Annotated in this window: 47 protein-coding genes, 1 tRNA gene, 1 other RNA gene and 1 pseudogene (1 of these 50 cut by a window edge); 37 read left to right on the forward strand and 13 right to left on the reverse strand. The window is 67.4% G+C overall.

What is annotated here, in order from left to right; all coding sequences use genetic code 11:
* Window positions 1-18: 18 nt before the first annotated feature.
* Window positions 19-95 (forward strand) — tRNA-Asp (locus AB1I47_RS20605).
* 125 nt (window positions 96-220) lie between these two features.
* Here AB1I47_RS20605 and AB1I47_RS20610 read toward each other — a convergent pair.
* The 6 genes from AB1I47_RS20610 to trxA all read right to left on the reverse strand — a co-directional run bounded on the left by AB1I47_RS20610 (window position 221) and on the right by trxA (window position 6896).
* On the reverse strand, window positions 221-1573 hold the full coding sequence (locus tag AB1I47_RS20610; RefSeq protein WP_354685580.1) for an MATE family efflux transporter: 1353 nt from the start codon (window positions 1571-1573) through the stop codon (window positions 221-223).
* Between the two features lie 111 nt (window positions 1574-1684).
* Window positions 1685-3472, reverse strand: a complete 1788-nt coding sequence (locus AB1I47_RS20615; RefSeq protein ID WP_354685581.1) for an ArnT family glycosyltransferase — start codon at window positions 3470-3472, stop codon at window positions 1685-1687.
* Between the two features lie 233 nt (window positions 3473-3705).
* A complete protein-coding gene (locus tag AB1I47_RS20620) occupies window positions 3706-3966 on the reverse strand; it encodes a type B 50S ribosomal protein L31 (protein WP_010814268.1) in 261 nt (86 codons plus the stop codon).
* A gap of 180 nt (window positions 3967-4146) precedes the next feature.
* The gene (locus tag AB1I47_RS20625; protein WP_354685582.1) at window positions 4147-4998 is read right to left on the reverse strand and encodes a M90 family metallopeptidase; all 852 of its coding nucleotides are present in this window, start codon (window positions 4996-4998) and stop codon (window positions 4147-4149) included.
* Window positions 4999-5126: 128 nt separating this feature from the next.
* Window positions 5127-6389, reverse strand: coding sequence for a transcription termination factor Rho (gene rho / locus AB1I47_RS20630; RefSeq protein WP_042886485.1), 1263 nt, complete (start codon window positions 6387-6389; stop codon window positions 5127-5129).
* Window positions 6390-6569: 180 nt separating this feature from the next.
* Window positions 6570-6896 carry a thioredoxin TrxA gene (trxA, locus tag AB1I47_RS20635; protein WP_354685583.1) on the reverse strand — a complete coding sequence of 109 codons (327 nt, stop codon included), beginning with the start codon at window positions 6894-6896 and terminating at the stop codon, window positions 6570-6572.
* A 447-nt stretch (window positions 6897-7343) separates the two neighbouring features.
* Here trxA and AB1I47_RS20640 point away from each other — a divergent pair, with 447 nt between their 5' ends.
* The 3 genes from AB1I47_RS20640 to AB1I47_RS20650 all read left to right on the forward strand — a co-directional run bounded on the left by AB1I47_RS20640 (window position 7344) and on the right by AB1I47_RS20650 (window position 14305).
* Complete coding sequence (locus tag AB1I47_RS20640) at window positions 7344-7625, forward strand: hypothetical protein (RefSeq protein ID WP_354685584.1); 282 nt, start codon at window positions 7344-7346, stop codon at window positions 7623-7625.
* Window positions 7626-7814: 189 nt separating this feature from the next.
* Entirely contained in the window at window positions 7815-10703 is a 2889-nt protein-coding gene (locus AB1I47_RS20645; RefSeq protein ID WP_354685585.1) for a PD-(D/E)XK nuclease family protein, read from the forward strand.
* Window positions 10700-14305, forward strand: coding sequence for a UvrD-helicase domain-containing protein (locus AB1I47_RS20650; RefSeq protein WP_354685586.1), 3606 nt, complete (start codon window positions 10700-10702; stop codon window positions 14303-14305). The genes AB1I47_RS20645 and AB1I47_RS20650 overlap by 4 nt, the downstream gene beginning before the upstream one ends.
* 180 nt (window positions 14306-14485) lie before the next feature.
* On the opposite strand, the gene ffs is transcribed toward AB1I47_RS20650, so the two are convergent.
* Window positions 14486-14584: signal recognition particle sRNA small type (gene ffs, locus AB1I47_RS20655), an RNA gene on the reverse strand.
* Between the two features lie 219 nt (window positions 14585-14803).
* On the opposite strand from ffs, the gene AB1I47_RS20660 reads away from it, so the two are divergent.
* The 11 genes from AB1I47_RS20660 (at window position 14804) to AB1I47_RS20710 (ending at window position 28273) form a co-directional block, all read left to right on the forward strand.
* On the forward strand, window positions 14804-17287 hold the full coding sequence (locus tag AB1I47_RS20660; RefSeq protein ID WP_354685587.1) for an adenosylcobalamin-dependent ribonucleoside-diphosphate reductase: 2484 nt from the start codon (window positions 14804-14806) through the stop codon (window positions 17285-17287).
* A gap of 150 nt (window positions 17288-17437) precedes the next feature.
* Window positions 17438-19834 (forward strand): DNA polymerase III subunit gamma/tau, encoded by a 2397-nt coding sequence (locus AB1I47_RS20665; protein WP_354685588.1) that lies wholly within the window; start codon window positions 17438-17440, stop codon window positions 19832-19834.
* An 84-nt stretch (window positions 19835-19918) separates the two neighbouring features.
* Window positions 19919-20251: a YbaB/EbfC family nucleoid-associated protein gene (locus AB1I47_RS20670; RefSeq protein WP_354685589.1), complete on the forward strand. Its 333-nt coding sequence runs from the start codon at window positions 19919-19921 to the stop codon at window positions 20249-20251.
* An 8-nt stretch (window positions 20252-20259) separates the two neighbouring features.
* A complete protein-coding gene (recR, locus tag AB1I47_RS20675) occupies window positions 20260-20874 on the forward strand; it encodes a recombination mediator RecR (protein ID WP_354685590.1) in 615 nt (204 codons plus the stop codon).
* A 70-nt stretch (window positions 20875-20944) separates the two neighbouring features.
* Window positions 20945-21850: a LysR family transcriptional regulator gene (locus AB1I47_RS20680; RefSeq protein ID WP_022535783.1), complete on the forward strand. Its 906-nt coding sequence runs from the start codon at window positions 20945-20947 to the stop codon at window positions 21848-21850.
* Window positions 21851-22026: 176 nt separating this feature from the next.
* On the forward strand, window positions 22027-23223 hold the full coding sequence (locus AB1I47_RS20685) for a CaiB/BaiF CoA transferase family protein (RefSeq protein ID WP_354685591.1): 1197 nt from the start codon (window positions 22027-22029) through the stop codon (window positions 23221-23223).
* Window positions 23220-24188 carry a hydroxymethylglutaryl-CoA lyase gene (locus tag AB1I47_RS20690; protein ID WP_354685592.1) on the forward strand — a complete coding sequence of 323 codons (969 nt, stop codon included), beginning with the start codon at window positions 23220-23222 and terminating at the stop codon, window positions 24186-24188. Before AB1I47_RS20685 ends, AB1I47_RS20690 begins: the two co-directional genes overlap by 4 nt.
* 74 nt (window positions 24189-24262) lie before the next feature.
* On the forward strand, window positions 24263-25279 hold the full coding sequence (locus tag AB1I47_RS20695; protein ID WP_354685593.1) for a Bug family tripartite tricarboxylate transporter substrate binding protein: 1017 nt from the start codon (window positions 24263-24265) through the stop codon (window positions 25277-25279).
* Window positions 25280-25463: 184 nt separating this feature from the next.
* On the forward strand, window positions 25464-26507 hold the full coding sequence (locus AB1I47_RS20700; protein ID WP_354685594.1) for an ABC transporter substrate-binding protein: 1044 nt from the start codon (window positions 25464-25466) through the stop codon (window positions 26505-26507).
* Between the two features lie 130 nt (window positions 26508-26637).
* Window positions 26638-27450, forward strand: a complete 813-nt coding sequence (locus AB1I47_RS20705; RefSeq protein WP_354685595.1) for an ABC transporter ATP-binding protein — start codon at window positions 26638-26640, stop codon at window positions 27448-27450.
* Window positions 27451-27481: 31 nt separating this feature from the next.
* The gene (locus tag AB1I47_RS20710) at window positions 27482-28273 is read left to right on the forward strand and encodes an ABC transporter permease (RefSeq protein WP_354685596.1); all 792 of its coding nucleotides are present in this window, start codon (window positions 27482-27484) and stop codon (window positions 28271-28273) included.
* A gap of 222 nt (window positions 28274-28495) precedes the next feature.
* On the opposite strand, the pseudogene AB1I47_RS20715 reads toward AB1I47_RS20710, so the two are convergent.
* Both AB1I47_RS20715 and AB1I47_RS20720 read right to left on the reverse strand, forming a co-directional pair.
* Window positions 28496-28825, reverse strand: a pseudogene (locus tag AB1I47_RS20715) (sensor histidine kinase); the annotation flags it as partial.
* 210 nt (window positions 28826-29035) lie between these two features.
* Window positions 29036-30010 carry an NADPH:quinone oxidoreductase family protein gene (locus AB1I47_RS20720; protein WP_354685622.1) on the reverse strand — a complete coding sequence of 325 codons (975 nt, stop codon included), beginning with the start codon at window positions 30008-30010 and terminating at the stop codon, window positions 29036-29038.
* Window positions 30011-30248: 238 nt separating this feature from the next.
* On the opposite strand from AB1I47_RS20720, the gene surE reads away from it, so the two are divergent.
* Genes surE through AB1I47_RS20745 form a run of 5 tightly spaced genes read left to right on the forward strand, consistent with a single transcriptional unit; the run spans window position 30249 to window position 34881 of the window.
* Window positions 30249-31001, forward strand: coding sequence for a 5'/3'-nucleotidase SurE (surE, locus tag AB1I47_RS20725; RefSeq protein WP_354685597.1), 753 nt, complete (start codon window positions 30249-30251; stop codon window positions 30999-31001).
* A gap of 42 nt (window positions 31002-31043) precedes the next feature.
* Complete coding sequence (locus tag AB1I47_RS20730) at window positions 31044-31970, forward strand: protein-L-isoaspartate(D-aspartate) O-methyltransferase (RefSeq protein ID WP_354685598.1); 927 nt, start codon at window positions 31044-31046, stop codon at window positions 31968-31970.
* 8 nt (window positions 31971-31978) lie between these two features.
* Window positions 31979-32860 carry a peptidoglycan DD-metalloendopeptidase family protein gene (locus tag AB1I47_RS20735; RefSeq protein ID WP_354685599.1) on the forward strand — a complete coding sequence of 294 codons (882 nt, stop codon included), beginning with the start codon at window positions 31979-31981 and terminating at the stop codon, window positions 32858-32860.
* A gap of 6 nt (window positions 32861-32866) precedes the next feature.
* Window positions 32867-34045 (forward strand): RNA polymerase sigma factor RpoS, encoded by a 1179-nt coding sequence (gene rpoS / locus AB1I47_RS20740; RefSeq protein ID WP_354685600.1) that lies wholly within the window; start codon window positions 32867-32869, stop codon window positions 34043-34045.
* Entirely contained in the window at window positions 34042-34881 is an 840-nt protein-coding gene (locus AB1I47_RS20745; protein ID WP_354685601.1) for a 3'-5' exonuclease, read from the forward strand. Before rpoS ends, AB1I47_RS20745 begins: the two co-directional genes overlap by 4 nt.
* A gap of 30 nt (window positions 34882-34911) precedes the next feature.
* On the opposite strand, the gene AB1I47_RS20750 is transcribed toward AB1I47_RS20745, so the two are convergent.
* Entirely contained in the window at window positions 34912-35766 is an 855-nt protein-coding gene (locus tag AB1I47_RS20750) for an endonuclease/exonuclease/phosphatase family protein (RefSeq protein WP_354685602.1), read from the reverse strand.
* A 97-nt stretch (window positions 35767-35863) separates the two neighbouring features.
* On the opposite strand from AB1I47_RS20750, the gene rlmD reads away from it, so the two are divergent.
* The gene (gene rlmD, locus AB1I47_RS20755) at window positions 35864-37312 is read left to right on the forward strand and encodes a 23S rRNA (uracil(1939)-C(5))-methyltransferase RlmD (RefSeq protein WP_407935876.1); all 1449 of its coding nucleotides are present in this window, start codon (window positions 35864-35866) and stop codon (window positions 37310-37312) included.
* A 65-nt stretch (window positions 37313-37377) separates the two neighbouring features.
* Here rlmD and AB1I47_RS20760 read toward each other — a convergent pair whose 3' ends face one another.
* Window positions 37378-38082, reverse strand: a complete 705-nt coding sequence (locus AB1I47_RS20760; RefSeq protein ID WP_354685603.1) for a Bax inhibitor-1/YccA family protein — start codon at window positions 38080-38082, stop codon at window positions 37378-37380.
* Window positions 38083-38467: 385 nt separating this feature from the next.
* Here AB1I47_RS20760 and ndk point away from each other — a divergent pair, with 385 nt between their 5' ends.
* From ndk to AB1I47_RS20840, 16 genes are all read left to right on the forward strand, one after another.
* Entirely contained in the window at window positions 38468-38893 is a 426-nt protein-coding gene (gene ndk, locus AB1I47_RS20765) for a nucleoside-diphosphate kinase (protein ID WP_354685604.1), read from the forward strand.
* Between the two features lie 54 nt (window positions 38894-38947).
* On the forward strand, window positions 38948-40102 hold the full coding sequence (gene rlmN / locus AB1I47_RS20770) for a dual-specificity RNA methyltransferase RlmN (protein ID WP_354685605.1): 1155 nt from the start codon (window positions 38948-38950) through the stop codon (window positions 40100-40102).
* Window positions 40099-40878, forward strand: a complete 780-nt coding sequence (gene pilW, locus AB1I47_RS20775) for a type IV pilus biogenesis/stability protein PilW (protein WP_354685606.1) — start codon at window positions 40099-40101, stop codon at window positions 40876-40878. The genes rlmN and pilW overlap by 4 nt, the downstream gene beginning before the upstream one ends.
* The gene (locus AB1I47_RS20780) at window positions 40871-41860 is read left to right on the forward strand and encodes a RodZ domain-containing protein (RefSeq protein ID WP_354685607.1); all 990 of its coding nucleotides are present in this window, start codon (window positions 40871-40873) and stop codon (window positions 41858-41860) included. The genes pilW and AB1I47_RS20780 overlap by 8 nt, the downstream gene beginning before the upstream one ends.
* A gap of 50 nt (window positions 41861-41910) precedes the next feature.
* A complete protein-coding gene (ispG, locus tag AB1I47_RS20785) occupies window positions 41911-43203 on the forward strand; it encodes a flavodoxin-dependent (E)-4-hydroxy-3-methylbut-2-enyl-diphosphate synthase (protein WP_354685608.1) in 1293 nt (430 codons plus the stop codon).
* Between the two features lie 38 nt (window positions 43204-43241).
* Window positions 43242-44621 carry a histidine--tRNA ligase gene (gene hisS / locus AB1I47_RS20790; protein ID WP_354685609.1) on the forward strand — a complete coding sequence of 460 codons (1380 nt, stop codon included), beginning with the start codon at window positions 43242-43244 and terminating at the stop codon, window positions 44619-44621.
* A 76-nt stretch (window positions 44622-44697) separates the two neighbouring features.
* Window positions 44698-45330 (forward strand): tetratricopeptide repeat protein, encoded by a 633-nt coding sequence (locus tag AB1I47_RS20795; RefSeq protein ID WP_354685610.1) that lies wholly within the window; start codon window positions 44698-44700, stop codon window positions 45328-45330.
* An 83-nt stretch (window positions 45331-45413) separates the two neighbouring features.
* Window positions 45414-46589 carry an outer membrane protein assembly factor BamB gene (gene bamB, locus AB1I47_RS20800; RefSeq protein WP_354685611.1) on the forward strand — a complete coding sequence of 392 codons (1176 nt, stop codon included), beginning with the start codon at window positions 45414-45416 and terminating at the stop codon, window positions 46587-46589.
* 237 nt (window positions 46590-46826) lie between these two features.
* Complete coding sequence (der, locus tag AB1I47_RS20805; RefSeq protein ID WP_354685612.1) at window positions 46827-48170, forward strand: ribosome biogenesis GTPase Der; 1344 nt, start codon at window positions 46827-46829, stop codon at window positions 48168-48170.
* A 211-nt stretch (window positions 48171-48381) separates the two neighbouring features.
* Window positions 48382-48621: an RNA chaperone Hfq gene (gene hfq, locus AB1I47_RS20810; RefSeq protein ID WP_012353158.1), complete on the forward strand. Its 240-nt coding sequence runs from the start codon at window positions 48382-48384 to the stop codon at window positions 48619-48621.
* A gap of 270 nt (window positions 48622-48891) precedes the next feature.
* A complete protein-coding gene (gene hflX, locus AB1I47_RS20815) occupies window positions 48892-50169 on the forward strand; it encodes a GTPase HflX (RefSeq protein WP_354685613.1) in 1278 nt (425 codons plus the stop codon).
* A 118-nt stretch (window positions 50170-50287) separates the two neighbouring features.
* On the forward strand, window positions 50288-51634 hold the full coding sequence (gene hflK, locus AB1I47_RS20820; protein ID WP_354685614.1) for an FtsH protease activity modulator HflK: 1347 nt from the start codon (window positions 50288-50290) through the stop codon (window positions 51632-51634).
* A 10-nt stretch (window positions 51635-51644) separates the two neighbouring features.
* Entirely contained in the window at window positions 51645-52553 is a 909-nt protein-coding gene (hflC, locus tag AB1I47_RS20825) for a protease modulator HflC (protein ID WP_354685615.1), read from the forward strand.
* A gap of 183 nt (window positions 52554-52736) precedes the next feature.
* Window positions 52737-53888: an ATP phosphoribosyltransferase regulatory subunit gene (locus AB1I47_RS20830; RefSeq protein WP_354685616.1), complete on the forward strand. Its 1152-nt coding sequence runs from the start codon at window positions 52737-52739 to the stop codon at window positions 53886-53888.
* An 85-nt stretch (window positions 53889-53973) separates the two neighbouring features.
* Window positions 53974-55314, forward strand: coding sequence for an adenylosuccinate synthase (locus tag AB1I47_RS20835; protein WP_354685617.1), 1341 nt, complete (start codon window positions 53974-53976; stop codon window positions 55312-55314).
* 124 nt (window positions 55315-55438) lie between these two features.
* A complete protein-coding gene (locus AB1I47_RS20840; RefSeq protein WP_354685618.1) occupies window positions 55439-56008 on the forward strand; it encodes a phosphoribosyltransferase in 570 nt (189 codons plus the stop codon).
* A gap of 49 nt (window positions 56009-56057) precedes the next feature.
* Here the strand turns inward: AB1I47_RS20840 and AB1I47_RS20845 are convergent, their stop codons facing one another.
* The gene (locus AB1I47_RS20845; RefSeq protein ID WP_354685619.1) at window positions 56058-56669 is read right to left on the reverse strand and encodes an NAD(P)-dependent oxidoreductase; all 612 of its coding nucleotides are present in this window, start codon (window positions 56667-56669) and stop codon (window positions 56058-56060) included.
* A 102-nt stretch (window positions 56670-56771) separates the two neighbouring features.
* Window positions 56772-57025 carry the 3' portion of an Rrf2 family transcriptional regulator gene (locus tag AB1I47_RS20850; RefSeq protein WP_354685620.1) on the reverse strand. It continues 181 nt past the right edge of the window, so 254 of the gene's 435 nt are visible here — the last part of the coding sequence; its start codon lies beyond the right edge, outside the window; its stop codon occupies window positions 56772-56774.

Raw genomic sequence — 57025 nt, forward strand, 5'->3', positions numbered from 1 at the left:
TCGGAAGACGCCGACTAAGGAGTGGTAGTTCAGTCGGTTAGAATACCGGCCTGTCACGCCGGGGGTCGCGGGTTCGAGTCCCGTCCACTCCGCCAAATTAGAACGCCCGCGCAAGCGGGCGTTTTTCTTTTTCCGAAGGCGATTGCACGCTGAGGGTTTTCTCCCTCTCCCGCACGCGGGAGAGGGAGCACCCAACTGGTCGTTCAAGCGACTCACCTGCTCACTTCGCCGGACTCCTGCTAACCCGGTAGAAATACCGCACCAGCAACACCCCCGCGACCGCCAGGCTGACGCTGTTGGCCAGCCAGAAGCCGCCCGCGCCATGCGTGAATGCCGGCAAGCCATCGATCAGCCCGAACCCCAGCACATAACCCCCGCCCAGCCCGATCCCCCACAGCGAGCCGGCATAGATCAGCGTCGGGATCAGCGCAATCTTGTACGCCCGCAGGATAAACGCAGTCATCACCTGCACCGCATCGAAGGCCTGGTAGAAGGCGACGAACAGCACCAGCGGCAGCGCCGCCGCCACCACCGCCGGATCGCTGGCGTAAGCGTGCAGCACCGGCTCGCGCAGCACCCACAGCAGCGCGCCCGTCAGCATGGCCAGCGTCACCGCCATGCGGATGCCGCGCCAGGCGATGCGGCTGGCGCCGGCGAGGTCGCGCGCGCCCAGGTGCTGCGCCACCAGCGTCGAAGTGGCGATGCCCAGCGACAGCGGCAGCATATAGGCCACCGCGCCCAGGTTGGCGATGATCTGGTGCCCGGCAAGCGTCACCGTGCCCATCCGTGTGATAAAGATCGACATCAGCGTGAACGACGTGATCTCGATCAGATAGGTCAGCCCCATCGGCACGCCCAGGCGCAGCAGCGCGCGCAGCGGCGCGGCCGCCGGCCAGCTCCAGGTGTCGAAGATCCGCAGCGGGCGATAGGCGCTGCCATAGCGCAGGATCAGCAGCCCGGCGATGCACCATATCCAGCTGATCAGCGTCGAAGCCAGCCCGCAACCTGGGCCGCCCATCGCCGGCACGCCCAGCCCGCCGTGGATAAACCACGCATTGAGCGGCACCTTCAGCACCAGCCCGCCGATCTGCAGCACCGTGACCATGATGGGGCGCGACAGCGCATTGTTCAGCGCCGAGTAAAGGCGGAAACCTAGCGCCGCGGGCAGCCCGAAGGCGCCGAAATGCAGGTACGCGGTGGCCTTGTCGACCAGCTCGGGCGGAGCCTTGGCAAAGGCCAGCAGCGGGGCGGGGAAGGCCAGCAGCAACACGCCGGGAATCGCCAGCCCGGCGCCCAGCCACGCGGCCTGACGCACTTCGGCGCCGATCGCTTCGACCCGTCCCGCGCCGTAGAGCTGGCCGGCGATCGGCGCGAGCGCCAGCAGCACGCCCATCAGGCTGATATAGATCGTGATGTAGATGGAGCCGCCCAGTCCGACAGCGGCAAGGTCGGTGGCCGAGGCGCGCCCCGCCATTACGGTGTCGATGACGCCAAAGGCGATCACGGCCAGCTGGCCGGCCAGCACCGGCGCGGCCAGGCTGGCAATGCGGCGAAGGTCTTGGAACAGGGTCATTCAGGCTTGGCAAGCTTGGTCAGGAGGGGGCTGATGGATCAGCCCCGCAGCCGCCTGCGGCCGGAATGGTTCGATGGCGCTACAGGCGCTGCGGTGGTGGGGTGCCAGAGATCAGGGCTGGCGCGGCAGGCGGCGCCGCGGCAGGTCCGGGCGCGGATGGACCGCGCGCGCGGTATCTACCAGGCGGTACATGCGGAAGCGCTCGTCGCGGTCCGCCGGCCGGCGGCCTTCCCAGATCAGGCGCCACTCGAAATGCGAGATATTGCCAGGCTCGCCGTAGTCGACCGAGTCATGCCGCAGCAGCACGTCGCAGCCATCGCTCGGACCGCCGAAGCGGATATGGCCGAAGTAGGCAAACGAGGCCAGCTGCGCATCCCCCATGCGGATCGGCTGCACGCACTGGTACGCCGGCGGCAGCGCCATGGCGGCGGCCTGCGCCACGTCGCGGTAGGTCTTGCCGTAGTTGATCGACGGCAGCCACAGCGTCATCGCCATTACCCACATCAGCGTGGTGCCGGCGGCGGAAATCACCACCGGGCGCCAGATCTGCTTGGGCGCGCGCGACAGCCGCCAGCGCACGATCAGTACCCACGCGGCCGTGGCCGCCAGCGCGAACAGCACCGCCGCGATGGTGAACTCATGCTGGTAGCCTGGCAACTGGCGGAAGATATTGCGCGCAATACGCGGCGGCCAGCCGGTGGTCTTGGCGATCCACATGAACCACACCGTGCCGCCGAAGATGGTGAAGAACAGCAGCGCGAACCAGTCGATGGCGTTGATCACGCCGCGCGCCAGGGTCGGCAGCGCGAACGCGGCCAACACCGCCATCGGCGGCAGCAGCAGGATGAACTGCGCGTCGCCGGCGCTGCGTTGCAGGAACAGCAGCACCAGCACCGGCAGCAGCAGCGCCAGCGGCATCGCCACATGGGGCGCGCGGCGCATGCCGGCCCATGCGATCCAGGCCCAGCCCGCGATCGGCCATACCGGCCAGGCGTACAGGAACAGATTGCGCATGTTGAAGCCGAAGGTCTGCATGTTCGGCGAGCCATAGCTGCGGCGGTCGTAGCGCGACCACTCGCGGATAAAGGTCACCGCCTCGTTGCGGTCGGCCGCGCCAAAGTACGCCGCGGCCAGCCACGCCAGCACGATCAGCAGCGCGAGCGGGATGCCGATGGCGAACAGGCGCCGCCACGGCAGCGGCCGGCACACCAGCGCGCACACCACGGTGCCGCCCAGCATCGCCAGCGGCAGCAGCGGGCCGCTGGCCAGCGCCAGCCCGCCCAGCGCGGCCCCATAGACCAGGCTGCCCTGGATCGGCTTGTCGAGGCTGCGCACCATGCCGTACAGCGCCAGCGCGATAAAGGCGACCTGCCCGACCTGCGGCGTGGTCTCGTGGCCGCGCATGGCCAGGCCCACGCAGGCCAGGAAGATCAGCAGCGCGCCGTCGGCCAGCGTGCGGCCATAGTCGCGCGCATTGGGCTGGCCGCCGAAAGCATAGGCAAAGGGCTGGACCTCGTCGCGCCGCCCGAGCAGGTAGGTGGTGTACCAGATGCAGGCGCAGGTCGCGAAGAAGAACAACGCGGTCGCCAGGCGCGCCGCGTCGGCAGCGCCCAGCCAGCTGCCGAAGCCGCGGATCATGACCGCGCCGATCCAGAACACCAGCGGTCCGTCCTCGCTGTACGGCCGGCCAGCGATATTCGGCATCAGCCAGTCGTGCAGGCCGCCGGTGGCCAGTTGCCACATCACGCCGAAGCCGGCGGCATCCTCGTTTTTCCACGGGTCGCGGCCGAACAGGCCGACCAGGCCGTAGATGATGCAGATCGCCAGCAGCAGGGCGCGCGGCAGGGCGCCGGTGGCGGCAGCGGTCAACTGGACGGGTGAGGTGTTGGCTTGACGCATCGATGCTCAGGTCGGGCCATGGCGCGAAGGCCACAGTATCGCGCATGCGGCGGCCGCGCGGGCCGGAACATGGCGTGGAAGCCTCACGGGGGCGAGGGAATCCTGATTGGTACGACAGTGCAGGCCAGGGCCGGGCACAAAAGCAAAGAGGCAGCCTATGCTGCCTCTTTGCTGGTTCGCGCGGGCCCGGAGCCTGTCCGCAGCACGCGCGAAGCGGGGTTCGCCGAAAGCGATTACTTCGCAGCCTTGCCCAGCTTGTTGCCAAACTTCTGGCGGAACTTCTCGACGCGGCCGGCCGTGTCCATGATCTTCTGGGTGCCGGTGTAGAACGGGTGCGATTCCGACGAGACTTCGATCTTGGCCAGCGGGTATTCCTTGCCGTCCTTCACGATCTTGTCCTTGGTCTGGATGGTCGAGCGGGTGATGAAGCTGAAGTCGCTGGACATGTCCTGGAACACGACTTCGCGGTAATTCGGGTGAATGCCTTCTTTCATGGTGATTCCTTTCTGGTTGGGTAGCCAGTCCGTTGCGATCCGCTTTCCATCACGCGTCGACGAACGAACCACTTGCCGGTAACGGGCAAACCGAAATTATGGCAGAAAAACAAGCACTTGGGGAAGGCCTTGTGCCGGCACGCAACAAGAAAAGTGCAGTGCCGGTTTTAGCCTTTTACTTCACCTTGCGGTCGGATCCTGGCGATAAAACGCCGCCAGCGATTGGTATACCACTGGCCAATGCTGTGCCAGCCCGCCGGGCTCGACAAAAAATGCTTCCGATGTCACGGCAAAAAACTCACTCGGCGCCTCGCTGCCGTACGGGTCGATGATGCGCAGCGCCGCCGGCAGCCGCTCGGGATGTTCCCAGTCGGACTCCTGGCGCGCGTCCCACGCCTCGGCAAAGCGGTCGTACTCGCTCAGGAAAGTCTCGGCCCAGGCCTCACCATCGACGTCCGGATGCAGCACCCGCGAGAAGGGCGGCACGCCGTCGGGCTCGCCGTCGAGCATGTCCAGCTTGTGGGCGAACTCGTGGATCACCACGTTGTAGGTGTCGGCCGGCAGCTCATGGTCGCTGTCGATGCCGGCGCCGGGGTTATGCACGTCCTGCCAGGACAGGATCACCGGCCCATGCTCCCACGCCTCGCCACTGGCTTCCTCGACCACGCCGTGCACCAGGCCGATGTCGTCCTGCACGGTCCGGCGGATGATGAACTCGCCCGGGTACAGCACGATGCCGCGCCAGCCCCGATACCACGGCAGTCCCAGCCTCAGGATCGGCACGCAGGCCTGCACCGCGACGCTGACCACCATGTCGTCGTCAAGCGGCAGGTCGTGCGCGGTGGAGTATTCCTTCTCGGCGATAAACAGCGTGGCCAGTTCGCGCAGCGCTGCCAGGTCTTCGCTGCCATAGCGCTGGACGAACGGCAGCCTGGCAATCGTGCGCGCCCACAGCGCGTCGGGAATCGCGTAGTGCTCCAGCTTGCGCTCCCTGGAACGGGTACGCAGGAATGAGGTCAGTTTGCCGAGCATGGATTAGCGCAGGTGCGCTGTGGAAGTGATCGGAACATGATCCGGCAATAATGATCCGGCAACAAGAAAGGCGTGCCGTGGCACGCCTTCTTGTTCGTTCGCCTTGCGGCGCTGCTGCAGCGAGGGTTTTAGCCGCCTCTGCGCATCATATCGAAAAACTCGGCGTTGTTCTTCGTCGCCTTCATCTTGTCCATGATGAATTCCATCGCCTGCACTTCGTCCATGTCGGAGATGAACTTGCGCAGCACCCAGATCTTCTGCAGGATTTCCGGCTTGATCAGCAGTTCTTCGCGGCGCGTGCCCGACTTGTTCAGGTTGATCGACGGATAGACGCGCTTCTCGGCCAGGCGGCGTTCGAGGTGCACTTCCATATTGCCGGTGCCCTTGAACTCTTCGTAGATCACGTCGTCCATGCGGCTGCCGGTCTCGATCAGCGCGGTAGCGATGATGGTCAGCGAACCGCCTTCTTCCAGGTTGCGCGCGGCGCCGAAGAAACGCTTCGGGCGCTGCAGCGCGTTGGCGTCGACACCACCGGTCAGCACCTTGCCCGAGGCCGGCACCACCGTGTTGTAGGCGCGCGCCAGGCGCGTGATCGAGTCCAGCAGGATCACCACGTCGCGCTTCAGCTCGACCAGGCGCTTGGCCTTCTCGATCACCATTTCGGCGACCTGCACGTGGCGGATCGCCGGTTCGTCGAAGGTGGACGCCACCACTTCGCCGCGCACCGAGCGCTGCATCTCGGTCACTTCTTCCGGGCGCTCGTCGATCAGCAGCACGAACAGGTCGGCTTCCGGATGATTGTTGGCGATCGCGTGTGCAATGTGTTGCAGCATCACGGTCTTGCCCGACTTGGGCGAGGCCACCAGCAGCGCGCGCTGGCCGCGGCCGATCGGCGCGATCATGTCGATGATGCGGCCGGTGATGTTCTCTTCTGCCTTGATATCGCGTTCGAGCGTGAGCGGCCGGTTCGGGTGCAGCGGCGTCAGGTTCTCGAACATGATGCGGTTCTTGACCGCTTCGGGAGGCTGGCCGTTGACCTTGTCCACCTTCACCAGCGCAAAGTAGCGCTCGCCGTCCTTGGGCGTGCGCACTTCGCCTTCGATCGAGTCGCCGGTATGCAGGTTGAAGCGGCGGATCTGCGACGGGCTGATATAGATATCGTCCGTGCTGGCCAGGTACGAAGTCTCCGGCGAGCGCAGGAAGCCGAAGCCGTCGGGCAGAACTTCCAGCGTGCCGTCTCCGAAGATGGTTTCGCCCATCTTGGCGCGCTTCTTCAGGATCGCAAACATCAGTTCCTGCTTGCGCATCCGCTGTGCGTTGTCGATCTCGAGCGTAGCCGCCATTTCGAGAAGCGCAGACACGTGAAGCGATTTGAGTTCTGTCAGGTGCATAGACGAGGGGTACAGATGGCCCGGACGGGCGAGACCTAAAGGGAAGGGGGAAAAAATGAGCGAACGCTCGGGGAGTTGTTGATGGCATCTTAGCACAATCCGACCGGTGCGCCAGGGTGTGGCGCACGCACGTCGGATCGTGACAAAACCGGAACCGTTGGTCAGGCTCCGGCGCGCAGCTTACAGGTTGCCGTCGAGGAAGGCGGTCAGTTGCGACTTGGACAGCGCGCCGACCTTCTGGGCCGCGACCGCGCCGTTCTTGAACAGGATCAGCGTCGGGATGCCGCGGATGCCGAACTTGGCCGGCACCTGCTGGTTTTCATCGACATTGATCTTGGCGACCTGCAGCTTGTCGCCGTAGTCCCTGGCGACTTCGTCCAGGATCGGCGCGATCATCTTGCAGGGACCGCACCATTCGGCCCAGAAATCGAGCAGGACGGGCTTGTCGGACTGGAGGACGTCAGCGTCGAAGGAGGCGTCGCTCACATACTTGATTTGTTCGCTCATGGCGGAAAACCTCTGGTTTCGCTTTTATGTTGAAGGCGGGGCCGAACCGTTACCTTACACGAGATTGCGCGGACCCGTCGGGCGACCCCTTTGCCGCCTGCTGGTTGGCTGTGGAGGCCGCTGCCGCGCCCGGTGCTGTCGATATGTTACCAGTTTGCCGATTTTCAAGACCGGCGCTGGCAAAGCAGTCGAAAGACCGCGGCAACGGATTTAATTCTGCTGCATTCCGTCAATTCGTTGAAATGCTTATTTTCAATGGCGCCGAGAGATTCGGGCAATCGGCATGGGTGTGCGATGCAATGCACATGCGCCATGTCAGTTGTGACGCCCGCTGTGACGAATCCGCGTGGCGGGCGCGTAGAATAGAAGCGGTCCCTGGCGCGCTGCCCGCATGGCGCGCACCGCCGGACCACTCATGCGCCCCGCGCCACTGACAAGGTCATCGATATGAACACCGATCCCCGCAAGCCTTTGCAGCAGCCAGAGCCCGAATCCAGCCAGGCGCCGGACGTGGACCACCTCAGCGATGCGCTGGACCATCTCAGCAGCGCCGTCGAGACCAACAGCATCGCCAGCGGTGCGGCCAAGGGGCTGGTCTACAGCATCATCGAAACCCTCGGCACGCTGGTGGGCGACCCCGACCTGCCGGAGCATGCGCGCTCCGGCTATGAGGGCCTGCTCGAAACCGCGCGAGAGATCCGCGCCCGCCTGGAGGGTGGTCCGCACTGAGCGGCTCCTGAGCGCCCGCTGCCTGCCTCGCATGGTTCTGGCCGCCTGCCGCACAGGCAGGCCGCGACCCGTATTGTTGCCGACGTTTCCCTCGTTTCTCTCGTTTCCCTTGCTGCCTGACGCCTTTCCTGACCAACGCAGTGCCCGCCGCCACTCGTGGCCGCGGCCCACGCGCTCCGCTTGCGCCAAATGACGTCGCTACGCTTTCGCCCTGGCCCTGATTTCCTCGACCAGGCGGCTGCCGCTGCCTGGTATTTCCTCGACCGCTGCGGCGCGCCGGAGGCCGGCGCGCACGTGGTGGTGCCAACCGCCGCGCAGATTCCCGGCGTGCGCCAGGCGCTGGACGCGGCCGCGCGCGCGGCGGGCAAGCCACGGCTGCTGCCGCGCGTGCTGACGCTGGGCCACTGGCTGCTCGACCTGCCCCCAGAGGGCACGCCGGTGCGCAGCCATGCCGCGAGGCTGCTGGCGGTGCAGCAGGCGGTGCGCGGGCAGGACTGGCTGCGCCGCGCCTTCGGCGCGCAGAACGAAACCGCCGCATGGGGGCTGTCGCAGACGCTGTTGGCGATTTGCGACGAACTCAATGCGCGCTGGCTCGAGGACGCGGCCATCCGTGATGACGATGAGATCGATGGCGACGACCGCGCCGGCCTGCTGCAGGGCGCGCTGGAACGGACCTACTCGCATTTGTCGGAGCGCTTCCTCGGCGAAGAGGCGCGCATCGTGCTGGCTTTCTGGCAGGCGCTGTCCGGGCCGGACGATCCGCTGCCGGCGCGCCGCCGCGCCTTGCGCGAGCTGTCGCAGCAGCTGCGCGGCCCGGTGATCTGGATCGCCCCGACGCCGCCCACGCCGCTCGAAGCCGCGTTCCTGCGCGATGCCGGCGAGCTGGTGCCGGTGATGCAGGTGGGCTATGACTGGACCGGGCAGGGCGAGACGGATGCCGATTGGTACCAGACGCTGCTGGCGCTGTGGCCGGAAGCGCGGATTGCCAACGACGCCGACGACGCTGAGGCCGCATCGCCGCCGCCTGCCATGCCCGCGCTGCCACCGCAACGCCCGGCCATCCGCGTGGTCGGCAGCGCGCGCTTCGAGGACGAGGCCGCGGCCGCCGCCGCGCAACTGGTGCAATGGCTCAACGACGGCCGCCGCAACGTCGCGCTGGTTGCGCACGACCGCGTGGTGGCAAGGCGCGCGCGCGCCTTGCTGGCGCGCGCCGGGGCGCCGGTACGCGACGAGACCGGCTGGAAGCTCTCCACCACGCGCGCGGCCGCGGCGCTGATGCGCTGGTTCGACCTGCTGGCGCGCGACGGCGATACCGCTGCCTTGCTCGACCTGCTCAAAAGCCCGTTCTGCCTGCCGGATTTCGCCGAGCGCGGCGCGGCCATCGCGCTGCTGGAGCGCCAGGTACGGCGCGAGGGGCTGACCGGCGGCTGGGCGCGGCTGCGCCAACTGTTCGGCAACGAACCGTCAAGCGCGCCCCATGCTGCCGATGAAGATGAGGACGCCGGCGCAGCGCCACGCCGCGCGGCACGCGGGCTGATCGCCTTGCTTGCCGACGAAGCCGCCCGCTGGCCGCGCGGCCTGGCGCAGCACCCGCTCGCGACCTGGCTGGAACGGCTCGACGGCATGCTCGACACAGTCGGCATGCGTGCCGCGCTGGCCGCCGACGATGCCGGCGGCCAGTTGCTCGATGCACTGGCGCGGCTGCAAGAGCTGCCGCAGGACGAGACCGGCGGCCACGCCACGCTGTCGCAGGGCGAATTCCGCGCGATGCTGGCGGCGCTGCTCGAATCGGTCGCCTACAAGGAGCCATCGGCCAGCGGTTCCGTGCGCATCACCATCCTGCCGCTGAACGGCGCGCGCATGCGCCGCTTCGAAGGCGTGGTGATCGTCGGCTGCGACGATGCGCAATTGCCGTCGAGCGCCGCCGAGCTGATGTTCTTCTCCAACCAGATGCGGCGCGAGCTGGACCTGGAGGACCGCGAGGCGCGCTTTGCGCAGCAGGCGCGCGACCTGGCCGAAGTGCTGCTGAACAACGACGACGTGGTGCTCACCTGGCAGCGCTATGGCAGCCGTGGCGAGCCGCATCATGTGTCCGGCTGGATCGAGCGGCTGGCGGCGTGCTGCGCGCGCAGCGGCGTCAGCATCGAAGCCAGCGCCGCGCCGCAGGCGCACGAGACTTTTGCCGAGCCGCAGGGCATGCCGGCACCGGCCGCAGAGCCGGCACTGGTGCCGGTGCGCTGGAGCGCGCAGGCCTACAACACGCTGCGCCGCTGCCCCTATCAGTTTTTTGCCGGCCGCATGCTGGGACTGGCCGGGCTGGAAACGGTCAGCGACGAGCTGGAGAAGCGCGAGATCGGCGAACACCTGCACCACGTGCTGCTGCGCTACCACAAGGACCTGCAGTCACGGCGCGAGCGCGGCGAAACGCTCTCCGAAGAGCAGCGGCTCGCGCGGCTGCAAGAGATCTCCGACGACGTGTTCGGCGCGCTGATGGCCGAGGACGGCAATGCGATTGCCTACTACCGCCGCTGGCGCGACGTGATGCCATCCTACGTGGCATGGCAATCCGCGCGCGAGGCCGAAGGCTGGTTCTGGCGCGGTGGCGAGCTCGACGCGGGCATCGACCTGCCGATGCCCGACGGCCAGCCGCTGCGGCTGACCGGTCGCATCGACCGGCTCGACCAGGGCCCCGACGGCGCGCATGCGGTGCTCGACTACAAGACGCAGAGCGCGGCCCGGCTCAAGCGCAAGCTGGCCGAAGTCGAGGAAGACTGCCAGTTGCCGTTCTACGGCCTGCTGCGTGCCGACGCGGTGGGCGGTAGCTGGGTGTCGCTGGAAGGCGCGCGCGAAGGGACCCGTGAGGGCGCAGCGGCGGCGCAGCGCGAAGTCGGCCTGCCTGACTTCGAAGCCGCCGTCACCTGGCTCGAGCGGCAGATGCGCGAGGACGTGATGCGGCTGCGCCAGGGCGCGAAGCTGCCGGCGTTCGGCGATGCCTCCGCCTGCGTGTATTGCACTGCCCGCGGCCTGTGCCGCAAGGGCTTCTGGGAATCCACCGCCGTACCGGTGCTGACATCATGATGGTTCACGATCCTGTCCACGCCGAGGTCCAGCCTTACCAGCGCGACGGCCAGCCCGTTTCCGAGGCCGAGTTCACGCGCGCCGCCTGCGATCCCGCGCGCTCGGTGGTGGTCGAGGCCTGCGCCGGCAGCGGCAAGACCTGGCTGCTGGTGGCACGCCTGGTGCGCCTGTTGCTCGCCGGTGCCGCGCCGCATGAAATCCTGGCGATCACCTTCACGCGCAAGGCCGCCGAAGAAATGCGCGAACGCTTGCTGGAGGTGCTGGCGCAGTTTGCGCGCGACAGCGACGACGACGTGATCGCCGCGCTGGTGCAGCGCGGCCTGACGCCCGACGCGGCACGCGAGGCGCTGCCGCGCGCGCGCCGCCTGCACGCACAGGTTCTGGCCGCGCCGGGGCGCATGGCGATCGACACCTTCCACGGCTGGTTCGGCACGCTGCTGCGCGGCGCGCCGCTGGCGTCGGGCATTGTGCCGGGTGCGTCCTTGCGCGAAGACGCGCTGCGGATGAAGCGCGAAGCCTGGGCCCCGGTGTGGCGCGCGCTGGCCACGCCGCAATACGAAGACCTGCGCGCCGCGTGGGAAACGCTGGTCGACACCGTCGGCGACTTCCAGGCGCGCGCGCTGCTCGACGCCATGTTCCACGCACGCAGCGAATGGTGGGCGATGCGGGAGGGCGGCGATCCGCTGCAGGCGCTGTGCGACTGCCTCGGCGAAGACGCGCAGGGCGACGTGCTGCTGCAGGCGCTGGCCGACGAAGGCTGGCGCGATGCCTGCGAAACGCTGGCGCTGCGCCTGGGCGCCGGCGGCAAGACCGAGCAGGGCCATGCCACCCGCATCACCGACGCGCTGATGGCAATCACCGCCTGGCGCGAAGCCGGCGCCCGGCCCGGCAAGGCATGCGAGCGCGTGTTCGCGCAACTGCGCGCGGCGTTCTTCACCACCACCGGCGAGCCGCGTTCACTGCGGCGCACCGCGGCGCTGGTCAAGGCCGCCGGCGGCGAAGGCATGGTCGACGCGTTGATGGACGAGCATGCATCGATCTGCGCGATGCTCGACGAGATCCGCGCACGCTGCTGCGAGGGCGCGGTGCTGTCGATCAACCAGGCACTGTTCCGCATCGGCGATGCGCTGCTGACGCGCTACCAGCAGCACAAGGACGACCAGCGCGCGATGGACTTCGCCGACCTCGAATGGCAGGCGGCGCGGCTGATGTCCGACGAAGAGACCGCCACCTACCTGCAGGTGCGGCTCGACGCGCGCTACCGGCACCTGCTGCTCGACGAGTTCCAGGACACCAACCCGCTGCAGTGGCGCATCCTGCAAGGCTGGCTGGCGGGGTATGCGGGCCTGGGCGAGCGGCCCACGGTATTCCTGGTGGGCGATCCCAAGCAGTCGATCTACCGCTTCCGCCGCGCCGACGCACGGCTGTTCGGCGCCGCCGGCGAGATGCTGCGCAGCGCGTTCGGCGCCACTGTGCTGCGCACCAACCGCACGCGGCGCAACCGTGCCGAGGTACTCGACTGGGTCAACGCGGTGTTCGACACGGCGCGCGCCGAGGGCCGCTATCCGTTGTACGAGACCCAGACCACGGCGCTGGCCGACGGCGGCGGGCCGGTATGGCTGCTGCCGCTGGTGGAACCGGAAGAGAAGGCGAGCGAGGCCAGCGACGCCACGGACGAGCCCGAAGAGGAAGCATCCACCCATCGCGACACGCTGCTGCAGCCGCGCCGGCAGGCCGGCGATTCGCTGCGCCTTGAAGAAGGCCGGCGCGTGGCTGCGTGGCTGCGCCATGTGCGCGACACCATGCCGGTCCACGAAGGCGGCACCACGCGTGCCGCGCGCTGGAGCGACATGCACCTGCTGGTGCGCCGCAAGACCCATCTGGCCGACTACGAGCGGGCACTGCGCGAAGCCGGCATCCCGTGCCTGAGCCCGCGCCGCGGCGGCCTGCTGGCGACGCTGGAGGCGCTCGACCTGTCGGCTTTGCTGGCGTTCCTGATGACGCCGGAGTCCGACCTCGATCTTGCGCACGTGCTGAAGAGCCCGCTGGTCGGCGCCACCGACGACGACCTGGTGGCGCTGGCGCAAATGGAGGGCGAGGGCGGCTGGTGGGCGCGCATCGAGGCAGGTGGCTTGCCTGAACATGTTTCCGACGCGCTGCGCGAAGGCGTGCAGCGGCTGCGCCAGTGGCTGCGCATTGCGCCGCACCAGCCGGTGCATGACCTGATCGACCAGATCTTCCATGGCGGCGAAGTGCGGCGGCGCTATGCCGAGGCCGCGCCGCCGGATATCCGCGAGCAGGTGCTGGCCAACCTCGACGCCTTCCTGAAGCTGTCGCTCGATCTGGATGGCGGCCGCTATCCGAGCCTGCCCAAGTTTATCGACGAGCTGCAGGAAATCCGCCGCGGCGACGAGGGCGAAAGCCCCGACGAGGGGGGCATGGGCGACAGCGCCGAAGACGTCGAACCGGCCGAGGACGATGCCGCATTTGCCGGCCTCGACGCGGTCCATATCCTGACCGTGCATGCGGCCAAGGGGCTGGAGGCGCCGTTCGTGGTGCTGCTCGACGCCAATCACAGCGAGCCGGCCGCGGACAAGGGCGGCATCCTGGTCGACTGGCCGCCGTCGTCGCCGGTGCCGCGGCACTTCTCGGCCTACGGCAAGCGCAGCGAGCGCGGGCTGGCGCGTGCGCCGCTGTTCGAGGCGGAGACGGCGCTCTCCGAGCGCGAGAACTGGAACCTGCTGTACGTGGCGATGACGCGCGCGCAGCAGGGGCTGCTGGTCAGCGGCGTGAAGGGGCGTGCCAGCCGCAGCAGTTCTGGCGATGCCGCCAATACCGAGATCGCTGGCAGTTGGTATGTGCGGCTGCAGGCCGCGGGTGTCGGCGAGATGCTGCCCGCCTATCCGGGCGAGCAAGCTGAGACCGACGAGCGCGCCCCGGCCCTGACGCGGCTGAGCGAGCCGGTGCGCTTCACCGACTTCCGGTTGCGCTATCGCGATGCGGTCGACGCCGGCCCGGCGATTGCGTTCGAGGAAGCGGGCGTTCCGGAAGCCGAAGACGAGTCCGAAGGCATCGTCTTCAATGCCGCTGCCGCGCGCCATGGCGAACTGGTGCACGCGCTGCTGGAGCGCCTGACCCGCTATCCGGAAGCCTTCACCGGAATTCCGGACATCGACACGGTGCTGCGCTGGTTCCCGCTGTCGGGCGCGCATACCGCGCAGGCGCGCGGGTTGTGGCGGCAGCAGGTGGAAGAGGCGGTGACCGCGGTCAGCGCCATGCTGCAGGCGCCTGCGCTGGCACCGCTGCTGACGGCAGCCGAGGCGCGCAACGAGGTGGAGTTGTACGACGCGCGCGGCCGCCTGCTGCGTATCGACCGGCTGGTGGAATTCGCGGACCGCGTGGTGATCGTGGACTACAAGCTGCGACTGCTGCCACAAGAGCATGCGAGCTATCGCGCGCAGCTCGGCCGCTATGTCGCCGCGGTGGCGCCGATGTTCCCGGGCAAGCGCATCGAGGCCGGCGTGGCCACCGCGGAAGGCGAATGGATTCCGGCCGAGCGGCTGGTACAGCCTATGCTGGCGCAACAAGGATCGTTGTTCTGACGCGGTGCCCGCGCCGGACAGGGTGGGAAAATCGGCGCAAAATGGGCCGTGCGGCGCTCACGGCCGCCGGCCCGCTGTACTAAAGTGACAGGGACTGCGCTGCAAGCGACGGGCGCGTGCGGATCTGAGGGTATAGCGTGGGGAGGTTACAGCGGAGAGGGAGTAGAGGTGGGCGAAGAGGTGGACGAGCCTGACCCTCGGCACTGGCGGAAAACGGCTGTGGCTGCTTCGTTCCCGACCTGACCAGGTTGACCGCGCCACCATGCGAGGAGGCCCGTCCGAGCCGGATTGTAACCCAGACCAGCGGGGCGCGTCGAATTTGCCCTGGCATCAGCGGGTCATTGCCCGTGGCGAGGCATCGAATTGATCTTGCGCAGGCAGGCCAGGCCACGGTGGCCCGACCATGACAGGCCGCCGCGATATCAGCGGCGGCGCGCAGGAGGCACTGCGTGCAAGAGCCAACCAATCACCCAACCGCAGAGCGTGGTGAGCCAACAGATGAACGCAAACGACCAGATCATTCGCGGTGCCATGGCGCCGCAGGAAATCTCCACCGAAGTCCTGATCGAGAAGTACGCCAAGGGCGAAGAGGGCACCATTTCCGATGTCAGGCAGCGCGTGGCGCGCGCGCTGGCGCAGGCAGAGCCCGAGGACCAGCGCGAGGCCTGGAGCGCGCGCTTCCTGTGGGCGCAGGAAAACGGCTTCGTGCCGGCCGGTCGCATCAACTCGGCGGCGGGCACCGGCATCCAGGCCACGCTGATCAACTGCTTCGTGCAGCCGGTGGGCGATTCGGTGTCCGATGCGCGCGACGGCCGTCCCAGCATCTACACCGCGGTGGCCCAGGCCGCCGAGACCATGCGCCGCGGCGGCGGCGTGGGCTATGACTTCTCGGCGATCCGCCCGGCCGGCGCGCTGGTGCGGGCCACGCATTCGCGCGCGTCGGGGCCGGTTTCGTTCATGAAGGTGTTCGACGCGTCGTGCGCCACGGTGGAATCCGCCGGCGCGCGCCGCGGCGCGCAGATGGGCGTGCTGCGCTGCGACCATCCGGATATCGAGAGCTTTATCCACGCCAAGGACAAGGGCGAGCTCAGCAACTTCAATATCTCGATCGGCGTCACCGACGAATTCATGCAAGCGGTGCAGGCCGACGGCGAAGTCGAGCTGGTGCATGAGGCCGAGCCCGGCGCCGACATGATTGCCGCCGGCGCCTACCGCCGCGACGACGGCCAGTGGGTCTACCGCCGCGTGCCGGCGCGCCACCTGTGGGACCAGGTCATGCAGGCCACCTACGACCACGCCGAGCCCGGCATCCTGTTCCTGTCGCGCATCAACGCCGACAACAACCTCTATTACTGCGAGCGCATCGAAGCCACCAACCCCTGCGCCGAGCAGCCGCTGCCGCCGTATGGCTGCTGCTGCCTGGGCTCGGTCAACCTGACACGTTTCGTGCGCCAGCCGTTTTCGCCGCAGGCCGAGTTCGACTTCGATGCCTTTGCCGAGGTGGTGCGCGTGGCCACGCGCATGCTCGACAACGTGCTCGACGTGACCTTCTGGCCGTTGCCCGAACAACAGGCCGAAGCCCACGCCAAACGCCGCGTGGGGCTGGGCTTCCTGGGCCTGGGCAGCGCGCTGGTGATGCTGGGCCTGCGCTATGACACCGAACCGGCCCGCCAGGTGGCAGCACGGATTGCCGGGCGCATGCGCGACGAGGCCTATCTCGCTTCGACCGAACTCGCGCTCGAAAAGGGCGCTTTCCCGCTGTTCGATGCCAACGCCTACCTGCAGAGCGGCTTTGCCAGCCGGCTGCCCGAAGCCGTGCGCGATGCCATTGCGCGCAACGGGCTGCGCAACTCGCACCTGCTGTCGATCGCGCCGACCGGCACCATCACGCTGGCCTTTGCCGACAACGCCTCCAACGGCATCGAGCCGTCCTTCTCGTGGACCTACAACCGCAAGAAGCGGATGCCGGACAACAGCTACCGCACCTTCGAGGTGGCGGACCACGCGTGGCGGCTCTATCGCCACATGGGCGCCGATATGGCGCAGTTGCCGGAATCGTTCGTCACCGCGCTGCAGATGTCGGCGCTGGACCATATGCGCATGCTGGAGGCGGTGCAGCCGTATATCGACACCAGCATCAGCAAGACCGTCAACGTGCCGGAGGACTATCCGTACGAAGCCTTCCGCAACCTGTACCTGGAGGCCTGGCAGGCGGGGCTGAAGGGGCTGGCGACCTACCGCCCCAACACGGTGCTGGGCGCGGTGCTGTCGGTGGAGGCGCCGTCGGCGCCAGCGGCTGTCGCCGACGACAACCCGCTGGTGCGCCCCTTCAACAGCCGGCCGGTGGGCGACCTCGAAGGCGTGACGTCGAAGGTCGAGTACCTGACCTACGAAGGCCACAAGACCGTCTACCTGACCGTCAACTTCATGCGCGTGACCGGTGTCGTCGACGGCAGGCCGGTGGCGATCGAGCGGCCGGTGGAGTTCTTCATGCCGGCCGGGCAGCGCAGCGAGGGACAGCAGTGGATCACCTCGACCATGCGGCTGCTGTCGATGGTGGCGCGCTCGGGCGGCTCGGTGGCCAAGGCGCTGGTGGACATGCGCAACGTGGTCTGGGACAAGGGCACGGTGCGCTACGGCACGCTGGTACGGCAGGACGGCACCGAGGTGCCGCGCTTCCATGACTCGGAAGTGGCCGCGCTGGGCTACGCCTTGCAACGGATCCTGATCAAGCGCGGCTTCCTCGATGCCGAGGGCGGGCAGGTGCCGGTGGCGGCGCTGGCGGCGCGGCTGGCGCAGCGCGAGAGCGGGTCGGCGGCGGTGGCCGCCGACCTGGACAACGGGGTCCGGGCCGGGCCCGGCGTGGTCACGCCCGGCGTCGGCACCGGCAAGCCGTGCCCGGAGTGTGGCGCGCACGCCCTGCACAAGGTCGACGGCTGTGCCAAATGCGCCAATTGTGGCTACGTGGGCGAGTGCGGCTGAAGCTGGCGGCCGGCCGGCGGGCGGCTGGCCGCACCAGAAAGCGCCCCGCAGCGGCCCTGGTGGCGGCCCCGGTGCCGGGCGCCGCTGGCAGGCGGCAAACTCCGGCGGCGCGGTGGGTCGGGGCGGTCGCCATTTGCTACAATCGCCGCCATGAGTTATCAAGTTCTAGCGCGCAAATGGCGCCCCAGGGATTTCACCACGCTGGTCGGCCAGGAGCACGTGGTCCGCGCGCTCACGCACGCGCTGGAACAGCAGCGGCTGCACCATGCCTACCTGTTCACCGGCACGCGCGGGGTCGGCAAGACTACGCTGTCGCGGATCCTGGCCAAGGCCCTGAATTGCACCGGCGCTGACGGCAACGGCGGCATCACTGCCCAGCCGTGCGGGGTGTGCAAGGCCTGCACCGAGATCGACAGCGGCCGCTTCGTCGATTACATCGAAATGGACGCCGCCTCCAACCGCGGCGTCGACGAGATGGCGCAACTGCTCGACAAGGCGGTCTACGCGCCGAGCGCCGGGCGCTTCAAGGTCTACATGATCGACGAAGTGCACATGCTGACCAACCACGCCTTCAACGCCATGCTGAAGACGCTGGAGGAGCCGCCCGGGCACGTCAAGTTCATCCTCGCCACCACCGATCCGCAGAAGATCCCGGTCACGGTGCTGTCGCGCTGCCTGCAGTTCAACCTCAAGCAGATGCCGCCGGGGCATATCGTCTCGCACCTGGACCATATCCTGGCGCAGGAAGGCATTGCCCACGACGGCAACGCCCTGCGGCTGCTGGCGCAGGCCGCGCACGGCTCGATGCGCGACGCGCTGTCGCTGACCGACCAGGCGATTGCCTACAGCGCGGGCCAGGTTTCGGAAGCCGCGGTGCGCGGCATGCTCGGCGCGATCGACCAGGGCTACCTGGTGCAGTTGCTCGATGCGCTCGCCGCCGAGGACGGCGCCGCCATGCTGGGCATTGCCGATGCCATGGCCGACCGCAGCCTGTCGTTCGCCGGCGCGCTGCAGGACCTGGGTTCGCTGCTGCACAAGGTGGCACTGGCGCAGGCCGTGCCGGCCTCGGTGCAGGACGAATGGCCCGAGGCTGACGAGGTGCGCCGGCTGGCCGGCGTGTTCGATGCGCAGGAAGTGCAGCTCTTCTACCAGATCGCCAATCTTGGCCGCAGCGAGCTGGCGCTCGCGCCGGACGAGTACGCGGGCTTCACCATGACGCTGCTGCGCATGCTGGCGTTCCGGCCGTCGTCGGCGCCGGAGCCGTCGCCGCCGTCGCCGGGCATGGCGCAGGGGCAGGGCGGCGGTGCCGCGCCTTCGCGCCCGCGCAGCGCGGCACTGGCGGCCGAGCCCGCCGAGAGCCGGCATGCCACCGCCGCGGGCGCGCCGGTCGCGGCAGCGCCCGCGCCGGCATCCGCACCGGTGATGCCCGCCGCGCCGGCACCCGCCGCACGGCCGGAACCCGCTGCACAAACGGAACCTGCCGCCGCACCGGCACGCGCTGCGCCCGACGCCGCCATGTCGCCGGCTCGCGCCGCGCTGGCCGCCGCGCGCCAGGCTTCCGCCGCGCGCGGCGGTGGCCGCAGTGCGCCGCCGCCGGCCATGCCGGCAGCACCCGCCGCCGCGCAGCGACCGCCCGCCCAGCCTTTGCGCGCGCCCGGCGCCGCGGCCGTCAGCCGCCCGGCGGCGCCGGGTGCTCCGACAGCTCCCGCCGCAAGGCCGGCGGCCCAGCCGACTGCACAGCGCCCCGCCCAGTCGCAACCGGCCGCGCAACAACCGTCCGCGCCGCCGCAAAATGCCGCGCGGCCCGCGCCGAAGCCTGTTGCCCGCCAGCCCGATCCGGAATCCGTGCCGCCCTGGGAAATCGCCGGTGGCAGCGACGTACCGCCGTGGGAAGAGCTGCCGCCTGACTTGCCGGTCATCGGTCCTTATGACAGCGACCCGGGATACAGCGACAACGGCTTTCACGACAACGGCTTCAGCGAACCGGTTTCGCGTCCCGCCCCGCGCAACGGCGCGGCCCGACCGGCCCGCTCCGCGAGCCCGGCTGCGCGTGAAGCCGAGCCGGTGCGCGAAGTCGCCCAGCCGCCGGCGGCGTATGTCGCCCCGGCCGAGGCCGCGAAATTTGTCGCCCCGCGCCCGCCGGCTGCGGGTGAAGATGGCACGCCACCGGTCTTTACCGGCGAATGGCCGGCGCTTGCCGCCGGCCTGCCGTTGAAGGGCCTGGCGCAGCAACTGGCCTACCAGAGCGAGCTGACGCAAGTGGTCGGCCGGACCTTCCACCTGCGCATCCCGGTCGCGGCCCTTGGCGAGAACGGCGTCGCCGAGCGGCTGCAGCAGGCGCTGTGCGACCACTTCGGCGAGCCCGTGCGCGTGCTCTGCGAAGTGGGCGGGGTCTCTGTCACCGCGGCGGCGGCCGACGCCGAGGCCCGTGCCGAGCGCCAGCGCCAGGCCGAGGCCGTGATCGAGGCCGATCCCTTCGTGCAGGGGCTGCTGCGCGACTTCGGCGGCCAGATCGTGCCCGGCTCGATCCAGCCGCGCGCCGCCTGACCGGGACCGCACCAGCCGCCGCAGGCTTTTGCCTTACCGAATTTCCACCACCGAATTTCTTACCGAATCCAGGAGCGTTCCATCATGATGAAAGGTCAACTCGCCGGGCTGATGAAGCAAGCCCAGCAGATGCAGGAAAACATGAAGAAGATGCAGGAGCAACTGGCCCAGATCGAGGTCGAGGGCCAGTCCGGCGCCGGCCTCGTCAAGGTGGTCATGACCTGCAAGAACGACGTCAAGCGCGTGACCATCGACCCCAGCCTGCTGGCCGAGGGCGAGGAAAAGGAACTGCTGGAAGACCTGGTCGCCGCCGCCTTCAACGACGCCGTGCGCAAGGCCGAAGCCACCACGCAGGAAAAGATGGGCTCGATGACCTCGGGCCTGCCGCTGCCGCCGGGCTTCAAGCTGCCGTTCTGAACGCAACCGTGAAGGCATCGTCGCCCACCTCGCTGCAGGCGCTGGTCGAGGCGCTGCGGGTGCTGCCCGGCGTCGGGCCCAAGTCCGCCCAGCGCATGGCCTACCACCTGCTGCAGCACGACCGCGAGGGTGCGCGCAAGCTGGGAGACGCGCTGCGCGGCGCGGCGGACCATATCCGCCACTGCCAGCGCTGCAACACCTTCACCGAGCAGGAGATCTGCGAGACCTGCCTCGACGACCGCCGCGACGCCGCGCTGCTGTGCGTGGTGGAAACACCGGCCGACCAGGTGATGATCGAGCAGACGCTGACCTACCGCGGCAAGTACTTCGTGCTGATGGGGCGGCTGTCGCCGCTGGACGGCATCGGCCCGCGCGAGATCCACCTGGACCGGCTGCTGGCGCGCGCCACCGAGCCGGACCTGGGCGGTCCGGTCGGCGAAGTCATCGTCGCCACCAATTTCACCAGCGAAGGCGAGGCCACCGCCCACTACATCGGCGAGATGCTGAAGGCGCGCGGCCTCAAGGTGTCGCGCCTGGCGCGCGGCGTGCCGGTGGGCGGCGAGCTGGAATACGTCGACGCCGGCACCATCGCGCGCGCGGTGATGGACCGCCGCAACCTCTGAGCCGGATCGCGCGGGGCCGCACGCCCGCGCTTCGATCTTCCGGATCCTCTTCCCGCTCCCTGCCCGCCCCATGAACCTGGCCCGCTTCGATCTCGTCACGCTTGGCCTGTTCGTGGCCGTGGCCCGGCAGGGCAGCATCTCGGCCGGTGCGCGCCAGTCGCACCTGGCCGTGGCCGCCGCCAGCAAACGCATCTCCGACCTGGAAACCGCGGTCGGCGCGCCGCTGTTTTTCCGCCATGCCGCCGGCGTGCAGCTGACCGAGGCCGGACAGGCCTGCTTCCACCACGCGCTGACCATCCTGCAGGACGTGGAGCGCATGGCCGGCGTGATGTCGGACTACGCCTCCGGCGTGCGCGGGCAGGTGCGCGTATGCGCCAATACCTCGGCGATCACGCAGTTCCTGCCGGACGACCTGGCGTCGTTCATGCAGCACCATCCCACCATCCGCATCGAGCTGGAAGAGCAGAACAGCCGCGATATCGTCGCTGCGCTGGTCGAGAACCGCGCCGATGTCGGCATCTTTGCCGACCGCACCCCCGCCGCCGGGCTGATGACGATCGAGTACCGGCAGGACGAGCTGGTCATCATCACGCCGCCCAACCATCCGCTCGCGGCGCGCGGCCCGGTGCGCTACGCCGATACGCTGGAATTCGACTTCGTCAGCCTGCCGCAGGAGACCTCGCTGGCCGCGCGGCTGCTGGAGGAGAGCAGCAGGCTGGACCGGCCGTTTCGCCTGCGCATCCAGGTGCGCAGCTTCGACGCCATGTGCCGCATGGTGATGGCGGGCCTGGGCGTGGGCGTATTGCCGCGCATCGCGGCCGAGCCGCACGTCAAGTCGATGGGCTTGTCGCTGGTGTCGCTGCAGGACGCCTGGGCGCGCCGTTCGCTGCTGATCGGGCTGCGCGACCCCGCCGGGCTGACGGTGTCGGCGCGGCTGCTGATCACCCACCTGTGCGGGGACCGGGCGCCGTTCTGACGCCCCGGCGCTGAGGCGCCCGGAGCCTTTCGCGTTCCGAGAAAGCCCGCTTCTCCGATTGCCGATTCCTGGCCGGCTCCTGCTGGGGCACACTCCGTTCGAACGCAATGTATGACAAGCCAGTCATTGGGCTTGCCGCATTGCAACAAGACAGCCGCACTGAACGGAGACACCCCATGGCGCAACAGATCCTCGAGGGCATTCGCGTCCTCGAACTCGGACAACTCATCGCCGGCCCCTTCGCCGCCAAGACCCTGGCCGACTTCGGCGCCCACATCATCAAGGTGGAGCCGCCGGGGCAGGGCGACCCGCTGCGCAAATGGCGCATGCTGCATGAAGGCACGTCGGTCTGGTGGGAAGCGCAGTCGCGCAACAAGGAATCGATCTGCATCGACCTGCGCCAGCCGGAAGGGCAGGCGCTGGTGCGCAAGCTGGCCGCCGAGGCCGATGTGCTGATCGAGAACTTCCGCCCCGGCACCATGGAGAAGTGGGGCCTGGGCTGGGACGTGCTGCACGCCGACAACCCGCGCCTGATCATGCTGCGCGTGTCGGGCTACGGCCAGACCGGCCCGAAGAAGGACGAGCCCGGCTTTGCCGCGGTGGCCGAGGCGATGGCCGGCCTGCGCCACCTGACCGGCGAGCCGGGCCGCGCCCCGGTGCGCGCCGGGCTGTCGCTGGGCGACACCATCGCCGGCCTGCACGGCGCCATGGGCGTGCTGCTGGCGCTGTACCAGCGCGATGCGCGCGGCGGCGAAGGGCAGGTCATCGACGTGGCGCTGTACGAGTCGCTGTTCAACCTGAGCGAAAGCCTGTTGCCGGAATACTCGGCCTTCGGCGCGGTGCGCCAGCCTGCCGGCGGCGCGCTGCCGGGCATCGCCCCATCCAATGCCTACCCCTGCGCCAGCGGCGAATACGTGCTGGTAGCGGCCAACGGCGATGCCATCTTCAAGCGCATGATGCAGGCCATCGGCCGGCCCGACCTGGCCGACGATCCTTCGCTGGCGCAGAACGATGGCCGCGTGAAGCGGGTCGACGAGATCGATGCCGCCATCGCCGACTGGACCCGCACGCAGACGGTGGACGCGGCGCTGGCCCTGTTGCGCGAGGCGCAGGTGCCGTCGGGCCGCATCTATACGGTCAAGGACATTGCCGAAGACCCGCACTACCGCGCCCGCGGCGTGATCGAGTCGGTGACCTCGGCCGGCGGGCTGACGGTGGAAGTGCCGGGCGTGGTGCCCAAGCTGTCGGCCAGCCCCGGCGAGATCCATGACCGCGCGCCGACGCTCGGCGAGCATACCGATGCGGTGCTGAAGCAGGCCGGCTTCGATGACGCCGCCATCGCCGACCTGCGCGCGCGCAAGGTGATCGCATGAACGCCGCCACCAGACTGAGCGGTCCCGCCCGCGTCGAGATCAATGAAGTCGCGCCGCGCGACGGCCTGCAGATCGAGCCGCTGGTGGTGCCGACCGACGCCAAGGTCGCCTTCCTCGACGCGTTGTCGGCCTGCGGCTTTGCCCGCATCGAGGCCACCTCGTTCACCTCTGCCCGCGCCATCCCCGCGCTGGCCGATGCCGAGGCGCTGATGCACCGGATGCAGCGCCACCCGGGCGTGCGCTACACCGCGCTGGTGCCCAACGTGCGCGGGCTGGAGCGGGCACTGTCGTGCCGGCCCGATGAAGTCAACCTGGTGATGTCGGCCAGCGAGACGCATAACCGCGCCAACCTGCGCATGACGCGCCAGCAGTCGCAGCACCAGTTGCTGGCGATGATCGACGCGGCCGGTGCCGCCGGCGTGCCGGTCAACGTGTCGCTGTCGACGGTATTCGGCTGCCCCTTCGAGGGCGAGGTCGATGCCGGTGCGGTGATGGCCCTCGCCACGCGCTTCGCCGAAGCCGGCGCGGCCGGCATCACGCTGTGCGACACCACCGGCATGGCGTATCCCACGCAGGTCGCGGCGCTGTGCGCGCAGTTCCAGTCCGCGCTGCCCGGGACCGGCCTGACCATCCACCTGCACAACACCCGCGGCATGGGCCTGGCCAATGCCGTGGCCGCATGGCAGACCGGCGTGACGCGCTTTGACGCCGCCGCCGGCGGGCTGGGCGGCTGCCCGTATGCGCCCGGTGCCAGCGGCAATGTCAGCACCGAAGACCTGGTCCATATGTTCGACTGCATGGGCGTCGAGACCGGCGTCGACCTGGGTGCGCTGCTCGACGTGGTGGCCGGCATGCCAGCGGTGGTCGGGCGCGACATCCACAGCCAGTTGCTGAGCGCCGGCCCGCGCCTGCGCACGCACCAGCCGCCAGCCTGGCTGGCGGAGCATTGCGCCGGGCAACCCTAGCCTGTCGATCTTTGCGGCGACCCTGCCGCGCCAATACAAGAACAACGCATCCCTGAGAGATAACGGAGACCCTCATGAAGCAATCCCTTCAACACAAACTCGCCATGCCCGCACGCCGCAAGGCCGTGGCCGCCACGCTGGCGGCGCTGGGTTCGGCATGGCTCGCGCCCGCCGCGCTGGCGCAGGACGGCGGCTATCCCAACCGGCCGGTGACGCTGGTGGTATCGGCCGCCGCGGGCGGCACTACCGATTTGGCGGCGCGGATGATTTCCGAGCCGCTCGCCAAGGCGATCGGCCAGCCGGTGGTGGTGGACAACCGCCCCGGCGGCAGCGGCGGCATCGCCGCGCAGCTGGTGGCGCGCGCCAAGCCGGACGGCTACACGCTGCTGTTGCAGTACTCGGGCTACCACGTCATTACGCCGCTGCTGATGAAGAATCTGTCGTGGGACCCGGTCAAGGACTTCGCGCCGGTGGCCAATATCCTGTCTGCGCCGCAGGTGCTGGTGGTGCGCCCGAGCCTGCCGGTCAAGTCGCTGAAGGAGCTGGTGGCGTACGCCAAGGCCAACCCCGACAAGCTGAACTACGCCTCGTCGGGCAACGGCTCGCTGCAGCACGTGTCGACCGAACTGCTGAACCAGATGGCCGGCACGAAAATCACGCACGTGCCGTACAAGGGCACCGGCCCGGCCATGACCGACCTGCTGGGTGGTTCGGTCGACCTGACCATCACCACGCCGCCGCCGCTGATGGGCCATATCGCCGCCGGCAAGCTGCGCCCGCTGGTGGTGACCAGCAAGACCCGCCTGCCCAGCCTGAAGGACGTGCCGTCGGCGCCCGAGGCCGGCTACCCTGACCTGGACGTGTCGTCGTGGTTCGCGATGTACGGGCCGGCGGGCACACCCAAGGCGGTGATCGACAAGCTCACCGGCGAAATCGACAAGATCATGCGCACCGAGGCGTTCCGCAAGAAGGCCGAGGAACTGGGCGCCGAGGCCAAGTACATGAACCCGCAGCAACTGGCGCAATACCAGAAGGCGGAGCTGGCGCGCTGGGCCAAGGTGATCAAGTCCGCCGATATACACGCCGAATAAGGCAGGCCGAGGCAAGGTGAGCGAAAGGTCAGGGCGCTACGCTGGCGGGTTTGCTAGGTGTTGATACCGATGCGGACCCGCGATCCGTCCGGTAGCATCGCAACTTGCCGCACGGCGGCGCGCCCCCTGTCGTCTCGGCACAGGGGGGGCGTGCCGTCCCAGTCCAAACGGGTAGGAGATACGCATGTATAACAAAAAATTCTGGAAACAATTCCTGATCGCGCTGGCGCTGTTCCTGGCCGGATGGTTCACCTTCGGCTATGCGCAGGCGCAGGGCAAGCCGGAGAAGAGCAAGGTCACCATTGCGGTGGGCGGCAAGAACCTGTTCTACTACCTGCCGCTGACCATCGCCGAGCGCCTGGGCTACTTCAAGGAAGAAGGGCTGGACGTCGAGATCGTCGACTTCGCCGGCGGCGCCAAGGCGCTGCAGGCCGTGGTGGGCGGCAGCGCCGACGTGGTCTCGGGCGCGTACGAGCACACCATCAACCTGCAGGGCAAGGGCCAGCGCTACCAGGAATTCGTGCTGCAGGGCCGCGCCCCGCAGATCGTGCTGGTGGTATCGAACAAGACCATGCCCAACTTCAAGTCGATCGCCGACCTGAAGGGCAAGAAGATCGGCGTGACCGCGCCGGGCTCGTCGACCAATATGATGGCCAACTTCGTGCTGGCCAAGTCCGGGCTCAAGCCGTCGGACGTGTCGTTTATCGGCGTGGGCGCCAGCGCCGGCGCGGTGGCCGCGATGCGTTCGGGCCAGATCGACGCGATGGCCAACCTGGACCCGGTGATCTCGATGCTGACGCAGAAGAACGAAGTGCGCATCGCCTCGGATACGCGCACGCTGAAGGACACCCAGGCGGTATTCGGCGGCAATATGCCGTCGGGCTGCCTGTATGCGTCGCAGGCCTTTATCCAGCAAAACCCCAACACCACGCAGGCGCTGACCAACGCCATGGTGCGCGCGCTCAAGTGGCTGCAGAAGGCGGGTCCGTCCGATATCGTCAAGACCGTGCCGGAAAGCTACCTGCTGGGCGACCGTGCGCTGTACCTGGCCGCGTGGGAAAAGGTCAAGGAAGCGATCTCGCCGGACGGCACCATGCCGGCCGACGGCCCGCGTACCGCGCTCAACGCGCTGAGCCAGTTCGACGCCGAGCTCAAGGGCAAGTCGATCAAGCTGGAAGAGACCTATACCAACGCCTTCGTGCAGAAGGCCAACGCCAGGTACAAGTAATACCGTTGCCGTCGATGCCATCGGCCCGCTGCCCGCAGCGGGCCTTTGCTTTGCGGCACTGTCGGCCAATCCATCATCACTCGCCCGCGCCGCCCCGGCGTCTCCACGGGCGGGACCGAGACGGTTCACCATGAGCATCCCCGCACTTTCCCTCGACAACGTCACCTGTACCTTTGTTTCGCGCGATGACCGCAGCCAGCGCTATACCGCGGTCAAGGACGTCACGCTGTCGATCCAGCCCGGCGAGTTCGTTTCCGTGGTCGGCCCGACCGGCTGCGGCAAGTCCACGCTGCTGAACGTCGGCGCCGGGCTGCTGGAGCCCTCCAGCGGCGAGATTCGCGTGTTCGGCGAGGCGCTGCGCGGCATCAACCGGCGTGCCGGCTATATGTTCCAGACCGAGGCGCTCATGCCGTGGCGCAGCGCGCTCGACAATGTCGTCGCCGGCCTGGAGTTCCGCGGCGTGGCGCGCGCTGACGCCGTGCAGCAGGGCGAGGAATGGCTGCGCCGCGTCGGCCTGGGCGGCTTCGGCGACCGCTATCCGCACCAGCTCTCGGGCGGCATGCGCAAGCGCGTCGCGCTGGCGCAGACGCTGGTGCTGGACCCGGACATCATCCTGATGGACGAACCGTTTTCCGCGCTCGATATCCAGACCCGCCAGCTGATGGAAAACGAGGTGCTGGACTTGTGGGCCGCCAAGCGCAAGGCGGTGCTGTTCATCACCCACGACCTGGACGAAGCCATCGCCATGAGCGACCGCGTGGTGGTGCTGTCGGCCGGCCCGGCCACGCACCCGATCGGCGAGTTCGCGATCGACCTGCCGCGCCCGCGCGACGTGGCCGAGATCCGCAACCATCCGCGCTTTGTCGAACTGCACGCCGCGATCTGGGACGTGCTGCGCGAAGAAGTGCTCAAGGGCTATGCCCAGCAGCGCAAGGTGGCCTGAGCCTCCCCATCACAACAAGACCTGAATTCCGATGGCATTTCGTAACGACTCCAAGGGCATGCTGCGCGTGTGGCAGCTGCTCGTCCTGGTGGTGATCCTCGGCGTGTGGCACCTGGCCACGCGCTCGCAGCAGGTCGCCTTCTTCTTCGGCGAACCGCTGATGGTGGCACAGCGCATCTGGAACTGGTTTATCGTCGAGCGCGATATCTACCTGCACCTGGGCGTGACGCTGATCGAGACCGTGCTGGCCTTCGGCATCGGCACGGTGGCGGGGCTGGGCGTGGGCCTGTGGCTGGCGCTGAGCCCGATGACCTCGGCCATCCTCGACCCCTACGTCAAGGCTATGAACTCGATGCCGCGCGTGATCCTGGCGCCGATCTTCGCGGTGTGGTTCGGCCTGGGCATCTGGTCCAAGGTGGCGCTGGCGGTGACGCTGGTGTTCTTTATCGTGTTCTTCAACGTCTACCAGGGCGTCAAGGAGGTGAGCCCGGTGGTGCTGGCCAATGCGCGCATGCTGGGGGCCAACCAGCAGCAGTTGCTGCGGCATGTCTATCTGCCGAGTGCGACGAGCTGGGTGTTTTCGTCGCTGCATACGTCAGTGGGTCTGGCGTTTGTGGGCGCGGTGGTGGGCGAGTACCTGGGCTCGGCGCGCGGCGTGGGCTATCTGATTCTTCAGGCCGAAGGGACCTTTGACATCAATACGGTGTTTGCCGGCATCGTGGTGCTGACGGCGTTCGCGCTGGTGCTGGACTGGATGGTTGGGATGGGGGAGAAGCGGCTGATGAAGTGGCAGCCGCGGAGTGGGGAGACGGAGAAGCTCTGAGCAATCGATCTGACAAGAAGGGCTGCATAGCTGCTGGCGAGCCCAGCGAACCGGCGGGTTGCTCCCCTCTCCCGCTTGCGGGAGAGGGGCAGGGGTGAGGGCAGGCGCTGGCATACCACCGGCCTGAACTTCGTTGTCACGCCCGGCCCTCACCCCAACCCTCGCCCGCACGCGGGAGAGGGAGCACACAAGCAGCGGTTTGAAAGCACGGAGGCTCCGAACTCAGGCGGCCGCCAGCGGCTCCGACTCATCCACACCCGCCCCAAAGCACACCGACACCGTCAGCCCCCCACCCGCCGTATCCCCCAGCACCACCGTCGCCCCGTGCAGCCGGGCAATCTCGCGCACGATCGACAACCCCAGCCCGGTGCCTTCCGCCGCCTGCCCGCTCTCCCCGCGGTAGAACCGCCGGAACACCGCATCGCGTTCGGCCGGCGCAATGCCTGGCCCGTTGTCCACCACCTGCAGCAGCGGTATGCCGTCCGTATGCGCCACGCGCACGGTGACCACCGCGCCGCGGCCGGCATAGCGGATCGCGTTGTCGATCAGGTGCCGGCGTGATGGCCGGCCTGCAGCACCGCTTCTGAGGGCGAACGGAAAGACTGTTTGGGAACTGCCTGTCGCCTGGCGCAGGGGTGTGCGCCGACAGGGACGGCAGGCAGCTTGGGGTGTATTGCCTCAGCGGGCGCAGGGCGTTGCCGCACGCTCTGCGCCCTTCTTTTATCGGCGCACGCCTGGCGCGCGCCGAGGCCCCGGAACCCCTCAGGGCACGATCACGATCTTGCCGGTGACCTTGCGCGCTTCCATGTCCTTGAGCGCTTGCGGCGCCTGTTCCAGCGGATAGCGCGCCGAGATATGCGGGCGGATCTTGCCTGCCTTCATCCAGCCCAGCATCTGCGCCATATTGGCCTGGTTGGCCTTGGGCTCGCGCCGCGCAAAGTCGCCCCAGAACACGCCCACCAGCGACGCGCCCTTGAGCAGCGCCAGGTTCAGCGGCAGCCTGGGGATCTCGCCGTTGGCAAAGCCCACCACCAGGTAGCGGCCGCGCCAGCCGATCGAGCGGAACGCCGGTTCGGCATAGATGCCGCCCACCGGGTCGTAGATCACGTCAGGGCCCTTGCCGTCGGTCAGCGCCTTGATGCGCTCGCGCAGGTCCTCGGTGCTGTAGTTGATCAGCGCATCGGCGCCGTGCTCCTTGCACACCGCGAGCTTTTCGTCGGTCGACGCCGCCGCGATCACGCGCGCGCCGATGGCCTTGCCGATCTCGATCGCCGCAAGGCCAACGCCACCGGCCGCGCCCAGCACCAGCATGGTCTGGCCGGCCTTCAGCTCGCCCCGGTCGATGACCGCATGGTGCGACGTGCCGTAGGTCAGCGTGAAGGCCGCCGCGGTCTCGAAGTCGATGCCCGGCGGCATCGGCACCACCGCCGCCGCCGGCGCCTTGGCCTGCGATGCGAACGCGCCGTTGCCCAGGTAGGCGATCACGTTGTCGCCCGGCTTGACGTGGGTGACGCCTTCGCCAACCGCATTGACCACGCCGGCCAGCTCGGAGCCCGGACTGAACGGCAGCGCGGGCTTGGCCTGGTATTTGTTCTGGATAATGAGCACATCCGGGAAGTTGACCCCGGCCGCCTTGACGTCAATGACCACTTCGCCCTTGCCGGGCACCAGATCGGGCAGGGTCTCGATGGTCAGCGAATCGGGCGGCCCCCAGGCTTTGCACAGTACGGCTTTCATCATGTCTCCGGTGATATATAGGTGTGTTGAGGTGGCGTTGGTCGCCGCTTGCGCCAGTGAAGCGCTTGCGGGCGGGCAGGGCAAGTGTAGCGCAGAAATAGCACGATCGTTCTGTTCCGCGCCGGCGCGGTTGCGGCACCCGGATGCGCCAAAGCCGTGAATTTCGGCGCGGCCGGCAGGCGCGCGCCGGGCTGTTTCAGGGGCCGCTTTGGACCTTGCGCTCAGGTACAATCCCGCCATGCATATCCTTCTTGCCAACGACGACGGTTACCTCGCGCCGGGACTGGCCGTTTTGCATGCCGCGCTCGCGCCGCTGGGCCGCATCACGGTCATCGCGCCGGAGCAGAACCACAGCGGTGCCTCCAACTCGCTGACGCTGCAGCGTCCGCTATCGATCTTTGAAGCGCGCGAAGGCGTGCAGAAAGGTTTCCGCTTCGTCAACGGTACGCCCACCGATTGCGTGCATATCGCGCTGACGGGGCTGCTCGACGAAAAGCCCGACCTGGTGGTGTCCGGCATCAACCAGGGCCAGAACATGGGCGAGGACGTGCTGTACTCCGGCACCGTCGCCGCCGCGATCGAGGGCTACCTGCTCGGCATTCCGTCGGTGGCCTTCTCGCAGGTGGACAAGGGCTGGGAACACCTGGACGCCGCCGCGCGTATCGCGCGTACCGTGGTGGAGCGCATCATCGCCAGGCCGCCCGCCGAGCCGTTCCTGCTCAACGTCAATATCCCCAGCCTGCCGTTCGAACATATCAAGGGCTATCGCGCCACGCGCCTGGGCAAGCGCCATCCGTCGCAGCCGGTGATCACGCAGGTGAATCCGCGCGGCGATACCAATTACTGGATCGGCCCGGCGGGCGATGCGCGCGATGCCAGCGAAGGCACGGATTTCCATGCCGCCGCGGCCGGTTATGTCTCGCTGACACCGTTGCAGCTCGACCTGACCCATCGCGGGCAGCTCGACGCGCTCGACCAGTGGCTGAAGTAGGCTGCTGGTCCTGAGCCGCAGAATCGCCGTGCCGCGCCCCCGATGAGTTCCACGCCCCCTCGCAACAAGTTTCCGCTGCCGCTGGATGCGGTGGTCGAGCGCAAGCCCGCGCCGGCGCGCACCGCCGGCATGCCGGCAGTCGGCGCGCCGCGGCCGTCCGCGCCCGTGCCACCGCCGGCAAAGCCCGCCAAGCCGCGCCTGCCACGCACCGCGGCACCGGCGCCGGCGCCCACGCCCGCACCGGCAAGCGCGGTCGAGCAGCGCGCGTCGGCGGCGACCGCGGGCGGTGGCGGCATGGCGTCGGCACGGGCGCGCGTGGCGCTGGCCGCGCGGCTGCGCGCCGCGGGCATCCGGGACGAGCGCGTGCTGGCGGCGATCGCCACGGTGCCGCGCCATCTCTTTGTCGAGCCGGGGCTGGCGTCGCAGGCGTATGAAGACGCGGCGCTGCCGATTGGCCACCAGCAGACCATTTCCAAGCCGTCGGTGGTGGCGCGCATGATCGAGCTGCTGCGCGAGGGCCTGGCCGCCGACGTGCCGCTGGAGCGCGTGCTGGAGATCGGCACCGGCTGCGGCTACCAGGCCGCGGTGCTGAGCCAGGTGGCGCGCGATGTTTTCTCGATCGAGCGCATCCGGCCGCTGCACGAGCAGGCCAAGGCCAACCTGCGCCCGCTGCGCGTGCCCAACCTGCGCCTGCATTACGGTGACGGCATGCTCGGGCTGCCGCAGGCGGCGCCGTTTTCGGCCATCATCCTGGCCGCCGCGGGCATGGAGGTGCCCGAGGCGCTGCTGGAACAACTGGCGATCGGCGGGCGGCTGATCGCCCCGGTAGCGGTGACACCGCCGGCGGGCGTGCCCGGCCAGACCGTCACGCAACAGTTGTTGCTGATCGAGCGGCGCAACCGCCATCGTTTTCACCGAACCGCGCTTGAAGCTGTTTTCTTTGTGCCCTTAAAATCGGGCACCATCTGAGTCGAACTATGCACAACATCGTGAAATCGCAATATTTCGCACGCGCCGGACAGCTTTTCGCGGCTTCCGCGCTGACGGCCCTGCTGGCCGCCTGCGCCAATTCGCCGATGCCGGCCCCTGTGGTGGACCGGACCTCCATCTCCGGCACCGCCACCGCAGCGCTCGAGCCGGCGCCGCCCGGATACTATCGGGTCAAGCGAGGCGATACCCTTTACCGTATCGCACTGGAAAACGGCCAGTCATATCGCGATGTGGCGGCGTGGAACAACCTGACCAATGTGAACCAGATTGAGGTCGGCCAGTTGTTGCGCATCTTGCCGCCAGGTGCCGACGTCAACACTGCGGCCAACGGCGTGACCACCATGCCGGTGGCACCGGGCATGGTGCAGGGGCAGCCGATCGACCAGGCGCCGCGCGCCGTGGGCACCCCGGTGCCGCCGCCCCCGCCGCCGCCGGCAGGGGCCGCTACAGCCGCCACGCCGCCTGCCGCCGTGGCTGCCGTCCCGCCCGCGCCGGCGGCCGATGGCTCGCTCAGGCTGGCCTGGCCGGCGACCGGTCAACTGTCCGCGAAATTCGATGACAAGGGTAATAAAGGCATCGATATTGCGGGCAGGAAAGGCGATGCGGTGTTGGCCGCAGATGACGGCCGTGTGATTCACGTTGGCCCCTTGCGCGGCTACGGGAATCTTGTCATCATCAAACACAACGAGACATTTCTTACGGCTTACGGGCACAACGAGAAGGTGCTCGTGGCTGAGCAATCCACGGTCCGAAAGGGCCAGAAGATTGCGGAGATGGGCAACAGCGATACCGACCGGGTGAAGCTTCACTTCGAAGTTCGCAAGAACGGAAAACCGGTTGATCCGATGCGGTACCTGCCGCCACAGTGAGGGTTCATGCCACGCCAGAAAACTGTCTCCTCCGGAATCGTCAGCAGGGCTCGCCGTCCCAAGCAGCCGGAAGTGAAGGCTGGTGTGGCACATCCCGACGAGCGCGCCGATGCCGAAGGCTTCGAGCCTGATCTCGCCGCGGAGCTGATTCCCGTGACCGACGAGCCGATCGCCACGACGGCCTCGGTGGGCCTGCGCGAGACCGACCTGCTCGCCGACGACAACGAGCGTCATCTGCGCGATGACGACGAAGACGAGGCCGACGACGAGGAAGAGAGCGAGACAGAGAATGGCACCGACGGTGCGGCAGCCGAGCATGACGACTTCCGCTCGGTGCTGCATACCGAGCTGGCCGCCGATACCGTCCAGCATTACCTGAACCGCATCAGCATCAAGCCCCTGCTGTCGGCGCCGGAAGAACTGCATTTCTCCACGCTGGCCAAGGACGGCGACTTCGCCGCGCGCCAGGTCATGATCGAGCGCAACCTGCGGCTGGTGGTCAGCATCGCCAAGGGCTATCTGAATCGCGGCGTGCCGCTGCTCGACCTGATCGAGGAAGGCAATCTCGGCCTGATGCACGCGATCGAGAAATTCGATCCGTCGCGCGGTTTCCGCTTCTCGACTTATGCAACGTGGTGGATCCGCCAGAGCATCGAGCGCGCCATCATGAACCAGGCGCGCACGGTCCGCCTGCCGGTCCACGTGATCCGCGAACTGAACCAGGTACTGCGCGCCAAGCGCCATCTGGAGAAGGGCGGCACCGACGGGCGCGACGCCAGCCTGGAAGACATCGCCCACCTGCTGGGCAAGACGCCGGACGAAGTGCAGGACGTCCTGGCACTCAACGAACATACCACCTCGCTCGATACGCCGTTCGATCTCGATCCCGGCTCGAGCCTCCTGGATTTCCTCTCCGACGAGCACAATGCCGCCCCCGACCAGGAGGTGGCGCACCGCGAGCTGGAAGGGCTGATGAAGCTCTGGCTGGCGCGCCTGTCGGAAAAGCATCGCTATGTGGTGGAGCGCCGCTTCGGGCTCAACCATATCGAGCCCGCCACGCTGGAAGAGCTCGCCGAGGAGATGGGCCTCACGCGCGAGCGCGTACGCCAGATCCAGCAGGAGGCGCTGGTCAAGCTCAAGCGGCATTTCGCTTCGCAAGGTGTCAGGAAGGACGCCGTTTTATGACCCCTGTGCTGGTATTCGACATCGAGACCATTCCCGATGTCGCCGGCCTGCGCCGTTTGCATGACCACCCCGATGCGATGAGCGACGGCGAAGTTGCCGAGCATGCCTTCGCCGCCCGCCGCGACAAAACCGGCAGCGATTTTCTTCCGCACTACCTGCAGCGCGTCGCCGCGATTTCCTGCGTGCTGCGCCGCACGCACCGCGACGGCTCGGCGGTGTTCCACGTCGGCTCGCTCGGCACGCCGGAAGACAACGAAGCCACGCTGATCCAGAAGTTCTACGAACTGATCGCGCGCTACAGCCCGCAGCTGGTTTCATGGAACGGCGGCGGCTTCGACCTGCCGGTGCTGCATTACCGCGGCCTGGTCAACGGCGTCACCGCGCCGCGCTACTGGGAAATGGGCGAGGGCCGCGAGGAAGACAGCCGTGACTTCAAGTGGAACAACTACATCAGCCGCTACCATATGCGGCACCTGGACCTGATGGACCTGCTGGCGATGTACCAGCCCCGTGCCAGCGCGCCGCTGGATGACCTGGCCAAGCTGTGCGGCTTCCCGGGCAAGATGGGGATGGACGGCAGCAAGGTGTGGCAGGCCTATCAGGCCGGCCAGCTCGACGAGATCCGCGCCTATTGCGAGACCGACGTCGTCAACACCTACCTGATGTACTGCCGCTTCCAGCTGATGCGCGGCGGTCTGTCGCCGCGCGAGTTCGATGTCGAGATGGAATTCGTGCAGGAATCGCTGGCCGAACTGCCCGGCGAACAATGGATGGAATACCTGCAGGCGTTCCGGCTGCAGCGCCTCGCTCCCGAACCCGAAGACCTCGAAGACTGAGGGTTGCCGGCCGCGCGCCGGCAACGGCCGTCACAGGTCCAGCGACAACACGATCGGCTGGTGGTCCGAATCGGCGGTATCCGCATTGACCTCGCAACGCCGGATACGTCCGGCGAGGTTGTCCGTCACGAACATGAAATCGCAGGCAAACGGTGGCTCTGGCCATTGCTCCTTGTCGTGGATCGCGCAGGTCGGCGCATGCGATTGGCCGGCATGCGTGTGCAGCCAGGCATCGCGCCAGGGCGGCGTCGCATCGTCGTACGGCTCTAGCATGCGGCGATAGGCGATATCGTCGGGTTTGCTGTTGAAGTCGCCGCACAGGATGGCTTCGGCCGGGCGGGGCTCGGGCGAGAAGGGACCCGGCCATTTCTCGCTGCGGCCGGGGCTGCGGGCATGTTCGCAGGCCTCGGCATGCCAGGCGCGCAGCGCTTCGGCCTGCGCGGCGCGCTGGTGTGCCGAGTAATACTCGAGGTGCGTACAGATCACGCGCAGCCGCTGAGGGCCAATCTCTACGGTGGCTTCCAGCGCCACGCGCGGCATCGATGCGACCTGTGGGTCCGCCGGCCAGGGCAGCGCGTGGCGGAACACCTCGCGCACCGGCAGACGCGTCGCGATCAGGTTGCCAAACTGCTTGAGCGCGCCCGTGGGGCCGCGCCGGTCGACACCGGGCGCGTAGAGCAGGTGGTAGCCGGGCAGCAGCGCGGTCAGCTCTGATACCTGGTCGTCGCCAGGGTTGCCACGCAGTTCGCCGAAACCGCGGGTGACCTCTTGCAGGCAGATCACATCGGCATCGGCAATGCCGCGCAGGGTTTCAACTTGCCGTCCCAGGTCCACGCGCCCGTCGGCGCCGCGGCCCCATTGGATATTCCACGAAATCAGTTCCATGCGTCGTCTCCGTCTGTCGTTGGGACGCTGCCACCGGCACGCGCCCGGACTGGCATACAATCGCGCTTTCGCAAAACAATACGTCAGGTTTCCTCTGGTGTCCCAAGCCGTGTCCTTCCCACAAGAAACGCCAGCCGCTGCTGCTGATCAAGGTGCTGCTCCCGTCGCAAAGGAGACGCGCGCTCCGGCCAATACCGTGACCGCGGCCGTGGATCCCGTCGTGTCGATCGACAGTCTCGACATGGAGGCGCGCGGCGTCGGCCGCCTGGTCAACGAGGACGGCACGCCGGGCAAGGTGATCTTTGTCGAAGGCGCGCTGCCGGGCGAAACCGTCAGCTACCGCAGCTTCCGCCGCAAGCCCAGCTACGAGCAGGCCCACCTGGCCGAAATCCGGCAAGAATCAGTGATGCGGGTCAAGCCCGGTTGCCAGCATTTCGGCGTCTGTGGCGGGTGCTCGATGCAGCATCTGGATTCGCGTGCGCAGCTTGCAATCAAGCAGCGCGTGCTGGAAGACAACCTCTGGCACCTCTCCAAGGTGAAGCCGGATGTGGTGTTCCGTCCGATCGCCGGGCCGGACTGGGGTTATCGCTATCGCGCGCGGCTGACTGTGCGCCACGTCGCCAAGAAGGGCGGTGTGCTGGTGGGCTTCCATGAGCGCAAGAGCAGCTATGTCGCCGACATGACCCGCTGCGAGATCCTGCCGCCGCATGTATCGGCGATGCTGGTGCCGTTGCGCGAGCTGGTGGGCGGTTTGTCGATCCGCGACCGCATGCCGCAGATCGAACTGGCCGTGGGCCAGGAAGTGACCGCGCTGGTACTGCGCATCCTGGAGCCGCTGACCGATGCCGACAAGGACCTGCTGCGCGCCTTCGCCGACGAGTACAAGGTTCAGTTCTGGCTGCAGCCCAAGGGTCCGGACACGGTCTACCCGTTTTACCCGGCCGATGCCGAGCTGGCCTACACGCTGCCCGAGTTCGGCATCCGCATGCCGTTCAAGCCGACCGATTTCACGCAGGTCAACCACCAGATCAACCGCGTGCTGATCGGCCGCGCGCTGCGCCTGCTCGACGCCCAGCCGCAGGACCGGCTGCTGGACCTGTTCTGCGGCATCGGCAACTTCACGCTGCCGCTGGCGACGCAAGGCAAGTCGGTGATGGGCATTGAAGGCAGCGAGGCATTGACCACGCGCGCCCTGGCCAATGCCGGCTACAACGGCCTGGCCGGCAAGACCGAGTTTGCCTGCCGCAACCTGTTTGAAGTCACCGCCGAGGATATCGCCGCGCTGGGCCGCTTCGACCGCTGGCTGGTGGATCCGCCGCGCGAAGGCGCGCTGGCGGTGTGCAAGGCGCTGGGCGAGCTGGCGCAGCAGGGCAGCGACGTGCTGCCGCAGCGCATCGTCTATGTGTCGTGCAGCCCGGCCACGCTGGCACGCGATGCCGGTCTGCTGGTGCACGAGGCCGGCTACCGGCTGAGCGGCGCGGGCGTGGTCAACATGTTCCCGCACACTTCGCACGTGGAGTCGATCGCCGTGTTCGACTGCGGCTGATTCCGCGGCGAGCCCCAAAGAAAAACCGGCCAACAGGCCGGTTTTTCATGCTGCGGAGTTTGCCGTCACTCGCGGCTGCCGCCGAAGATGCCCAGCAGCGCCAGCAGGTTGGCGAAGACGTTGTACACGTCCAGGTAGATCGCCAGCGTGGCCGTGATGTAGTTGGTCTCGCCGCCGTTCACCACGCGCTGTACATCGAACAGGATGTACGCCGAGAAGATACCGATGGCGATCACCGACACCGTGATCATCAGCGACGGAAGCTGCAGCCAGATATTGGCGACGCTGGCCAGGATCAGCAGGATCACGCCGACGAACAGGAACTTGCCCAGGCCGGAAAAATCACGCTTGCTGACCGTGGCGATGGTGGCCATCGCGCCGAATACCGCCGCCGTGCCGCCAAAGGCATACATGATCAGCGCCGGCCCGTTCGAGAACTGCAGTGTTACGCCGATCAGCCGCGACAGCATCAGCCCCATGAAGAACGTGAAGGCCAGCAGCAGGACCACGCCCATGCTGCTGTTCTTGGTCTTCTCAATGCCGTAGAAGAACCCGAACGCAATGCCCAGGAACAGGATCAGCGACAGGAACGGGTTGCCCGCCATGAAGCTGAAGCCGGTGGCCACGCCGATCCACGCGCCGAGCACGGTGGGGATCATCGATATGGCCAGCAGCCAGTAAGTGTTGCGCAAGACCCGGTTGCGAACGACGACGTCAGTGACGGTCGACGCACTGTTGCCGAAACCGTAGGTATTCAGCTTGTTATCCATGGTGACTCCTGTCTCAAAACGGTGAGGCGCCGGGAATCGGACCGAACGTTTGCGATTATTCGGATCGACTCCGGACGGAACCATCGTCAATGTGGCATCTGGGCGGCCGAATTGCAAGGGCGGGTAACCCACGAGACACCCCGCGCCGTGCCTTGGTCACTTAACCGGTCACTTAACCGCCGCTCACGTTGGACGTGCGCCAGGCCGCTGCGTTCCGGACATGACAAGGATGTAATGTGCGCTGTGTGTTACTTGCTGGACGCGGGCGGCGCGGGGCGGGCAAGACTCGCGCCAGAGCGTGGCAGACCCTCGAAACGGTCATAGTCTTCGTGCTAGAATTGCACGTTTAATCCATTTGTAACCCCTTCATTTTTCGGAGTTTTTCATGGCGATCGAACGCACCCTGTCGATTATCAAGCCGGATGCCGTGGCCAAGAACGTTATCGGCCAGATTTACGCCCGTTTCGAGGCCGCCGGCCTGAAGATCGTTGCTGCCAAGATGGTGCACCTGTCGCGCGGCGAAGCCGAGCAGTTCTACGCTGTCCACAAGGAGCGTCCGTTCTTCAAGGACCTGGTGGACTTCATGATTTCGGGACCGGTCATGATCCAGGCCCTGGAAGGCGAAAACGCCATCGCCAAGAACCGTGAGCTGATGGGCGCCACCGACCCGAAGAAGGCCGACAAGGGCACCATCCGCGCCGACTTCGCCGACAGCATCGACGCCAACGCCGTGCACGGCTCGGACGCTGCTGAAACCGCTGCCGTGGAAGTGTCGTTCTTCTTCCCGGGCATGAACGTCTACAGCCGCTGATTGTCTGGCGCTGCTGCCACGGACTAGACTGACACCCAAGCTGAATTTGCCGTCATGAACCCTCTCGTCAACCTGCTCGACCTCGACGCGGACGCGCTCACCGCTTATTGCGGCGAGCTCGGCGAGAAGCCGTTCCGTGCGCGGCAACTGCAACGCTGGATCCACCACTACGGTGCCAGCCGCTTCGACGCCATGTCGGATCTCGCCAAGTCGCTGCGGGAAAAGCTCGCGACGCGGGCCGAGATCCGCGCGCCTGCCGTTATCACCGACAACCTGTCGGCCGACGGTACGCGCAAGTGGCTGCTCGACGTGGGCCAGGGCAATGCAGTGGAAACGGTCTACATCCCCGAGGAAACGCGCGGCACACTGTGCGTTTCCTCGCAGGCGGGCTGCGCCGTCAATTGCCGGTTCTGCTCGACCGGCAAGCAGGGCTTCTCGCGCAACCTCAGCACCGGTGAAATCATCGGCCAGCTGTGGATGGCCGAGTTCGCCATGCGCGAGCAACTGGGCCGCGGACCCAAGGATGACCGCGTCATCTCCAACGTGGTGATGATGGGGATGGGCGAGCCGCTGCTGAACTACGATGCCGTCGTGCCGGCCATGCGCCTGATGCTCGACGACAACGCCTACGGCCTGTCGCGCCGCCGCGTGACGCTGTCCACCTCCGGCGTGGTGCCGATGATGGACCGGCTGTCGAAGGATCTCCCGGTGGCCCTCGCCGTGTCGCTGCACGCGTCCAACGACGCCCTGCGCGACGTGCTGGTGCCGCTGAACAAGAAGTACCCGCTGGCCGATCTGATGGCGGCATGCCGCCGCTACCTGGAATTCGCGCCGCGCGATTTCATTACTTTCGAATACTGCATGCTGGATGGCGTCAACGACGGCGTCGAGCATGCGCGGGAACTGCGGAAGCTTGTGGCCGACGTGCCCTGCAAGTTCAACCTGATCCCGTTCAACCCCTTCCCGGAATCGGGCCTGAAGCGTTCCAACAACGAACAGATCCGGCGCTTTGCGCAGGTGCTGATGGACGCCGGCATCGTGACCACCATCCGCAAGACCCGCGGCGACGATATCGACGCCGCCTGCGGCCAGCTTGCCGGTGAGGTGAAGGACCGCACCCGCCTGGCCGAGCGCGGCAAGTTCGGCAAGATCACGCCACTGGTTCCGGTCACCTCCACCGGAAAGCCTGGGGAGGCTCGCCCTGCATGATCCGTCTGATCGCTGCGGCCCTGCTCGGGCTGCTGATGTTGTCCGGCTGCCAGCTCCCGCATACGCCGGCGCAGGATCTCCAGACCGCTTCCGACCAGACCGATGCAGGGCGCCGCGCCAGCATCCGGCTGCAGCTTGCCACCAACTATCTCGAGGCCGGCCAGAACGCGGTCGCGCTTGACGAGATCAAGCAGGCCATCGCCCTGGATCCGTCGGTGGCCGATGCATACCATGTGCGCGCGCTGATCTACATGAACATGAACGAGCGTGCGCTTGCCGACGAGAGCTTCCGCACCGCGGTGTCGATGCGCGCCAACGACGGCGACCTGCTCAACAACTACGGCTGGTTCCTGTGCCAGCAAGGCCGCTATGCGGACGCCGTGCCGATGCTGCAGCGCTCGATGTCGGCGCCGTCGGCCGGCGGCACGGTCAAGCCATTGATCAGCCTGGGCGCATGCGAGCTGCGCCGGGGCAACAGTGCCGAAGCGGAAAAGAACCTGAAGGCCGCGCTCGGCTATGACCGCAACAATCCGGTGGCCAACACCAATCTCGCGCTGGTCTACTACCGGCGCGGCGACTTCGCGCAGGCGCAGCAGTATGTCCAGCGCGTCAACAGCAGCCAGTTTGTCAGTGCGCAATCCCTCTGGCTGGGAGCGCGCATTGCCCACCGTCAGGGCGACAGCCGCACGCAGGATGCGCTCGGGGCGCAACTGCGCAGCCGTTTCCCGGATTCGCGTGAGTTGACCGCCTACGAACAAGGAGCATGGGATGAGTGAGCACGACCGCGCCGGCCAGGCCGTACCGACGCAGCACGTCGGCGGAGGCGCGCACGAAGGAGACCGCGAAGCGGCCGCGCGCGAGATCGGCGCGGCGCTGGCGCGCGAGCGCGAGGCGCAGCGGATGTCGGTGGAAGACGTCAGCGCGCGCCTGAAGGTGGCGGCCAACAAGCTGCGCGCGATCGAATCCGGCGACCTCCAGGCAGTGCCCGACATGACCTTCGCCAAGGGCGTGATGCGTGCCTATGCGCGCATGCTGCATGTCGATATCGACCCGCTGCTGGCACGCTTCCAGCCGCGCCCGGTGGTGCAGGTGGCAGAGATTGCACGCCAGCGCGAGGGCGGCATCAACGCGGCCTTCGATGACCGCAACCGCTTCCGCTCCGGCAATACCGGCGGGCGCTGGATCTGGCTGGCGCTGGTGGCGGTGGTGCTGGCCGCCGGCGGCTGGTTCGGGCTGGACCATATCCGCACCTGGATCGAAACGCGCAGCAGCGCCACCGAGACCGCGGTGACGGAAGAACACGCCGCGACGCAGCCCACGGAATCGGGCACGGTCACGGCCGCACTGCCGCCGGTGATGGCGGGCGCCGATTCGCCGGCACCGTCGGCGGAGACCGCGCCGGCCAGCGCCGTGACGGCGCCGGCCGCGCTGGCACCGGCTCCGGTTGCGGCGGCATCGGCCACGGTGACGTCGCCTGCCCCGGCGCCGGCCACGCCAGCTCCGGCGGCCGCGGCTGGCACGGGCGAATTGCAGATCCGTTTTGCCTCCGACACCTGGTATGAGATCCGGGACAAGAACGGCAAGGTGGTGCTGGGCGGTACCGCCAGGGCCGGCCAGGTCGTGGCCGGCGGCGGCACGCCCCCGTACAAGGTGGTGATCGGCAACGTCAAGGGCATCGAGTCGATGACCCGCAACGGCGAGCCGGTCGACCTGAAGGCAGCCAACCGCAACAACGTGGCGCGCCTGACGCTGCCCTGAGGCGGGCACGCAGGCTGCGGCAAGATGCGTCTTTGCAAGGTGGTAACGCTATGAACCAACAGCTCTGTCTCCCCGTCCTGCCCGGTCCGCTGCCGCGCCGCCAGACGCGCCAGGCGCGCGTTGCATGGGGCGACAATGTGGTGACCATCGGCGGCGGCGCTCCGGTGCGCGTGCAGTCGATGACCAATACGGATACGGTCGATGCCATCGGCACGGCGATCCAGGTCAAGGAACTGGCGCGCGCGGGTTCGGAAATCGTGCGCATCACGGTGAATACGCCCGAGGCGGCCGCCGCGGTGCCGTCGATCCGCGAGCAGCTCGACCGCATGGGCGTGGACGTGCCGCTGGTGGGCGATTTCCACTACAACGGCCACAAGCTGCTGCAGGACTATCCGGCCTGCGCCGAGGCGCTGTCCAAGTACCGCATCAACCCCGGCAACGTGGGCCAAGGCGCCAAGCGCGACACGCAGTTCGCGCAGATGATCGAGATGGCGTGCCGCTACAACAAGCCGGTGCGCATCGGCGTCAACTGGGGCAGCCTGGACCAGGACCTGCTGGCGCGCATCATGGACGAGAACGCTGGCCGTGCCGAGCCGTGGCCGGCGCAGAGCGTGATGATCGAGGCACTGATCACCTCGGCCATCGATTCGGCGAAGAAGGCCGAGGAGATCGGCCTGCCGGGCGACCAGATCATCCTGTCGTGCAAGGTGTCGCAGGTGCAGGAACTGATCGCGGTGTACCGCGAGCTGGCGCGCCGCTGCGATTACGCGCTGCACCTGGGCCTCACCGAGGCCGGCATGGGCAGCAAGGGCATCGTCGCGTCGACCGCGGCGCTGTCGGTGCTGCTGCAGGAAGGCATCGGCGACACCATCCGCATCTCGCTGACGCCGGAACCCGGCGCGCCGCGCGAGAAGGAAGTGTATGTGGGGCAGGAAATCCTGCAGACCATGGGCCTGCGCAACTTCACCCCGATGGTGATTGCATGCCCGGGTTGCGGTCGTACCACCAGCACCGTGTTCCAGGAGCTGGCGGCCAGCATCCAGACCTACCTGCGCGAGCAGATGCCGCATTGGAAGACCGCCTATCCCGGCGTCGAGGAAATGGATGTGGCCGTGATGGGCTGCATCGTCAACGGCCCGGGCGAAAGCAAGCATGCCAATATCGGCATTTCGCTGCCGGGTTCGGGTGAATCGCCGGCGGCGCCGGTGTTCGTCGACGGCGTCAAGGTGAAGACGCTGCGCGGCGAGCGCATCGCCGAGGAATTCCAGGCGATCGTGGACGAATACGTTCGCACGCATTACGGCCCGGGCGCTGCGCGGGCCGACAAGGAAGTGGCAGCCTGAGCCGAACCGGCCAGGTACCAGAAGCTGACAAGAACAGAATGACGCAATCCGAGAACGTGGCCGCCGACGGCGCCAACACCGATCAGAAGACAGAACAGAAAGCGCGCGCCGCCAAGGCCCTGCAGGGCGTGAAGGGCATGAACGACATGCTGCCGGCGGATGCGCCGCTGTGGGAGCATTTCGAGAATGCCGCGCGCGCGATGCTGCGCGCCTACGGCTACCAGCAGATCCGCACGCCGATCGTCGAGCATACGCAGCTGTTCGTGCGCGGCATCGGCGAAGTGACCGACATTGTCGAGAAGGAGATGTACTCCTTCACCGATTCGCTCAACGGCGAGCAGCTGACGCTGCGCCCGGAAGGCACCGCCGCGGCCGTGCGCGCCACCATCGAGCACAACTTGCTGTACGACGGTCCCAAGCGCCTGTGGTACACCGGCCCGATGTTCCGCCACGAGCGTCCGCAGCGCGGCCGCTACCGCCAGTTCCACCAGCTCGGCGCCGAGGCGCTGGGCTTTGCCGGCCCGGACGTGGATGCGGAAATCATCCTGATGTGCCAGCGGCTGTGGGACGACCTGGGTCTGACCGGCGTGCGCCTGGAGCTCAATTCGCTGGGGCAGGCCAACGAGCGCGCCGCGCACCGCGAAGAGCTGATCAAGTACCTGGAAGGCTTCCAGGACATCCTGGACGACGACAGCAAACGGCGCCTGTACACCAACCCGCTGCGCGTGCTCGACACCAAGAATCCCGCGCTGCAGGAGATGGCGGCCAACGCGCCCAAGCTGATCGATTTCCTGGGTGAGGAGTCGCTGGCGCACTTCGAGGGCGTGCAGCGCCTGCTGAAGGCCAACAACATCCCGTTCAAGATCAACCCGCGCCTGGTGCGCGGGCTGGACTACTACAACCTGACGGTGTTCGAGTGGATCACCGACAAGCTGGGCGCGCAGGGCACCATCGCCGGCGGCGGGCGCTATGATCCGCTGATCGCGCAGATGGGCGGCAAGTCCGCGCCGGCATGCGGCTGGGCCATGGGCATCGAGCGCATCATCGAGCTGATCCGCGAAGAGGGCGTGGTGCCCGAGGCGGTGGGCTGCGACGTCTACCTGGTGCACCAGGGCGAGGCCGCCGCGCAGCAGGCGATGATCGCTGCCGAACGCCTGCGCGATGCGGGCCTGGACGTGGTGCTGCACGCCAGCGCCGACGGCAAGGGCGGCAGCTTCAAGTCGCAGATGAAGCGCGCCGACGCAAGCGGCGCGGCCTATGCCGTTATCATTGGCGAGGACGAAGTCGCCGCCGGCGTGGTCCAGGTCAAGGAACTTCGCCAGCGCGAGCAGGCCGAAGGCGGTGGACAACAGGCTACCGTGCCGGCCGAAGAACTGGTCGGTTACCTGATCGACGCGATGGTCGGCGCCAGCGAATAAGGCGCGCCGGCCAGCCGGAAACCCGAATACAAGCGTACCCCGAGTACCCAACCACAACGCAGGTGATTGCCTCGACATGGCTTACGATCTAGAAGAACAGGAACAGCTTGAGAATCTGAAGGCCTGGTGGCGCCAGTACGGCAATGCGCTGACCTGGGTGGTGATCCTCGCGCTGCTGGCGTTTGCCGGCTGGAACGGCTGGAAGTACTGGGAGCGCCGGCAGGCCGGCGAGGCCGCGGTGCTGTACGAGCAGGTGCTCAAGGCTGCCGAGGCGCGCGACATCGAGCGCATCAAGCGCGCCGCGACCGACCTGGAAGACAAGTACGGCCGCACCGCCTACGGCCAGATGAGCGCGATGGTCGCCGCCCGCGTGCTGTACGATGCGGGCGACCTGGCCGCGACCAAGACCCAGTTGCAGTGGGCCATCGACCACGGCGACGAAGAATATTCGCACCTGGCGCGCGTGCGCCTGGCCGGCGTGCTGCTTGACGAGAAGGCCTACGACAAGGGCCTGGCGCTGCTCAAGGACGAGCCGCCGGCAGCGTTCGTGGCGCTGTATGCCGACCGCCGCGGCGACCTGCTCGCCGCGCAGGACAAGCGCGACGATGCGCGCGTGGCCTATCGCAAGGCGCTCGACAAGCTCGGCCAGGCCGAGCCGGCGATGCGCCAGATCATCCAGTTCAAGCTCGATGCGCTGGGCACTGTCTGAAACGGCCGCCCTTGACTTGTGTCACCTTGGCTTGTGCCAATCACCGTAAATCCAGCGGATCGTAAAACCAGGATCGAAACTCTATGACGTCAGTGCTTTCCCGTGCCGTACATCGCCAGCCCGCCCGCACCATGGCCCGCGCGCTGGTGGCTGCCGCCTGCCTGGCCGCACTGGGCGGCTGCGCGCTGTTCAGCAAGGAGAACAAGCACCCGCCCGCCCAACTCAAGCCGGTGTCGGCCACGCTGTCGGTACGCCAGGCATGGAAGGCCGATGTGGGCAAGAGCGGCCCGTATTCGATGCAGCCGGCCGCGGCGGGCAACAACGTCTACGTGTCGTCCCACAACGGCAACGTGATGGCGCTGGAAGGCGCGAGCGGCCGCGTGCTGTGGAAAGCCAAGACCGATCTGGACCTGACCTCCGGCCCCGGCAGCGACGGCTCCGTGACCGCGGTCGCGGGCGAGAAGGGCGCGATCTACGCCTTTGACGCCAGCGGCAAGCAGATCTGGAAGAAACAGGTCAACGGCGAGGTGCTGTCGGCGCCGCTGGTCGGCAATGGCCTGGTGGTGGTGCGCACCACCGACACGCGCGTGTTCGGCCTGGATGCCGAGACCGGCGAGCGCCGCTGGATCTACCAGCGCTCGCAGACGCCGCTGAACCTGCGCGCGGCCATGGGCATGGTGTTCGCCGGCGACGGTATCGTGATGGGTTTCCCCGGCGGCAAGCTGGGCGTGCTGACGCCGGGCAACGGCGTGCTGCGCTGGGAAAGCACGATCTCGTACCCGAAGGGCGTGTCGGAGATCGAGCGCCTGAACGACGTCACCGGCCAGCCGATGATCAGCGGGCGCCAGGTGTGCGCCACCACTTTCCAGGGCCGCGTGGCGTGCCTGGAACTGGCCACCGGCCAGCCCCAGTGGGGCAAGGATTTCTCGTCGCCGAGCGGACCCGCGCAGGATGACAATGCGCTTTACGCCAGCGACGAGCAGTCGGTGGTCCATGCGTTCGACCGCCAGAACGGCAACGAGCGCTGGAAGAACGACCAGCTCCGCAACCGCCGCCTGGGCGCGCCGCTGGCGCTGGGGCGCTCGGTGGTGATGGGCGACTTTGAAGGCTATGTCCACTTCCTGTCGCGCGAGGACGGTGAGGTCATCGCGCGCATGAAGACCGATGGCAGCGCCATCACTGCCGCGCCGGTGATGGCGGGGCAGACCCTGGTGATCCAGACGCGCGACGGCGACGTCTACGGTTTCCAGCCGGGCTGAAGATAGCGAACAGTCAGCCAATGCGCGCTGCCGTACACCTGTCGGTACGGTCGGCGTCGAATCCGGTAGCATGATCCCTGGTCGTGCGGCAAATTGCGCAGCGGGTCCCGTGACCTGCAGCGCGCCCCGACAGGACAAGCGGCAGTCCGCGCCCCCGTGGCGTGGACTGCCGTCGGATCCATTGACTCCGGAGTTACCGGGGGACGGCAGTTGCCGGCCCCCGTTTCCGTTTATTGCATGAAACCAGTTATCGCATTAGTCGGCCGCCCCAATGTAGGGAAGTCGACGCTATTCAACCGCATGACCCGCTCGCGCGACGCCCTCGTCGCCGACCTGCCGGGCCTGACGCGCGACCGCCACTACGGGGAAGGGCGCATCGGCGATCGTCCCTTTATCGCCATCGATACCGGCGGCTTCGAGCCGGTGGTCAAGGAAGGCATCGTCGCCGAGATGGCCAAGCAGACCAAGCAGGCGGTGGTCGAGGCCGACGTGGTGATCTTTATCGTCGACGGCCGCCTGGGCCTGGCGCCGCAGGACCGCGCCATTGCCGACTACCTGCGCAAGACCGGCCGACGCATCATGCTGGCGGTCAACAAGGCCGAGGGCATGAAGTACACCTCGGTCGCGGCCGACTTCTACGAGCTTGGCATGGGCGATCCGTACGCGATCTCCGCTGCCCATGGCGACGGTGTGCGCGAGCTGGTCGACGAGGCGCTGCAGCTCGCGGTGCAGGAACGGCCCGAGCTGGCCGAGGAAGAGCCCGATGCGGGCAGGGGCGTCAAGATCGCCATCGTCGGGCGCCCCAACGTGGGGAAATCCACGCTGGTCAATACGCTGATCGGTGAAGAGCGCGTGATCGCGTTCGATATGCCGGGCACCACGCGCGATGCCATTTACGTGGAGTTCGAACGCGGCGGCAAGCCCTATACGCTGATCGATACGGCGGGCCTGCGCCGGCGCGGCAAGGTGTTCGAGGCGATTGAAAAATTTTCAGTGGTCAAGACGCTGCAGTCCATTGCCGACGCCAACGTGGTGATTCTGCTGCTCGATGCGCAACAGGACATTTCGGACCAGGATGCGCATATCGCCGGGTTTATCGTTGAATCGGGTCGTGCGCTGGTGGTCGGCGTCAACAAGTGGGACGGTCTCGACGGCCATACCCGCGACCGCATCAAACACGATCTGGAGCGCAAGCTGCAGTTTCTGAATTTTGCGAATTTCCATTTTGTGTCGGCGCGCGAACGCACCGGTATCGGCGCGCTGCTGCGTTCGGTCGATGACGCCTACGCCGCGGCCATGGTCAAGCTGCCGACGCCGCAACTGACGCGCGTGCTGCAGGAGGCCGTGGAATTCCAGCAGCCCAAGCGCGTCGGCGTGTCGCGACCCAAGATGCGCTACGCGCATCAGGGTGGCTCGAATCCGCCCATTATCGTGGTCCACGGCAATGCGCTGTCGGGCGTTTCTGAAACGTACCGGCGTTACCTGGAAAACCGTTTCCGTGCGGCATTCAAGCTCAAGGGCACACCCCTTCGCATTGAATTCCGCACGAACAAAAATCCGTACGCGGACTCGAAGGATTGAGTCCGGAATCGGATCCCTGGCGGGGCCAGTTTTCGTTTGCGTTCGTTTGGAACTGCGGCTAAATTCACGGTAGCAGGGGGTTCCCTGCGCATTGACGCCGACTTGGTACCGTTTTTGATCTTTTTTCTGGCGCCTTTTTGCGCTGATTGACTTGAACCGGGGATTTCCATCCCCATCATCCATCACTAAACCTATAAATTTGGAGTGTGCCATGAGCAACAAAGGGCAACTGCTACAAGACCCGTTTCTGAACGCGCTGCGCAAGGAGCACGTGCCGGTTTCCATCTACCTCGTCAATGGCATCAAGCTGCAAGGCAATATCGAATCGTTCGACCAGTACGTCGTCCTGCTGCGCAACACCGTGACGCAGATGGTCTACAAGCATGCGATTTCCACCGTCGTTCCGGCGCGCGCGGTCAATTTCCGCGTGGATGACTCGGCCGAGGCCTGATCTGCCTGGGGGCCGCCACAGCGTGCGGCCTTCGCCTGACGGCATCGTCCTGGCGCCGCGTGGCGCCGCATCGATGCCCGGCACCGGCGCGCTGCTGCGCGCGGTGCCACGCGGCCCGGCGGCCGCACACGCAGCCGCCGCCGCTGCCGCAACCTCCGGCATCACCTTCCGCCTCGCGCGTTGGCCTGTCCCGGCAGGGGCCAGGGCAGTGCCGGACCTCCGCAAGACATTCCCCTGAACCCGTATTTCCCAGCGCTTTCGCGCCCTCCCTTGGACCCCAGAGCCACTTCCAATACCGCCCCCTCGCGCGCCATCCTCGTCGGCGTCGATTTCGGCAAGCATGATTTCCAGGAAAGCCTCAGCGAACTGGCACTGCTGACCTCCACGGCCGGCTCGTTGCCGGTGCATACGCTGACGGGCCGCCGCTCGCGGCCGGACCCCGCGCTGTTCATCGGTTCGGGCAAGGCCGAGGAACTGAAGGAAGCCGCCGATGCGCTCGATGCCGACGTGGTCGTGTTCAACCACGCCCTGAGCCCGGCGCAGCAGCGCAACCTGGAGCGCTTCCTGAACCGCCACGTGATCGACCGCACCGGCCTGATCCTGGATATCTTCGGCCAGCGCGCGCAAAGCCACGTGGGCAAGGTGCAGGTAGAACTGGCGCAGGTGCAGTACCGCGCTTCGCGGCTGGTCCGCGCCTGGAGCCACCTGGAGCGGCAGAAGGGCGGTATCGGCATGCGCGGCGGCCCGGGCGAGCGCCAGCTCGAACTGGACCGGCGCATGCTGGACGAGCGCGCCAAGCGGCTCAAGTCGGACCTGTCGCGGCTGCAGCGCCAGCGCAGTACGCAGCGGCGCGCGCGCACCCGCAACGACACGCTCAGCATCTCGCTGGTGGGCTATACCAACGCGGGCAAGTCGACGCTGTTCAATGCGCTGACCAAGGCGGGCGCCTATGCGGCCGACCAGTTGTTTGCCACGCTCGACACCACCTCGCGCCGGCTGTTCCTGGACGGGCTGGGCAACGTGGTGCTGTCCGACACGGTCGGCTTTATCCGCGACCTGCCGACGCAGCTCGTGGCAGCGTTCCGCGCCACGCTCGAAGAAACCGTGCATGCCGACCTGCTGCTGCATGTGGTCGATGCCTCGAGCCCGGTGCGCCATGAGCAGATCGAGCAGGTCAACCGCGTGCTGGCGGAAATCGATGCGTCGGACATCCCGCAGATCGTGGTGATGAACAAGATCGATGCGGCGCCCGAGCTGATTGAGCAGGGCCCGCGCATCGAGCGCGACGAGGACGGCATCCCCACCCGCGTGTTCCTGAGCGCGCGCGAGGGCATCGGCCTGGACGCGCTGCGCGAGTCGTTGGTGGAAGTGGCGCAATGGCTGGCCAGCCGGCCGCCGGAGCCGCGCCCCTACGATCCGCGCATGGCCGATGTGCCACAGTATGACGATGCTGACGCCGGCGAGAGTGCCGGCGACGGCGCAGCAGCAGAAGATGGCGGCGCGGCCGATGGCCAGGACGCCGACGCGGGGGAATCCGGCAGGCCGTGACCCGCAGTTCTGCCCAATTCCGGTGCGATTGCCCCCGCGATTGCGCGAATTGGCCTAATGTGGCGCGGATGACTGCTAGAATCCCCCTGTTACAAACTTCCCCGGACCCGTGCACTTCATGCCCCAGTTTCCCCGGAATGCTGACTCGAGCCTGACACCAGGCGGCCGCTTCGCGCTGCGCGCGGGCTGGCAGCGCCTGCGCGCCATCTTCTCGCTGAACGATCCGCGCTGGGGTCGGAACGGGGACGACGACAACAAGGACGACAACCGCAAGCAGAACCAGCGTCCGCAGCAGGACGGCGGCCCGCCCGACCTGGACGAGCTGTGGCGCGATTTCAACCGCCGCCTGAATGGCCTGCTTGGCCGCAAGGAAAACGGCGGTGGCGGCAATCAGGGCTTTGGCGGCCCGCGCACGCCGGGCAAGAGCTCGGGCGTGGGGGCGGGCGTGATCGTCGCCGCGGTGGTCGGCATCTGGCTGGCAAGCGGCTTCTTCATGGTGCAGGAAGGCCAGACCGCGGTGATCCTGCAGTTCGGCAAGTTCAAGTATTCCGCCGGTCCGGGTATCAACTGGCGCATGCCCTGGCCGGTCCAGTCGGCCGAGATCGTCAACCTGTCGGCGGTGCGTTCGGTCGAGGTGGGCCGCGCCACGTCGATCAAGGACAGCAACCTGAAAGACTCGTCGATGCTGACGCAGGACGAGAACATCATCGACGTGCGCTTCACCGTGCAGTACGTGATCCAGGATGCCACCGAATTCCTGTTCTTCAACAAGACCGACCGCGGTGGCGATGAGGAACTGGTGACACAGGCCGCCGAGACCTCGGTGCGCGAGATCGTCGGCCGCAACAAGATGGACGCGGTGCTGTACGAGAACCGCGAACAGATCGCACAGGCCCTGGCCAAGTCGGTCCAGGCGATCCTGTCGGCGTACAAGACCGGCATCCGCGTGCTGTCGGTGAACGTGCAGAGCGTGCAGCCGCCCGAGCAAGTGCAGGCCGCGTTCGACGACGTCAACAAGGCCAGCCAGGACCGCGAGCGCGCCATCAGCGAAGGCCAGGCCTATGCCAATGACATCATCCCGCGCGCCAAGGGTGCGGCCGCGCGCCTGAAGGAAGAGTCTGAAGCCTACCGCTCGCGCGTGGTGGCGCAGGCCGAGGGCGACGCCTCGCGCTTCCGCTCGGTGCAGACCGAATACGCCAAGGCGCCGCAGGTGACGCGCGACCGGATCTATCTCGAAACCATGCAGCAGATCTACACCAATTCGACCAAGGTGCTGGTGGACGCGCGCCAGGGCAACAATCTCCTCTACCTGCCGCTGGACAAGCTGATGGCGCAGAGCCAGGCCGGCACGGCGGCAGCCCCGGGGCAGCCGGGCGCAGCCGGCACGCCGGCGCCCGCGCCGGACGCGGCGCCAGATACCCGGTCGCGTGAAGCGCTGCGCAACCGCGACCGCGACTCGCGCTGAGGAGACCGTCATGAACCGACTGATTTCCTTCGCGATCGGCTTTTTCATCCTGCTGGCCGTCATCTCTTCCATGCTGTTCGTGGTCGACCAGCGCCAGTTCGCCGTGGTGTTCGCCTTCGGCGAGATCAAGCAGGTGGTGCGCGAGCCCGGCCTGCACTTCAAGCTGCCACCGCCGTTCCAGAACGTGGTCTTCATGGACCGCCGCCTGCAAACCATCGATGTGGCGGCCAACGAGCGCTTCCTGACCGCCGAGAAGAAGAGCATGGTGGTGGACTGGTTCGTCAAATGGCGCATCACCGATCCGCGCAAGTTCTTCGTCGCCTTCGGCGGCAACCTGCGCGGCGCGCAGGACCGCATGACCCAGCGCATCGACGCGGTGGCGCGCGAGGAGTTCGGCAGGCGCACCGTGGCCGACGTGGTCGCGGGTGAGCGCGAGCAGGTGATGCAGGCCATCCGCGGTGCCATGAGCGAGTACGCCAAGTCAGTGGGTGTCGAGATCCTCGACGTGCGCCTCAAGCGCGTCGACCTGCTGCCCGCGATCAGCGAATCGGTGTACCGCCGCATGGAGGCCGAGCGCAAGCGCGTGGCCAACGAACTGCGCTCCACCGGCGCCGCCGAGGGCGAGAAGATCCGCGCCGATGCCGACCGCCAGCGCGAGGTGGTGCTGGCCGAGGCCTACCGCGATGCGCAGGTGATCAAGGGCGAGGGCGATGCCAAGGCCTCGCAGATCTATGCCGAGGCGTTCGGCCGCGATCCGCAGTTTGCGCAGTTCTGGCGCAGCATGGAGGCCTACCGCAGCACCTTCCGCGACAAGCGCGACGTGCTGGTGCTGGAGCCTAATTCCGACTTCTTCCGCTACATGCGATCCGGCGGCGGCGCCGCGGCCGGCGCTGCGAACGGGTCCGGAGCCAAGCGCTAGGCGAGCCCTTGTCCGTGTGCGATAAGACAAAACCCCGGCTTGCCGGGGTTTTGTCCGGCTGGAGCCATCACCGGGGAGTGATGGCTTGATCGCCCCGGCGACCCAAACCAAGATCCCGGGCGCGGCCCGGCACCCGCGGCCTGTGGCCCCGGTGATAACCGAATGACCGAGAAGAGATTCACCATGTCCAACCATTGGCTGCTGCCAGAAAACATTGCCGACGTGCTGCCGTCGGAAGCGCGCAAGATCGAGGAACTGCGCCGCCGCATGCTGGACCTGTTCCGCACCTACGGCTATGAGCTGGTCATGCCGCCGATGCTGGAATACCTGGAGTCGCTGCTGACGGGCACCGGCCATGACCTGGACCTGCGCACGCTGAAGCTGGTGGACCAACTGTCCGGCCGCACCATGGGGCTGCGCGCCGATATCACGCCGCAGGTCGCTCGCATCGACGCCCACCTGCTGAACCGTCCCGGCGTGACCCGCCTGTGCTACGCCGGCAACGTGCTGCACGCGCGCCCGGCAGGCTTCCATGCCACGCGCGAGCCGATCCAGATCGGCGCCGAGATCTACGGCCATGCCGGCCTGGAAGCCGACGTCGAGATCCAGGATCTGATGCTGGCCGCGCTGCAGGCCGCCGGGCTGTCCGAGATCCGCATCGACCTGTGCCACGCCGGCATCCTCGAAGCGCTGCTGGCCGGGCTGCCGTCGATCCGCAGGATCGAGGACGCGCTCTTCGCTGCGCTCGAGACCAAGGACGTGCCGGGGCTGCGCGAGCTGACCGTGGGCCTGCCGCAGACCGAGCGCGATGCGCTGCTGGCGCTGCCGACGCTGTACGGCGGCGTGGACGTGCTGGAGCGCGCGCGCGCGACGCTGCCGGCGAGCCCGGCGATCGGACGCGCGCTGGACGAACTGGCCGCGCTGGCGGTACAGGTGCGCGGCGCCAGCGTCAATATCGACCTGTCGGATTTGCGCGGCTACCACTATCACAGTGGTGTGATGTTCGCGGCCTACGTCGCCGGCCTGCCCAATTACGTGGCCCGCGGTGGCCGCTATGACAAGGTTGGCGAGGCATTCGGCCGTGCCAGGCCCGCTACGGGTTTTTCGCTGGACCTGCGCGAAGTGGCCGCCCTGTCACCCGTAGAAGTGCGCGCCCAGGCGATTTTCGCCCCTTGGGATGCGGATCCGGCACTGCGTGCCGCGATTTCCGCGCTGCGTGCAGCCGGTGAGATCGTGATCCAGTCGCTGCCCGGCCATACGCATGAGCTGGATGAATTCAACTGCGACCGGCAACTGGTGCGCCAGGATGCCGGCTGGGCCGTGGTGCCGCGCTGACGCCCACAAGCCAGGCGAGCCCAAAAATCGGGAATCGACCGGCAACAAGAGTAGAATACGTTTTTAACCTATTGACCAAAGCAATATGTCCGCATCCGCAGTAGGCCAGGGACGCAATGTCGTCGTGATCGGCACCCAGTGGGGTGACGAAGGCAAAGGAAAAATCGTCGATTGGCTTACCGACCAGGCAAAGGGCGTGGTGCGGTTCCAGGGCGGCCACAACGCTGGCCACACCCTGATCATCGGCGGCAAGAAGACCATTCTCCGCCTGATCCCCTCGGGCATCATGCGTGAAGGCACGATCTGCTACATCGGCAACGGTGTGGTGTTGTCGCCCGAAGCGCTGTTCCGTGAAATCGATGAACTCGAAACCGCCGGGCTGCAGGTGCAGAACCGCCTGCGCATTTCCGAAGCGGCTACGCTGATCCTGCCGTACCACGTCGCCATCGACAAGGCGCGCGAAGCCCGCCGCGGCGCGGCCAAGATCGGCACCACCGGCCGTGGCATCGGCCCGGCCTATGAAGACAAGGTGGCCCGCCGCGCGCTGCGCGTGCAGGACCTGTTCGATCCCGAGCAGTTCGCCGAGCGCCTGCGCGAAAACCTGGACCTGCACAACTTCATGCTGACCCAGTACCTGGGCGCCGAGGCGGTGGACTTCCAGCAGACGCTGGACGAGGCGCTGGCCTATGCGCCGCGCCTGGCGCCGATGGTGGCCGACGTGTCGGCCGAGTTGTACGCGGTCAATGCCGCCGGCGGCAACCTGATGTTCGAAGGCGCGCAAGGCACGCTGCTCGACGTCGACCACGGCACCTATCCGTACGTGACCTCGAGCAACTGCGTGGCCGGTGCGGCCGCCGCGGGCGCCGGTGTCGGTCCGGGCCGGCTGAACTACATCCTGGGCATCACCAAGGCGTATTGCACGCGCGTGGGCTCGGGTCCGTTCCCGAGCGAGCTGTACGACAACGACAACCCCACGCGCCAGGATCCGGTGGGCGTGCGGCTGGCCAACGTCGGCAAGGAATTCGGCTCGGTCACCGGCCGTCCCCGCCGCACCGGCTGGCTCGATGCCGCCGCGCTCAAGCGCTCGGTGCAGATCAACGGCGTGTCGGGCCTGTGCATGACCAAGCTTGACGTGCTCGACGGCCTGGAAACCATCAAGCTGTGCGTTGGCTACGCGCTGGACGGCAAGACCGTCGACATCCTGCCGCGCGGCTCGGATGCCGTGGCGCGCTGCGAGCCGGTGTATGAGGAATACCCCGGCTGGAACGAATCGACCTTCGGCGTGAAGTCGTGGGACGCGCTGCCCGAAGCTGCCCGCGTCTACCTGAAGCGCGTGGAAGAGGTGGTCGGCATTCCGATCGACATGATCTCGACCGGCCCGGATCGCGACGAGACCATCCTGCTGCGTCACCCGTACCAGGCCTGACCCGGCAGTACCCCACGCACGGCCGCCGCGTCACGAGCGCGATGGCCCGCCAAAGACAATCGGCCCGCGCAAGCGGGCCGAGCCATATCGGTCAACAGACCGGAAGCCATACAGAGCAAGTACGATGAACCTGCCTACCAACGACGACGAGAACCTGTGGGTCTCGTGGGACGAATATCACCGCCTGATCGCGCGTCTGTCGCTGAACGTGCATGAGTCGGGCTGGAAGTTCGACAAGATCCTGTGCCTGGCGCGCGGCGGCTTGCGCGTGGGCGACCAGATGTCGCGCATCTTCGACGTGCCGCTGGCGATCCTGGCCACCAGCAGCTACCGCGAGGCGGCCGGCACGCAGCAGGGCGACCTCGATATCGCGCAGTACATCACCATGACCCGCGGCGAACTGTCGGGCAAGATCCTGCTGGTCGACGACCTGGTGGATTCGGGCATCACGCTGGAACGCGTGGGCCGCCATCTGAAGGAACGCTACCCGGCGGTGACCGAGGTGCGCTCGGCGGTGCTGTGGTACAAGGCGTGCTCCAAGGTCGAGCCGGACTACCACGTGACCTTCCTGGAGTCGAACCCCTGGATCCACCAGCCGTTCGAAGAGTACGACACGCTGCGCCCGCACAACCTTGCCGCTTGGCTCAAGCGCGGCAAGCGCGCCAGCCTGCTGGACGACGACGCGCGCGGCTGAACGCGCGCGTGTGGAAAGCCGTGCCCGCGGGGCACGGCACCGGATGGCCTCAGTAGCCGACCGTGAAACGCTGGCGCGAATGCGCCGGCTTTTCGATCTCGTCGAGCTTGGCGATGGCGTAGTCTTCCATCGAGATCCAGCTCTTGCCTGCTGCGTCGCTCAGCAGGTCTTCCTTCCCGATACGGAACTTGCCGGTGCGCTCGCCCGGCTCGAACAGCGCCGGCGGCGACAGGAACGTCCAGTCGATCTGTTGTTCGCCGCGCAACGCGTTAAGGAAATCGCGGCCGGCGAGCGCCTCGACCTTGTAGGCGTCAGGGAATCCCGGGGTATCGACCAACTGCACGTCGGGTGCCACATACAGGCTGCCGGCACCGCCCACCACCAGCAGTCGCGGCACGCCGGCCTGGCGCACGGCCGAAGTGACCTGCTGCGCGTTCAGGCTGGCGAAGCGTGCGGTGCTGATGACGACGTCGTGGCCTGACAGGGCCGCAGTCAACGCGGCGGTGTCGGTGGCGTCCACGTCTTTGGCGGTCACGCCCTCTCGTGCCGGCAGGCTGCTGGCCTGGCGCGCGATGGCGGTCACCTGGTGCCCGCGGCGCAGGGCTTCGTCGGTCAGGCGCGTGCCGACACGGCCGGTGGCGCCGATGATTGCGATCTTCATGGTCACTCCTTACTTGGTTGCTGACGTGGTGTCAGGGTTGAAACACAGTTTGTTGAAACGGCCAATGTGAAACCAAGGTGGTTACACATTGGGATAAAAAAATCAGCGCTTGCGGCGCTGGCTGGCTGCCTCGACATCGGCAAGCATGCCGGCAATGGTGATGCCGGCGAGCGCATCGTCCATCGCCGCCTGCGCCTGGTCAGCGACCTTGCGCAGCGCGCCGGTGATCTCGCGGCCGACCTGGCAGGCCGGATTGGGCGCGCTCTGGTGCAGCGTGATCAGCGCGGTGGTCTCCACCGCGCGGAACACGTCCAGCAGCGTGATCGACGCTGCCGGGCGCGCCAGCGTGGCGCCGC

It is taken from the genome of Cupriavidus necator, from assembly GCF_040578825.1.
Taxonomy (GTDB): Bacteria; Pseudomonadota; Gammaproteobacteria; order Burkholderiales; family Burkholderiaceae; genus Cupriavidus; species Cupriavidus necator_E.

What these genes read in the sequence shown, in the direction of transcription:
- AB1I47_RS20745 (WP_354685601.1), top strand. Translation starts at nt 34,042, where the DNA reads ATGACCCCTGTGCTGGTATTCGACATCGAGACCATTCCCGATGTCGCC.
- AB1I47_RS20690 (WP_354685592.1), top strand. Translation starts at nt 23,220, where the DNA reads ATGAACGCCGCCACCAGACTGAGCGGTCCCGCCCGCGTCGAGATCAAT.
- pilW (WP_354685606.1), top strand. Translation starts at nt 40,099, where the DNA reads ATGATCCGTCTGATCGCTGCGGCCCTGCTCGGGCTGCTGATGTTGTCC.
- ndk (WP_354685604.1), top strand. Translation starts at nt 38,468, where the DNA reads ATGGCGATCGAACGCACCCTGTCGATTATCAAGCCGGATGCCGTGGCC.
- AB1I47_RS20640 (WP_354685584.1), top strand. Translation starts at nt 7,344, where the DNA reads ATGAACACCGATCCCCGCAAGCCTTTGCAGCAGCCAGAGCCCGAATCC.
- AB1I47_RS20660 (WP_354685587.1), top strand. Translation starts at nt 14,804, where the DNA reads ATGAACGCAAACGACCAGATCATTCGCGGTGCCATGGCGCCGCAGGAA.
- rho (WP_042886485.1), bottom strand. Translation starts at nt 6,389, where the DNA reads ATGCACCTGACAGAACTCAAATCGCTTCACGTGTCTGCGCTTCTCGAA.
- der (WP_354685612.1), top strand. Translation starts at nt 46,827, where the DNA reads ATGAAACCAGTTATCGCATTAGTCGGCCGCCCCAATGTAGGGAAGTCG.
- AB1I47_RS20700 (WP_354685594.1), top strand. Translation starts at nt 25,464, where the DNA reads ATGTATAACAAAAAATTCTGGAAACAATTCCTGATCGCGCTGGCGCTG.
- surE (WP_354685597.1), top strand. Translation starts at nt 30,249, where the DNA reads ATGCATATCCTTCTTGCCAACGACGACGGTTACCTCGCGCCGGGACTG.
- AB1I47_RS20670 (WP_354685589.1), top strand. Translation starts at nt 19,919, where the DNA reads ATGATGAAAGGTCAACTCGCCGGGCTGATGAAGCAAGCCCAGCAGATG.
- ispG (WP_354685608.1), top strand. Translation starts at nt 41,911, where the DNA reads ATGAACCAACAGCTCTGTCTCCCCGTCCTGCCCGGTCCGCTGCCGCGC.
- AB1I47_RS20760 (WP_354685603.1), bottom strand. Translation starts at nt 38,082, where the DNA reads ATGGATAACAAGCTGAATACCTACGGTTTCGGCAACAGTGCGTCGACC.
- AB1I47_RS20720 (WP_354685622.1), bottom strand. Translation starts at nt 30,010, where the DNA reads ATGAAAGCCGTACTGTGCAAAGCCTGGGGGCCGCCCGATTCGCTGACC.
- AB1I47_RS20845 (WP_354685619.1), bottom strand. Translation starts at nt 56,669, where the DNA reads ATGAAGATCGCAATCATCGGCGCCACCGGCCGTGTCGGCACGCGCCTG.
- AB1I47_RS20620 (WP_010814268.1), bottom strand. Translation starts at nt 3,966, where the DNA reads ATGAAAGAAGGCATTCACCCGAATTACCGCGAAGTCGTGTTCCAGGAC.
- AB1I47_RS20830 (WP_354685616.1), top strand. Translation starts at nt 52,737, where the DNA reads ATGTCCAACCATTGGCTGCTGCCAGAAAACATTGCCGACGTGCTGCCG.
- rlmN (WP_354685605.1), top strand. Translation starts at nt 38,948, where the DNA reads ATGAACCCTCTCGTCAACCTGCTCGACCTCGACGCGGACGCGCTCACC.
- AB1I47_RS20665 (WP_354685588.1), top strand. Translation starts at nt 17,438, where the DNA reads ATGAGTTATCAAGTTCTAGCGCGCAAATGGCGCCCCAGGGATTTCACC.
- AB1I47_RS20680 (WP_022535783.1), top strand. Translation starts at nt 20,945, where the DNA reads ATGAACCTGGCCCGCTTCGATCTCGTCACGCTTGGCCTGTTCGTGGCC.
- bamB (WP_354685611.1), top strand. Translation starts at nt 45,414, where the DNA reads ATGACGTCAGTGCTTTCCCGTGCCGTACATCGCCAGCCCGCCCGCACC.
- trxA (WP_354685583.1), bottom strand. Translation starts at nt 6,896, where the DNA reads ATGAGCGAACAAATCAAGTATGTGAGCGACGCCTCCTTCGACGCTGAC.
- AB1I47_RS20705 (WP_354685595.1), top strand. Translation starts at nt 26,638, where the DNA reads ATGAGCATCCCCGCACTTTCCCTCGACAACGTCACCTGTACCTTTGTT.
- AB1I47_RS20610 (WP_354685580.1), bottom strand. Translation starts at nt 1,573, where the DNA reads ATGACCCTGTTCCAAGACCTTCGCCGCATTGCCAGCCTGGCCGCGCCG.
- hfq (WP_012353158.1), top strand. Translation starts at nt 48,382, where the DNA reads ATGAGCAACAAAGGGCAACTGCTACAAGACCCGTTTCTGAACGCGCTG.
- hflK (WP_354685614.1), top strand. Translation starts at nt 50,288, where the DNA reads ATGCCCCAGTTTCCCCGGAATGCTGACTCGAGCCTGACACCAGGCGGC.
- AB1I47_RS20650 (WP_354685586.1), top strand. Translation starts at nt 10,700, where the DNA reads ATGATGGTTCACGATCCTGTCCACGCCGAGGTCCAGCCTTACCAGCGC.
- AB1I47_RS20710 (WP_354685596.1), top strand. Translation starts at nt 27,482, where the DNA reads ATGGCATTTCGTAACGACTCCAAGGGCATGCTGCGCGTGTGGCAGCTG.
- AB1I47_RS20835 (WP_354685617.1), top strand. Translation starts at nt 53,974, where the DNA reads ATGTCCGCATCCGCAGTAGGCCAGGGACGCAATGTCGTCGTGATCGGC.
- AB1I47_RS20625 (WP_354685582.1), bottom strand. Translation starts at nt 4,998, where the DNA reads ATGCTCGGCAAACTGACCTCATTCCTGCGTACCCGTTCCAGGGAGCGC.
- hisS (WP_354685609.1), top strand. Translation starts at nt 43,242, where the DNA reads ATGACGCAATCCGAGAACGTGGCCGCCGACGGCGCCAACACCGATCAG.
- AB1I47_RS20695 (WP_354685593.1), top strand. Translation starts at nt 24,263, where the DNA reads ATGAAGCAATCCCTTCAACACAAACTCGCCATGCCCGCACGCCGCAAG.
- AB1I47_RS20750 (WP_354685602.1), bottom strand. Translation starts at nt 35,766, where the DNA reads ATGGAACTGATTTCGTGGAATATCCAATGGGGCCGCGGCGCCGACGGG.
- hflC (WP_354685615.1), top strand. Translation starts at nt 51,645, where the DNA reads ATGAACCGACTGATTTCCTTCGCGATCGGCTTTTTCATCCTGCTGGCC.
- AB1I47_RS20645 (WP_354685585.1), top strand. Translation starts at nt 7,815, where the DNA reads ATGACGTCGCTACGCTTTCGCCCTGGCCCTGATTTCCTCGACCAGGCG.
- AB1I47_RS20735 (WP_354685599.1), top strand. Translation starts at nt 31,979, where the DNA reads ATGCACAACATCGTGAAATCGCAATATTTCGCACGCGCCGGACAGCTT.
- rpoS (WP_354685600.1), top strand. Translation starts at nt 32,867, where the DNA reads ATGCCACGCCAGAAAACTGTCTCCTCCGGAATCGTCAGCAGGGCTCGC.
- AB1I47_RS20795 (WP_354685610.1), top strand. Translation starts at nt 44,698, where the DNA reads ATGGCTTACGATCTAGAAGAACAGGAACAGCTTGAGAATCTGAAGGCC.
- AB1I47_RS20685 (WP_354685591.1), top strand. Translation starts at nt 22,027, where the DNA reads ATGGCGCAACAGATCCTCGAGGGCATTCGCGTCCTCGAACTCGGACAA.
- AB1I47_RS20730 (WP_354685598.1), top strand. Translation starts at nt 31,044, where the DNA reads ATGAGTTCCACGCCCCCTCGCAACAAGTTTCCGCTGCCGCTGGATGCG.
- AB1I47_RS20780 (WP_354685607.1), top strand. Translation starts at nt 40,871, where the DNA reads ATGAGTGAGCACGACCGCGCCGGCCAGGCCGTACCGACGCAGCACGTC.
- AB1I47_RS20840 (WP_354685618.1), top strand. Translation starts at nt 55,439, where the DNA reads ATGAACCTGCCTACCAACGACGACGAGAACCTGTGGGTCTCGTGGGAC.
- AB1I47_RS20615 (WP_354685581.1), bottom strand. Translation starts at nt 3,472, where the DNA reads ATGCGTCAAGCCAACACCTCACCCGTCCAGTTGACCGCTGCCGCCACC.